Raw genomic sequence first — 57,671 nt, 5'->3', positions numbered from 1 at the left:
CCGCACCCTCGTCGCTTTCTCCGGCTCGGTGACGATGGACGAGGACGAGCAGTGGTCGTCGGACTGGGGGCCACAGCCGAGCAAGGACGACGAGTTCACCGAGGCCAACCTCAACCCCGGTGCCGGCTCGGACCTGGCCGCCGCCTTCAAAGGCGCGACGTACAAGATCATGCTGGTCGCCAACAAGTTCCAGACCGGGTTCGACCAACCACTGCTCTCTGCGATGTACGTCGACAAGAAGCTCTCCGGGGTCACCGCCGTGCAGACGCTGTCCCGGCTCAACCGCACCCATCGCACTGCGAGCGGGGAGCAGAAGCGCAAGACGTTCATCATCGACTTCGTGAACAAACCCGAGGACATCCGGGCCGCGTTCGAGCCGTACTTCACCGGTGCCACCCTCGAGACCGAGACCGACCCGTACGTCGTCGCCCACCTCGCCACCAAGCTCGCCCAGGCCGGGATCTACACCCCAGAGCAGGTACGCGAGGTCGCCGAACTATGGGTCACCCGCAAGGGCAACAACGCGCTCTCCGCCGCGATCAGCCCGGCCAAGCACGACTTCGCCCGCCGCTACGCAGCGGCGATCGAGACCGACGACAAAGTCACCCTCAACACCCTCGACCTGTTCCGCAAGGACGTCTCCACCTACGTCCGGCTCTACGACTTCATGAGCCAGATCGTCGACTACGGCGACCCACACATGGAGATGCTATCGATCTTCCTCCGGCTCCTGGACAAGGTAATCGCAGACTCGTCCTGGGCCGCGGAGATCGACCTTTCCGACGTGGTCCTGGTCGGGGTCAAACACAACAAGGCGGCTGCGGTCGACATCTCGCTGACCGGTGATGGCCAACTCAAGGGCATCAGCGCCGCCGGTACCGGCACCCGGAAGGAGCCGAAGTACGTCGCCTTGCAGGTCGTCATCGACAAGATGAACGACCTCTTCGGTGCCGAAGCGTTCACCGAGTCACAGATCCGCGAGTTCGTGCAAGGGTTGGTGCAGCGACTGCTCGCCTACCCAGACCTGGTCAACCAGACCAAGGTGAACTCGAAGAAGCAGTTCATGGAGTCGCAGGACTTCCAAGCGGCGGTCACTGAGGCGGTCGTCGACAACCAGGAGGCCCACAACACCATGGCCGACTACTTCTTCACCGACGGGTCCGGCATCAACGGTGTCATCGTTGCGCTAGCGGATGCCTTCTACGAGTCAGCAATCGATCAGAAGGCGGTCGGTTGAGTGCTCCCGCTCCGAAGAGGATGTGCGGGTGCTCGACTGGCCTACTTCTGTCCGCGACCACGGCCAGGTTCGGACGGCGATTTGCTGCGCTACCCCGATGCTGTTTGAGTAACCTTGGCGGACAGTGATATTCCGGATACCGGACCTACTATGAACCGGTCCGCGTCGCCATCCGAAGGCTGGATCTTCGACGTCCGATCTCGGTCAGCGGCTTAACGGACATTAGAGGCGGTTGTCTGACCCGGAAATTAGCGAGGCGAGCCCCCGCCCTCGAAAACAGTTGTACGACAAGGGGAAATCAGGCGAACCACTTGCACCGATGGATGGGGCCGCAGATCCGGCAGCCGCCCGAGGCGATTTTCATTGACCTCGCCAATCGATTCTTCAATATGCCACTGGTGCCGCATCCTTCTTAGCCGCCGTACCGACCAAAGCGGTGACTACCGGACACGTCATTGTGAATTCCGACACTAGCAGTCCGCCGGCAACCTCCATTCCGGTAGCTCCAGAACGGCGAAGCACTTCGTGCCGAACCACCCCGCCATGGGGTGAATGTCCGTTATCTTCCTCGATAGTGGTTGCAATCTCCTGGCTGCTTGGCATCCCCCGCACGGATGCTGTCACCACGAAAGGGAGCACATCTGTGAATGGACCCGCAACGCCTACTCGTTTGTCCCGGACCACCGCCACCCTCGGTGTCGGCGCGCTCGCTGCCGCGATCACCTTCGGCAGTGCAGTTGGTACTGCATCAGCCGATAGTCCGGTCGTCGACCTCGGCAGTATCTCTTTCGCGGTGACCAACGGTCCCGACAACACCATCTACGACATCAACGCCATCATCAATCTCCCGCCCGGCACACTGCCGCCAGGGATGATGACCCCTCAGATCACTGCGCCCGCCGCGCCCCCTCAACCAGTCGGCGACCCGTTTGCGGGCACCGCATTGGACTTCGTTCTGAGCTTCATTCAGGCCTTGGCCAGATAGCCGACAACAAAAAACGAGGCCACGAACTCTTATGAGTTCGTGGCCTCGTCTTGTGGTGGGCGAAGGGGGACTTGAACCCCCACGTCCCGAAGGACACTGGCACCTGAAGCCAGCGCGTCTGCCATTCCGCCACTCGCCCGAGCAACGCCGAAACATTATCACGACAAACTTTGAAAGTTCTATTCGTGCAGATCAGGGCACGAATCGATGAACACCGAGCACCCAAAAGCCCAGAACCGATACCATGCTGAAACAGCGGCCAGGTACTGCCGAAGCGACATTTGACAGTACCGTGGAACCTGTACAGCAGTTTGGACGACACGCGACAAGGCGGTGCCGGCGCTACTTGCCGAGCATTTTGCCGTCGTAGGTGCGAGGCGAGAGGAGGGCCCGATGGGCATCGTGCAGCGATTCGAACGAAAGCTCCAAGGAGCTGTCGGCGACGCATTCGCGCGGGTCTTCGGTGGTGGTGTTGTGCCGCAGGAAGTAGAGGCGGCGCTCCAGCAGGAGGCACGTGACCGCGTCGAGCACCTCGGCGGCGGAATCCTTCTCGCCCCCAACAACTACGTGATCACCATCAACAACTCCGATCACGAAGAGTTGGCAGCAGATCGCGAACTGACGACCAAAGCTTTCAGCCGACACCTGCAGGATTTCATCCGCGATCAGGGTTGGCAGACGTACGGCGACATCTCGGTCACTTTCGAGCCTTCGCCTACGCTCCACACCGGTCAGTTCCGCACCCGCGGAACCGTCGACCCGGATGGTGACGCCGAGCAGGCATCACCGCCGTCGCATGTTCCGCAGGTTTCGTCGCGGCCTCCACAACGGCCGCCTCAGCGACCCGCACCGATTGTTCCCCCTGTTTCCAATCCAGTCCCGTCACAACCAGGAGCCGGCCCCATGACGCAGAACTCAGGCTACGAACCAAGCCGCGAACCGGCGGGTCGCCAGCCCGAACCGCAGCAGCCGGCACGGAACGGGTACTCCCACGACGACGGCGGTTACGCCGCTCCGCAGGGCCAGGAAGCGCCGTACCAGAACGGTTACGACCGCGGCGACGGTTACCGCACGGGCGACGACCAGCAGGGCTACAACCAGCAGCAGGGTGGCTACGACCAGCAGGCGTACCCGAACCAGCAGCAGCCGTACGAGCAGGCCGGTTACGACCAGCAGGGCTATGACCAGCAGGGCGGCGGCTACGACCAGCAGGGTTACCAGCAGCAGCCGTACGACCAGCAGGGCTACGGCCAGCAGGCGTACCAGGGTGGGTACGACCAGCAGGGCTACCAGCAAGGCGGCTACGACCAGCAGGGTTACCAGCAGCCGTACAACGGCCAGTCTTACGATCAGCCGGGTTACGACCAGCAGAGCTACCAGCAGGGCGGCTACGACCAGCAGGCGTACACACAGCAGCCGTACGAGCAGGCCGGCTACGAGCAGGGCGGCAACTTCGAGCAGACGCAGGCCTACCCGCAGCAGGGCTACGCCCAGCCGCAGGGCGGTTACGCACCGACGGCCCAGAGCCTGACGGCAACCCTGCAGCTCGAGGACGGCAGCGGACGTCACTTCCAGCTTCGCGACGGCAGCAATGTCATCGGCCGCGGCCAGGAAGCTCAGTTCCGCCTCCCGGACACCGGCGTCTCACGTCGCCACATCGACATCCGTTGGGACGGCCGCACCGCGATGCTGTCCGATTTGGGATCCACGAACGGCACCACCGTCAACGGAGCACCGGTCCAGGACTGGCAGCTTGCAGACGGCGACATCATTCGTGCAGGTCACTCGGAGATTCTGGTTCGCATTCTCTGAGCTGAGAAACGGACGCCAGGATTTTTCCGATAACAATCGAACATTCGGCGGTCCGTCGGCGCGCCGCCGTCACGCGGCTGTCAGTATCGTGATCTTCGGGGCCCAGAGCCCCCTATGATGCTGCCAGTCGACAATGCTCGAACCCCGCTGCGGCGGGGCTCGAGCCATAGAAGGAGGTGGACAGCCGTGCAGGGCCTGATTCTGCAACTCACACGGGCGGGCTTCCTGCTCCTACTGTGGCTGTTCGTCTGGGCAGTCCTCCGCACTCTCCGCTCCGACATCTATGCCGGTTCCGGGGTCAGGGTTCCGCCGCGGTACACCCGCGCCGGAAAGGTCCTGCCCTCGCTGGGCAAGGCGAAGGTGCCTCGGTACCTGGTGGTCACGCAGGGCGCCCTCGCCGGCACCCGCATCACCTTGGGTTCTCAGCCCGTCATGATCGGCCGCGCCGATGATTCGACGCTCGTTCTCACCGACGATTACGCGTCGACGCGCCATGCGCGGCTCTCGCAGCGCGGAGCTGATTGGTACGTCGAGGATCTCGGTTCGACCAACGGCACCTATCTGGACCGCGCCAAGGTCACCACTGCGGTGCGCGTGCCGCTGGGCACTCCGGTTCGCGTCGGCAAGACGGTAATCGAGCTGCGCCCGTGACCCTTGTTCTCCGCTACGCGGCGCGCAGCGACCGCGGTCTCGTGCGCTCCAACAACGAAGATTCCGTGTACGCCGGTGCACGCCTGTTGGCCTTGGCCGACGGTATGGGCGGACACGCGGCCGGTGAGGTCGCGTCGCAGTTGATGATTGCCGCTCTGGCGCATCTCGACGACGACGAGCCTGGCGAGGATCTGCTCGGCAAGCTCGAGGCAGCCACCCGCGAGGGCAACGATTCCATCGCCGATCACGTCGAGGAAGAACCCGAACTCGACGGCATGGGCACGACGCTCACCGCGATCCTCTTCTCCGGCAGCAAGCTCGGCCTCGTGCACATCGGCGACTCGCGCGCCTACCTGCTGCGCGACGACCACCTGACGCAGATCACCCGCGACGACACATTCGTCCAGTCACTGGTCGACGAGGGCAGGATCACCGCCGAACAGGCACACACGCACCCGCAGCGATCCCTGATCATGCGGGCGTTGACCGGTAACGAGATCGAGCCGACGCTCACCGTGCGCGAAGCCCGCGCCGGCGATCGCTACCTGCTCTGCTCCGACGGCCTCTCCGATGTGGTCAGCGACGAGACCATCGAGAACACGATGCGCGAAGGCTCGCAGGAGCAGTGCGCCGACCGTCTCATCGAATTGGCGCTGCGCAGCGGCGGTCCCGACAACGTCACCGTCGTCGTCGCCGATGTCATCGACCTCGACTACGGCCAGTCACATCCCATCGTCGCGGGCGCCGCGTCGACGGAAGAGGAAGAGGACGCCCCTCCCCCCAACACCGCTGCCGGCCGCGCCGCTGCCATGCGTCCGCCGCGCGCGACGCCCAAGCGAGTTGTCTCCCAACCCGAACCGGAACCGAAGAAGAAGCGGAACCGGTTGTGGTGGGTGGTCCTCGCCGTGGTGCTGATCGCGCTGGTCGGCGTCGGCGCCGTGATCGGCCGCGCCGTCATCCGCAACAACTACTACGTCGGCGAAGACAACGGCCGCGTGACGGTGCTGCGCGGAATCCCCGGTTCGGTGCTCGGGTACTCGCTGCAAGACGCGGATCTGGTGGGTTGCGTCGGCGACGACGACGTCCTGACCCTCGTCTCCCCCGACGCGATTCCCAGCAACTGCAACATCCTCGAAGTGACGGATCTGCAGCCGTCGGCGCAGGAGCAGGTGCGCGCCGGGTTGCCGTCCGGCAAGCGTGAGGATGCGCAGAGCCAGATGATCCGTCTCATCGGCGGCGATCTGCTGCCTCGTTGTGAGCCGATTCCGACGACGACGGCCACGCCCACTCCCCCGCCGGCACCGGAGACCACGCCGCCCCCCGCACCGCCCGGGGAGCCTGCTGCGCCGACGACGGCGGCACCCACGACTACGCCGACGCCGACCGACATTCCCGGTCAGACTTGCAGGACGGTCAACTGATGTCGTCCAACGCAGCTGCGGGGACGGCTTTTCCGAGTCCGCCCGGAGGTTTTGCCCCGGCGCCGGTCCAGTCGACCCGTCGAAACATGGAGCTGCTGCTCCTGGGCTTTGCCGTCATCATCACGACGGTCTCGCTTCTGCTCGTCGAGGCGAGCCAGGAACAGAAGATCACGCTGGACCTCGCCAAGTACGCGCTCGCGTACACGGGCTTGTTCCTGATCGCGCACTTGGCAATTCGGCGCTATGCGCCGTACGCCGATCCGCTGCTGCTGCCGATCGTCGCCCTGCTCAACGGCCTGGGGTTGGTGCTCATCCACCGGCTCGACCTCGCCGACGAACAGACAGCGCTCTACAACGGCGTCGAGGCACCGTCTCCGGATGCGAACCAGCAGGTCATGTGGACTGCACTGGCGATCACCGGATTCGTGCTGTTGCTGGTGTTCTTGAAGGACTACCGCCTGATGGCGCGGTTCAGCTACACGCTCGGCCTCGCAGGCCTGGTGTTCCTGGCGATTCCCGCGATCCTGCCGGCGAAGTTCTCGAGCGTGAACGGCGCGAAGATCTGGATTCGCCTGCCCGGATTCAGCATTCAGCCAGGTGAGTTCGCGAAGATCCTGCTCATCATCTTCTTCGCGTCCGTGCTCGTCGCCAAGCGCGACCTGTTCACCTCGGCCGGTAAACACTTCCTGGGCATGGATTTTCCGCGTGCCCGCGACCTCGGTCCGATCCTGCTCGCCTGGATCGTCTCGGTGGGCGTGCTCGTCTTCGAAACCGACCTCGGTACGTCGTTGCTGCTCTTCAGCACCGTGCTGGTGATGCTCTACATCGCGACCGAACGTGTGGGCTGGCTGGTGATCGGCGGCGGACTGCTCGCCATCGGATTCTTCTTCGCCTACAAGATGTTCGGACACGTGCGCGTGCGCGTCGACACCTGGCTGGACCCGCTCGGCGACTACGCCAACACCGGTTATCAGATCTCGCAATCGCTGTTCGGCCTGGCCACCGGTGGTATCGCCGGAACAGGTCTGGGCAGCGGCCGCCCCAACCAGGTGCCGTTCGCGAAGACGGACTTCATCATCGCGACCATCGGCGAAGAGCTCGGCCTGATCGGCCTGGCCGCTGTGCTGATGCTGTTCCTGCTCCTCATCGTGCGCGGCCTGCGTACGGCGTTGGCCGTGCGCGACAGCTTCGGCAAACTGCTCGCCGCCGGTCTGTCGTTCACGATCGCGATCCAGATTTTTGTCGTCGTCGGCGGCGTCACCAAGCTGATCCCGCTGACGGGTCTGACTACACCGTTCATGTCGTACGGCGGCTCGTCGCTGCTCGCGAACTACCTACTGCTGGCCATCCTCGTCCGGATCTCGGACGCGGCTCGTGCGCCGGTAGTGACGAAGAAGAAAGGTCCGCCCCCAATCGCTGACGCCAATACCGAGATGATGCCGCGCGTATGAACACTCCACTGCGCCGCGTCGCGATGGCCGTCATGGTGATGGTTGTCGCGCTCCTCGCCAACGCCACGTACGTACAGGTCATCAAAGCTGACGACCTGCGAGCCGACCCGCGCAACTCGCGGGTGCTGCTCGACGAGTACTCACGCCAGCGAGGTCAGATCTCGGCTTCCGGTCAGGTGCTTGCCGCCTCCCGCGCCACCGACGACCGGTACAAGTACCTGCGCGAGTATCCGAATCCGTACCCGTACGCACCGGTCACGGGCTTCTACTCGATGCAGTACGGCAGCGCCGGCCTCGAGCGCACCGAGGATCCGATTCTCAACGGCTCGGACAACCGGCTGTTCAGTCAGCGCTTCTTCGACCTGGTGTCCGGACGCGATCCGCGCGGCGGCAACGTCGTCACGACGCTCAATCCGGCGATGCAGCAGGTGGCGTACGACCAGCTGACCAGCAAGGGCTACACCGGTTCCGTCGTCGCCATCGAGCCGAGCACCGGACGCATCCTGACGATGGTCAGCACCCCGAGCTACGACCCGAATCTGCTTGCCAGCCACGACGGCGCCGAAACCACGAAGGCGTGGGACGAGCTCAACGCGGACCCCAACGATCCGCTGGTCAACCGCGCGATCTCGCAGACCTACCCGCCCGGCTCGACCTTCAAGGTGCTCACCACGGCCGCAGCTCTGGGCAACGGCGCGACCCCGGACGACCAGCTGACCGCGGCGCCGCAGATCACGCTGCCCGGCACCAGCACGACCCTCGAGAACTACAACGGCAGCACGTGCGGCCCCAACCCGACGGCGTCGTTGCGCGACGCGTTTGCGCGCTCGTGCAACACGGCGTTCGTCGAACTGGGCATCAAAGACGGCGCCGACGCCATCAAGGACGAGGCCAGCGCCTTCGGTATCGGACCCAACACTCCCGCGATCCCGCTGCCGGTTGCAGACAGCACGGTCGGCGACATCTCCGACGACGCGGCTCTCGGCCAGACCAGCATCGGCCAGCGCGACGTCGCGGTGACCCCGCTCGAGAATGCAGTGATCGCCGCGACCGTCGCCAACGGTGGTGTGCGGATGCAGCCCAACCTGATCTCCCAGTTGCAGGCACCGGATCTGACCGATCTCAGTACGCCGTCACCGGTGTCGATGGGTCAGGCGATCTCGCCGGCAGTGGCCGCAACGCTGACTGATCTGATGATCGGCTCGGAGAACTTCACCGGCGGCGACGGCAAGATCCCCGGAGTTCAGATCGCGTCCAAGACCGGTACCGCCGAGCACGGCGTGAACCCGCGGGAAACTCCGCCGCACGCCTGGTACATCGCTTTTGCACCGGCGCAGAATCCGACGGTCGCCGTGGCCGTCATCGTCGAGAACGGTGGTGACCGCGGACTCGCCGCTACCGGTGGCTCGGTTGCTGCGCCGATCGGTCGTGCAGTCATCGCAGCCGGAATCCAAGGGGGCTGAACCGTGGCGTTGAACAACGGCGCTTTGATCGCCGATCGTTACCGATTGATCCGTCTCATCGCCACCGGTGGGATGGGTCAGGTGTGGGAAGCCACCGACTCCCGGCTCAACCGTCGCGTCGCCGTCAAGGTACTCAAGTCCGAGTTCTCTTCCGATCCGGAGTTCTTGGAGCGCTTCCGCTTCGAGGCCCGCACCACCGCACAGCTCAACCATCCCGGTATCGCCGGAATCTACGACTACGGCGAGACCCGTGACAGCTCGGGTGATTCCACGGCGTACCTGGTGATGGAACTCGTCAACGGTGAACCGCTCAACGCCGTCCTGGCACGCGTCGGCCGCCTGGCGGTTCCGCATGCCCTCGACATGCTCGAGCAGACCGGCCGCGCCCTGCAGGTCGCACACGACGCCGGTGTCGTGCACCGCGACGTGAAGCCGGGCAATATCCTCATCACGCCTACTGGCCAGGTGAAGATCACGGACTTCGGCATCGCCAAGGCCGTCGAGAACTCTCCTGTCACGCGCACGGGAATGGTGATGGGCACCGCCCAGTACATCGCGCCCGAGCAGGCCCTCGGTCAGGACGCGACCGCGGCGAGTGACGTGTACTCGCTGGGAATCGTCGGATACGAAGCACTTTCGGGTCGACGTCCGTTCACGGGTGACGGCGCGCTGACCGTCGCGATGAAGCACGTGCAGGAAACCCCGGCGCCGATGCCGGCCGACCTGCCGCCGAACATCCGCGAGCTCATCGACATCACGTTGACCAAGGATCCGGCCGGCCGCTACGCCAGTGGCGGCGAGTTCGCCGACGCCGTTGCAGCCGTTCGGGCAGGAAGGCGTCCACCGCCGCCCGGTCTGCTCGCCACCGGTGCCGCGAGCGCGTTGCCGGCAACGGGTGCCACGCAGGTCATGCCGCCGACGTACGCGGGCCCGGTGACGGGCGCAGCTGTTGCGGACGACGCGGCAGCCGGCGGAATGACCAGTGGGCAGAAGGCCGTGGCATGGGCCGGCGGCGGATTGATCTTGTTGGCGTTGATCATCGGCGGAGTCTGGATCGCAACCGACGGTCCGAGCGACCCGACGCCACCCGTCGTCACGTCCACGACGTTGCCGACCACCACGACGACCAAGCCCACCACCACGACGACTCGGCCGACGACGACGACCACCGAGCCGACAACAACGACGACTCGGCCGACGACCACAACGACCGAGCCGACAACCACAACGACAACGCCGACCACGACCACAACAACTCCGACGACCACAACCACCACCACGACGACAACGACGACCACAACGACCACTGAGCCGTTGGCGGATCCCGGAGACGCTGAAGAACCGCTAGGACAAGACCAATGACGACACCCCGCAATCTCTCCTCCCGCTACGAGCTGGGTGAGATTCTCGGCTTCGGCGGAATGTCCGAGGTTCACCTGGCGCGCGACCTCCGACTCAGCCGCGACGTCGCGATCAAGGTGCTGCGTGCAGACCTCGCGCGCGATCCCACGTTCTACTTGCGGTTCCGTCGTGAGGCGCAGAACGCTGCCGCGCTGAACCATCCGGCGATCGTGGCCGTCTACGACACCGGTGAAGCCGAGACCGACGCCGGGCCGCTGCCGTACATCGTCATGGAGTACGTCGACGGCGACACGTTGCGTGACATCGTGCGCAGCACCGGGCCGATGGCTCCGCGCAAGGCGATGGAAGTGATCGCGGACGTCTGTGCCGCTTTGGACTTCAGCCACCGCAACGGCATCGTGCACCGCGACGTCAAGCCCGCCAACATCATGATCAACCGTGCCGGCGCCGTGAAGGTGATGGACTTCGGTATCGCCCGTGCCATTTCCGACGCGTCGAGCCCGATGACGCAGACGGCCGCCGTGATCGGCACCGCTCAGTACCTTTCGCCGGAACAGGCGCGAGGTGAGCAGGTGGACGCGCGTTCGGACGTCTACTCGCTCGGTTGTGTGCTGTTCGAGATTCTGACGGGCGAGCCGCCGTTCAAGGGTGATTCACCGGTCGCCGTGGCGTACCAGCATGTTCGTGAAGATCCGCAGACGCCGTCGGAGATCAATCCCGACATTCCGCGCGAGCTGGATTCGATCATTCTCAAGGCGATGAGCAAGAACCCGGCCAACCGCTACCAGAGCGCCGGCGACATGCGCAGCGACTTGGTACGTGTCCTGGGCGGTCAGCGTCCGAGTGCTCCGATGGTGATGAACGACGAGGACCGCACCACCATCCTCGGCGCCGTCGGCTCCGACACCGGGAACTACCGCACTGCTCCCGATCCGGTCGAGCCGGTTGCTGCGAGGACAACTCGCGCCGCCGAGCCGCCTGCCAAGAAGAAGGGCGGACGCTACGCCCTGATGGGCATCGCGGCGCTTCTGGTGATCGGTCTGGTGACGTTCTTCCTCATTCGGGTGAACTCGCCGAAGGTCGAGATGGTGACCGTTCCGGGTGACCTGACCAACCAGCCCGCCGACGTCGCCGAGGCGACGCTGACCAACGCCGGATTCCAGGTGGAGCGTCAACAGAAGACGGACAAGGTGATCGCCGCCGGAAACGTCATCACGACGCGTCCGGTTGCCGGGGTGCGCATCGAGAAGGGCAGCACCGTCACCATCGACGTGTCCACCGGCCCCGAGCAGGTCGCGATCCCACGCCTGACCGGGCTGAGCCAGGACGACGCGGAGAAGAAGCTCAACTCCGTCGGACTCCGACTTGATCCGACCATCGGCAAGGCGGCATCGACCGTCGCCGAGGTCGACAAGATCGTCAATCAGGATCCTGCCGTCGGAGTGTCGGTTGTTCTCGATTCCGCGGTCTCGATCACCGTCGGCACCGGACCGGAGCAGGTTCGTGTCCCGGACGTCACCGGTCAGCGTGAAGAGGTGGCGAGGCCCAACATCGAAGGTGCCGGGTTCGTCGTCCAGATCACGGAGATCGATTCGGGACTGCCGAAGGGACAGGTTGTTTCGACCGACCCGACCGGCGGTACTTCGGCCACCAAGGGTTCGACCGTGACGCTACGAGTGTCCAATGGCAACCAGGTCGCGATGCCTGATCTGACCAACAAGACGGTGTCGGAGGCGTTGAGCACGCTTCGCGCAGCCGGTTGGGCGGGAACCGCTTCGCAGCTGGTGCAGAACCAGAGCACGACGCTCACCCCGGAAATGGTGGGCAAGATCGTCTCGCAGACCCAGCCTCCGGGCTCGGAGATCTCCAAGGACGCGGTCATCACCGTCAGCGTCGGAGCGCTCGGAATCCCCGGCCGCTAGCAAAGTGAAAAAGTGCCTCCCGGAGATTTCCGGGAGGCACTTTTTTGTGGACAGGTGTCAGAGAATTGCGGGCAATGCGCCACCGAGCGCCGACGCGACCTCGGCCTCGAGGGCTGCGACGAGTCCTTCCGGAGGCGCCTCACCGCAGACTGCGAGCCAGTTCGCGAGCATCCGGTGCCCACCCTGAGTGAGTACGGACTCAGGGTGGAACTGGACGCCGTGAATCGGCAGTTCACGGTGACGCATCGCCATCACGACGCCGCTCTCGGTGTGGGCAGTCACCTCGAGTTCCTCGGGAATGGTGTCCTCGAGAACCGTCAGCGAGTGGTAGCGGGTAGCGGTGAAGGGATCGGGCAGCCCGGCCAGGACGCCGACGTCCTTGTGGTGAACCAGGCTCGTCTTGCCGTGAAGCAGTTCGGGCGCGCGGTCGACGGTTCCGCCGAAAGCCGCACCGATCGCCTGGTGTCCGAGGCAGACGCCGAGCAGCGGGGTCTTGGTGTCGGCACAGACCTTCACCAGATCCATCGTCGCTCCCGCGCGCTGCGGGGTACCGGGGCCCGGGCTCAGGAGAATGCCGTCAAACTGCGCTACTGCACCTTCGAGGTCTGCCGTCAGTTGTGGATCGTCGTTGCGCCAGACCACGGCTTCGGTTCCGAGCTGGCCGAGGTACTGCACCAGGTTGAACACAAAGCTGTCGTAGTTGTCGACGACGAGAATCCTCATGAGAGCAGGGTAAACGCCTGTGCTATCCGCCGGTATAGGCGGGGACCGTGATCTGCGACGGCGTTGCCTGCGTGTACCCGAGGCCGAAGCGGGTCGCGTACTGCTTGTAGATCCGAATGCCCGGTTCGGCGGCGAGGGCCGCCTCGAGGCGCGCAACGTCGCCGATCGCGCTCATCACATACGGCGGGCTGTATGTACGGCCGTGCAGAAGAAGAGTGTTTCCGATGCACCGCGGCGCCGACGTACTGATGATCCGTTGGTCCTGCATGCCTACCGCTTCGGCACCGCCCGCCCACAGCGCGTTCAGGACGCTCTGGACGTCCTGCTGATGCACGACGAGGTCGTCCGGGGTGGCGTCGACCGGGTACTTGCCGTCGGCGTTGCGCGGAGCGTCCGTCATGGTGACCACGACGCCGGGGCCGGTCATCTCCGTCAGTCCCGCGTCGGCGGAGATGTTCTTGATGTCACCGAGCGCGGCGGCCACTCCGGCGTCGGACCGAGCCGCGTCTTGCTGCAGCGAATCGAGCTGAGCGGCAAGTTCGTCCCGGTCGGCCGAAACTTTTTCGGCATTGGCCTGGGCGCTGCGGACCAGATCGGAGAGCCTGGTGCTTTCGGTGACCTGGAGCTGGTTTTCCTCGGCGGATCGTTGCGCCGTGGCGACCATCAGACCGGCTACCAGGCAGACGGCAAGTACACCGATGTGCCAGACGGTTCGTGAAGATTCACCCGAAGACACGTGGCTCCTCCCGGATTGTGCAGGTCGGCCGGTGACCAACTGGACACAGCTACGTTAGCGTGTAGGTAACACATGCAGGTCACACCGTAGAGCGAGGACGTCATGCCCAAGTCGAAGGTCCGTAAGAAGAACGACTACACAGTCAACCCGGCAAACCGCACTCCGGTGAAGGTGAAGATGGGTCCGTCGAGCACGTTGTACGTGTCGGTGATGCTCGGATTCATGCTTGTCGGCCTGGCGTGGCTGATTGTGTACTACTTGGCCGCGGATTCGATCACGTGGATGAACGACTTGGGAAACTATAACTTCCTCGTCGGCTTCGGTTTCATGGTTGTCGGCCTTGTCATGACCATGAGATGGCGCTGACCAGCGAGTATCTGATTCGACCCGGATCGTGACCGTCATTCAATTACATGGGTGTCATTCATCCCCATTGTGGATAACTCCTGTGGACAACCTAGGAAGTTATCCACATGCTCGAGGATGAATTTCATCCACAGCCTCGTGACAACGTCACGGAGGTGATCTCGTGGGCCACTCCGATGGGTGTTGTCTACGCGATGTTCGGCGGCGGAATTGCCCTCGCGATCGCCTCGATAATCGCGCCCACGGAGCCTGCCGGACGCTTCCTGCTCGCCCTCGCGGTGATCGGGCTGTTCGTGATGGGCGGACTCGCCCTGCATCAGCGTCCCCGCCTGGCTGTGATCGAAGACGCGGGAACCAAGTCGATCGCGGTGCAGCGCCTGCGCGCCCGCCACGAGTTCACCCGCGAACAGATCGACCGCGTGCGTCTCGTCCGCTACCCGCGTCTGGGTCGACGCGTCCCGATGCTCGAGATCGACATCGTCGACCGTCCCACCGACACGGAGAAGCTGTTGATCTTCGGACGCTGGGATCTCGGCACGTCACCGGAGGACGTCCTGGACGTGCTCGCCGTCCACGGTTTGGTGCCGCCCGAGAAATAAGCGCTGGTTACATGGCCAGTGCCGCGAGGTCCGGCTGCACGATGTCGAGAGCCTGCTGCGGCACCGCGACTGCGTCGCTCGACCATCCCCAGATCGAGTACAGCTCACGGCCGGGGTCGGTGTATCCGTCGCGGCCGTGCAGTACCCGGTAGTTGTCGATGCAGATCATCTCGCCGGCTTCGGCGCGGAACATCGGACCGCTGTCTCGCACGTGAATCACAGCCTCACTCCACTGCTTCACCAGCGGCCACTGCGCTACTTCCGATTCACCGGCAATCGGCGCGAGATATGGGTGATACCGAACCTGGTTGCGTCCACTCGGCACCGTCCGGGCGATCGGCGCAAATGTGTTCTGCGGGAAGTTCGGTTCCGAATGGTCGATGTCTGTGCTCCAACAGAATTCGGCCAGCTCCGCTGTTGCGGGATCGAAGGCGAGCAATCGCGTCAGTTTGACCGCATCGATGAGAAACGAGTCGCCGCCACTCGGGTACGCCGGGCGCTTGCACCACAGAAACAGGTAATCGGGAGCGTAATCGCCGAACGCGAAACCGTCGTTGTGGGCAGTCATCCGCTCGCCGGAGATACCGAACGAGCGCTTGCGGCCGCGTTCGTCCACCGGTTGCGTGTCGACGACAGCGGCTTCGGCATCCTGACTCTTGGCACTCGCCTCGAACTGGCGGCCGACGCGAATGCACTTCTCACCGAGCAACTTCGACGCGAAGGCAATGGCATCGTCCTCGGTGTGCAGTCCACCGAACACCGCGGCGCCGTCGAGAGCGATTGCCGCCCGGACGGCCTCGACCGTCTCCACGCGCCGCGGAACAACACTTGCCAGCGTCAAATCGGAAGAGAACATTCATGACTCCATACGTCGAGTTGGCCAAACGGTTCAACTCGAGCGTAGGAACTCGTCATTTCGACGGCGTAACTCCGGAAACCGATTCGGTTACGGAGCCAGCCTTTCAGATCACCTTGCCCGGGTTCATGATTCCGTGAGGGTCGAGTGCGCCCTTGATTGCATGATGCATCGCGACGACGGCCGGTGACAGTTCCTGTTCCAGGCCACCCATCTTCAGCAGGCCGACGCCGTGCTCACCGGTGACGGTTCCGCCCAACTCGAGGGCGTTGTCGATGATCTCGGCAAAAGCGGCCTGAGCGCGCTTCCGCGCCGCTTCGTCGTCGTGTGGCGTGATCAGCAGCGGGTGCAGGTTGCCGTCACCCGCGTGCGCGATGTTCGCGATGTGCGTGTCGTGCCGGGCCGAAATGGCCTCAATCCGTGCCAACATCTCCGGGACCGCTGCCTTGGGGACACAGATGTCCTCGGTGAGCACCGGGCCGAGCCGCTCGAGGGCGGGGTATGCCAGACGCCGGGCGGAGAACAGGGCGTCGGCTTCCTCCTGGTCGGTGGATCTGGCGCTCCAGGTAGCTCCAGAGCAGTTGAAGCAGGCCAACATTCGCTCGGCTTCGGCGTCGCCGATCTCGCCCGGTGTGTCGATGCGGCCGAGCAGGACCACCTCGGCGTCAGCCGAGAGGCCCATGTTCTTCCAGGCATCGACGGCAAGGAGACACTGCCGATCGATCAACTCGAGGGCCGACGGCGTGAGACCGTCTGCGGCGACGGCCTCGACGGCCTTGCCCGCAGCAACGATGGAGTCGAAGTATCCGACGATGGTGCGTTCGGGATCGCGCTGAGGACGAAGCTTGACGGTCACCTCGGTGATCACCCCGAGAGTGCCTTCGGAGCCGACCATGAGTGCCGAGAGATCAAACCCAGCCACTCCCTTGGCAGTTCGACGCCCGAGCCGAACCAGCTCACCGGTTCCGGTAACCACCTGCATGCCCAGCACGTAGTCCTTGGTGACGCCGTACTTGACGCAGCACAGGCCGCCGGCATTGGTCGCGACGTTGCCGCCGATCGTCGACCAGGGTGCGCTCGCCGGATCGGGTGGATACCAGAGGCCGTGCTCGGCGCAGGCGTCGCGGAGGTGATCGTTGACCACTCCGGGTTCGACCACGGCCAAACGCTCGAGGGTGTTGATCTCCTTGATGGCGTTCATCGCGTCGAAGGCGATCACGACGCCGCCGGCGACTGCGTTGGCTCCACCCGACAGACCGGTTCCGGCGCCGCGCGTGACGACGGGCGCACCGTGGGCGATGCACGCCTGCACAACTGTCTGTACCTGCTCGGCTGTGCGCGGGCGGACCACGGCGACAGGCATCTCGTAGGGAGCCCACTCGGCGTCGTCGTGGATGTAGCTCGCCATGATGTCGGGGTCGGTGATCAGTCGATCCGCATCGATCTGCGAGCCGAGCGCCTCGAGGAGTGTCATGTCTCCACGATAGTGACGGCGGCTACACCGCCCCATGTAGATTTACTCCGAGAAACCGGAAACTGTATGGACATTCTCTCCATACTCATCTTTGGTCAGACGAGTTGGTCTGACGAGTTGGTCTGACAAGGGAGCGCGGATGCACGAGAACTGGCTACAGCTTCTCCTGGCCGAGGCATCCACCGAGGAACTGATCGAACACCGCGATCAGTTGGCCGCTGGGTCAGGCCCCGAGGTCGCCGCCGAAATCGAGCGAGAAGCCCGATCGGCGCTTCAACTACGAAGTCTCCTGGCTCAGCGCCGACAGCGCGCCACCGAACTCGGGGCACTCAACGACATCGCGTCGCTGCTGACCACGATGCACGATCACCACGCCCTCCTGCAGGAGATCGTGCATCAGGCCAAACGACTACTCGGCGTCGACCTTTCGTACCTTGCTCTCATTCACGACGACATCTTGATCATCGAAGTCACGAGCGGTGCGTACACGTCCCAGCTACTCGGCCTCACGGTTCCCTTCCGCGAAGGTCTGATCGGTCGCGTGGTCGAGAACTCCTCTCCTGCTTGGTCTCCCGACTACCGAAACGATCCCTCGTTTGCACACATCGGACCGGCCGACGACGCAGCGCGAGCCGAGAACATGCGCGGCCTGCTGGCTGTGCCGCTGACTTTGAACGGCAAGATACTGGGTGCCCTGTGCGCGTGCAAACGTCAAGAGCGCCGATTCGGCAACGAGGAAGTTGCGTTGCTGTCCGCCCTCGCAGCTCATGCCTCGGTGGCGATCGAGAATGCCCGCTCTCTCGAACGCTATCGCGCGACGGTTGCAGAAGTGAACGCCGCGAACACCGAACTTGCCGAGCGCACAGCACTTCTCGAACAGACGCTGACCTGGGACCGATCGCTCACACAAGTTGTCCTGCGCGGCGGCGGTGTGCGCGAACTCGTGGAGGAAACCTCGGCGTCGACGGGTTCGCCGGTGTTCTTCGTGACCGGAACATCCGAGATTCCACCGGGACTGCAACGGGTGAGCGAGAGCGTGCATCGGGTCTTCGACATCTTTGCCGCTGACCGACGCGAGCAGGAAGTGACGCTCACCGTCGGTGAGCAGTTCCTGTTCGCCACCGAAGTACGCAGTGCCGGTGACCAACTCGGAGTTCTGTTCCTATTCTCGCGCCAGGAACCCACCGCCGCCATGAGATTGGCACTCGAAAGGTCTGCTCCCGCCATTGCGCTGGCACTGGTCGGCGAACGGGCAGCCCGGGAAGCCACCCGCCGAGCACGCGACGCATTTCTGGTCGATCTGATCACCAGGCCAGCGCCGACGCCGGCCGAAGTCACCGGTCAGTTCCGCCTGGCCGGGCTCAATCCTGACCGCTCGTACACCGTCGTGGTGGCCCGCCCGGCCGACGCCGTCGACCGTGCGCGTCGCAGTATCGAGGAAATTGCATTCCCGTCAGGAACCGTTGTTGCCGAACATGGTTCACGAGTCATCGCACTGATTCCCGGAATGTCACCGGCAGCAGTTGCGGCGGCGTGGGTGCAGCCGGCGGAGAACCCGACCGTCGGAATCGCCGATCCCGCGGTGGGAGCGGAAGGTCTGGCGCGAGCGTATGTCGAGGCGCAGCACACCGTCGACGTCCTCGAGACTCTCGGGCGGGCCTCCCACGTGGAACCGGCAAGTTCACTCGGCATTTACCGAATTCTCCTCAGCCGCACCGGCCGCGAAGAACTGGAAGCCCTGACAGAGCGTTCCCTCGGTCCTCTCCTCGAGGAGGAGCAACGACGCGGCGTTCCGCTATTGGACACCCTCGCGTCGTACCTGTCGCACAACTGCAAGCACTCCGCGACCGCCGCCGCGCTCGCGATTCACGCCAACACCCTGTACCAACGGCTCGAGTCGATCGACAGGTTGATCGGTACACAGTGGCGTCAGCCGGACCAGGCGCTCGATCTTGCGCTCCTGATCCGGCTGCGTGCCAGTGCCGGGAAACTCGGTCAGATCTGAGCGGGCTTGCTCGATCGCTTTGCCAGTGCCACCACAAGGATTGCGGCACAGAGCATCACGGCGCCCACCACCCACAGTCCTGCCTTGGCATTTCCGGTCACATCGGTGAGCCAGCCGGTGATGTACGGAGCACCGAAGCCCGACGCGTTGCCGATCGAGTTGATCATGGCGATGCCCGCGGCCGCGCTGGCACCCGTCAGGAACGTGGTGGGAAGGTACCAGAATACGGGGAGTGCACACAGCACGCCGACGGCGGTGAGCGAGACCGCGATCATGACGGTGAACGGTGAATCCAGGTACAGCGCAATCGGAATGGATACCGCGCCCAGGAGCGTCGGGGCTGCAACGTGCCACATTCGTTCACCGGTCTTGTCGGAATGGCGGCTCCACAGCACCATCGCGACAGCGCCGATCGCGTAGGGGACGGCCACGATCAGGCCTGTCTCGACGAGCGAGAAATCGGTGTTGAACGTCTGCTTGAATCCCGCGACGATGCTGGGCAGGAAGAAGCTCAAAGCGTAAAGGCCGTACGTGATTCCGAAGTAGACCAGACCGAAACCGATGACGCGGGGATCACGCAGGGTTTTGCCGGCCGACTGGTGACCGGCGTCGCCGAGTTCTTTCTCCTCGTCGGCCATCGACTTCATCAGCCAGGTGCGCTCCTCGAGGGTCAACCACTTCGCGTCGGCGGGACGGTCGGTGAGGTAGAACCAGACGACAAACGCCAAGATCACGGCGGGCAGACCCTCGATCAGGTACATCACGCGCCATCCGGCCAACCCGAACAGGCCGTCGCCGTACTGGATGATGGCCGCCGAAAGCGGGGCACCGAGCGCCGACGAGAGCGGAAGCGTCAGCAGGAACAGGCCCATCAGGCGTACGCGGTACTTCTTCGGGAACCAGAAGGTCAGGTAGAGAAGAACTCCGGGGAAGAAGCCGGCCTCGGCGATGCCCAGCAGAATGCGGAGGAAATAGAGGCTGCCCACGTTAGGCACGAATGCCAGCGCAGCGGCAAGGATGCCCCAGGTGAGCATGATCCGCGCGATCCACAGCCGGGCGCCGAAGCGGTGCAGGGCCAGGTTGCTCGGCACCTCGAACAGCAGGTAGCCGACAAAGAAGAGACCGGATGCGAGCCCGAACATCGTCTCGGTCATCCCGAGGTCGGCGCTCATGGTGAGCTTCGCGAAGGCGATGTTCGTACGATCCAGATAGTTCACGAAATAGAGCAGGATCAAAAAGGGGATCAGTCGTCGCGCTACCTTCTTCACCACGCGAGATTCGATCTCGCTCGGCGCAACCCCACCGTCAGTGGTGGTGCTATCGGTGGAGGTCATGGCAGGGGTACTCCTCGGAAAAGGTCAGCGTTGCTATCTACGAAGTGACTCAAGCCACAGTAGAAGCACGACCGAGCCCAACCTATGTGGACAATCTCTACAGAAGCCGTCTCTGCATGTGCGATTGCTCCCAAAGATCCGACAGATGATCCCGGGCCGCCCGACGAACGTCCCTGAACAGTCGAAGCCGACAAACCCGTCTGAGCTGGGGGTTTAGAGCTACGAGCACCAAGTCACTGGCTAGTGTTGTCGGCGAAACAGCCAGAGCAAGTGCGGACGCACCGCGTGACTTGAAGGACAGAACATGACGAAGATGGTTCGGACCACGATGACCCGCCGGTCCTCCACCGCAGTCGCTGCCTCCATCGCGGCGGTCGCTCTATTCGCCTCCGCCTGCGGCAGCGACTCCGACAAGACCGACTCCGACAAGAGCGCTGCCGGCGCCTCGTCCGCTACATCCTCGGCCACCGTCGGCGGGAAGACACTCGACGCCAAATTCGAGACGAAGTGCGCAAAGGACGGCGGCACGACAGTTATGACACTGCTCGACGCGGAAAATCCCACCTACGGCATGTTGACCGTCTCGGCCATCGTCGATGAATCCGGCACGGTTCAGACTGCTGGAATCGCCGGAAGCGAGGGTGGATCGAACGGTCTGCCGTACACCGCCGGATACGCACCGGGACTGCCCGGCGGATCTGCCAGTGCCAAGCAGAACGGCAATACCTTCGTGGTGACGGGCGAGGGAATCGGCGCCCGGGACAAGGGCAACCCGACGGAGACGTCGAGCTTCGAGATTACGTTCGCCTGCGAATCCATCATCGGCGGCTGATCCGTAGAACGGCTGGGCCCTAGGATTCTTGCTAGCTGATTCCCAACTGTTCGCGCAGTTGAACGACGCGGAGCACGATGACTCCGATTGTCACCACGGTGACGGCACCAAAAGCGATCCAGCCGATCCGCACTGCTTTCACGCGGTTCTCACCGGCGCCCAACCACTGTGGGGCGTACAGGAATGCAGCGGCCGTTGCGGCACCTGCCACCAGACCTCCCGCGTGACCCCAGAACGAGATCCCGGGCAGCGAAATGCTGATGATCACATTGATCGCGATCACCGAGATGATCGGGACCGGGCTTCGACGCAAACGCAATAGAAGGACGGCCTGTGCGCCCATGATGCCGAAGATTGCACCCGACGCTCCAGCGGTCCAGGACAGGGCCGTGAGCGAGGAGAACACCGGCTGGAACGCCATCACCGAGGCGGAACCGCCGAGGAGCGAAACCAGGTAGATGCCGACGTACCGGGAGCGGCCCATCACGATTTCGGTGTCGCGCCCCAGGATGTAGAGGGCGTACATGTTGACCGCGAGGTGCAAGATGCCGAAGTGCAAGAACCCGGAGCCGATGAGCCGGAACCAGTCACCGCTGGCGACCAGACCCGGATTGAGTGCCCAGTTCGCGAAGATCGACGAGCCGACCTGATTGTTCATGATGCTTCGCGACTGCGCGAAGGTGGCGAGGAACGCCAGGACGTTGAGCCCCATCAAGGTGTACGTCACGACCGGGACCGCACGGGTGGGGCTCACGGTGTTTCCGGCGACGCCCCGAACGGGGCGGACGTCACGCTGACCGGCAGCTACACAGTCAACACATTGGTATCCCACCGCCGCCTCGCGGAGACAGTCCGGGCACGCCGGTCGTCCACAACGATTGCAGGAAAGTGCGGTAGGTCGATCTGGATGGCGGACGCACCGCGGTTGGGGCGGGATGCCCTCACTCGCACCGCCGCCCCAACCGGGGTTCGTCATCTGCTTGTTTTACCTGTTCAGGAGATGGTGATGCTGTTGATCACGACGGGCTCGACCGGACGATCGCCACGATCGACGGCGGTGGAGGAGATAGCGTCGACAACCTTCTTGGAATCGTCGTCGAGAACCTCACCGAAGATGGTGTGGCGACGGTTCAGGTGCGGCGTCGGGCCGGTGGTGATGAAGAACTGCGAGCCGTTGGTTCCCGGGCCTGCGTTGGCCATGGCCAGCAGGTAGGAACGGTCGAACTGCAGTTCCGGGTGGAACTCGTCACCGAACTTGTAGCCCGGGCCGCCGGTGCCGGTTCCGGTGGGGTCGCCACCCTGGATCATGAAGCCGTCGATGACGCGGTGGAAGATGGCACCGTCGTAGAACGGGCCGGTCTTGGTGCCGGCGGCGTTTGCGGTGGTGTACTCCTTCGAGCCGTCGGCGAGGCCGACGAAGTTTTCGACGGTCTTCGGCGCATGGTTGCCGAACAGAGCGATCTTGATGTCGCCGCGGTTCGTGTGCAGCGTTGCGGTTGCGGTCTGATGAGTTGAAGTCACACCACCATCGTGCCATTGCCGGCGTTCTCGCGGATGTCGCCCCGCAAAACTCTCCCTGTCCCCGCCTCACTGTTATGGCACAGTGAAGTCATGACACGAGTGACCGAGTCCCTCAGCACGCAGTTGCCCGACACCTTCGATCACGCGCGCGCCCGCGTCGAGGACACCTTCGACGAGACTGCCGCCTACCTCGAAGAGACAGCGGCTCGCATCAAAGAGTCCGAGGCAGCCGACAACGCTCGCCGCATCGCTGCGGTGGTCGCCACGTCGGTCGCTCGCGGCGCTGGGCAGGTCGGGTTGTTCCTGGGTCGTCAGGGCAAAGTCCTCGCCAAGAAGGGCGTCGAGCGCGCAAAGGCCATCCCCACGAAATCCACGGAACGCACCGAGAAGCCTCGCGGCCGCAAGCGCGTCGCCGTGTTCGTCATCGCCGGTGTTGCGGTGATCGGTGGCGCGGTGTTCTTCAAGAGCCGCCGACGCGAGCATCCGCCGGTCGCTTCCGCACCCCCTCGCCTCGAGGAGAACTCGGCCGAGAAGACCGCTTAGTCGAGATACGAAAAGCCCCGGAACAGATTGTGTTCCGGGGCTTTTCGATGTTCACGTTCAGCAGTTGGACGGTGCCGGGACGTTGTTGAAGCGATCGATCATGTATCCGATGGATTCGGGGGTACCCACCAGGTACGGCGTCGCGTGATTGATTGCCAGTCCCGGAATGATCGGGGGCAGTTCGTTGACGGAGAACTGCACCGTCGCGCCCTTGCCGCACCAGTCTCGCGCCAGTTGCTGTCCCTGGCCGAACGGAACGATGTCGTCGGAGCGGCCATGCTGAATGAGCACGGGCGACTCCGGCGTCAGCTTGCCGATCTTCTGCTCGTCGAGGATTGCCTGCGCCATGGGTAGACGCGCCAGAACTGCGGAGAGTGATTCACCGGAATTGGTGAAGCTCGACGACTGCTGGAAGCCGAACTGCAATCCACTTTCGGCGACGCACTGGTTCTTGGTGGCGGCCAACATCTGTCGGCCGCGATCGTTGATCTCGGCGTCGAGCAGCGGCTGAACCTCGGGGTACTGGGCAAGGATCCCGTTGAGCGCGTATCCGATCACTCCGGTGAGGAACGTGCCGTCGACCTGCTGCAGCGTCGCCGCCAGATCGGCGGGCGGTGCACCTGCGTACGTGCCCTTGAGATCAAGCTCGGGAGCATACGACGGCTTCAATTCCGTTGCGGCAGCGGCAGCTCCACCACCTTGCGAGTAACCCCACAGTCCGACGGGGCCGTCGGCGGGAATGCTCGTGTTCGGGAGTTGCTGAGCGGCTCGCACCGAGTCCAGAACCGCGTGTGCTTCGGCTTCACGGTTGACGTAGGTGTGATCGCCCGGAGTCCCGAGGCCCTCGTAATCGGTGACTACGACGGCAATGCCGTTGAGCAGCAACGTGTTCACCCAGATGGACTCGTAGCCGACCATGACGTCCGTCGGGAACTGGTACTCGATGCCGGTGTTGAACAGCTTGGACGGTGCGCACTGATCGCCCTGTCCGTGCGTTCCCACCGCTGCGGCAACCAGTGGACGCGCCCCCTGCCCGGTCCACGGGTTCGACGGTTCGAGATAGGTGCCCGTCACGGCAACGGGGGCGCCCTTGGCGTCCTCGCTTCGGTACATGATCTTGGTGGCGGTTGCCGGCCACGCACCGTTCGATCCGGGCACGCTCAGCAGCAGTGGTGACGGCTCACTCTTGATGAGATCTCCGTTGGCACCTGCCGGAAGCTCGGCCGGCGGCGTGTAAAAATCTGCCGGCTCCGCCGTTGCGGCAGGGGCCGTCACAGCACCCATGACCAGTGCCGCGACGGAGACCCCTGCCGCCCACCATGCTCTGCTCTTCACGTTTCGATCTCCCCACGTTCGCTTGCGCTGTGGCTTGGCACACAGCGAACGCAGAGTAACACATACCTCACGTAACACTTTTTCGTGAGGTTTTCGCCTTAACAGGCTGAATTACAACCGTTTACGACTACTTCGTGGGCTCCAGATTGGTGGTCAGCAGCGCACGAAGCTTGTCGGTATCAGCCGAGGTCCAGGCCTCGGGGTGCAGGATCTTGGCCCACATGTCCGCTGCATCCTCGCCGTAATTGTGACCGTGCCCGGACGGGACGTCAGCCGAGAAGACCATGTCGAGGGTTACCTGCCAGAAGGTCACGAGAGGAACCCACGTCATTCCCGGATCCACGTCGCGACCCAGCGGTTCCTTGAGCCAATCCGGCTTGTTGAGCAGCAGGTCGAAGGACCACCACGTGATCGGGTCGCTGGCGTGCTGCCAGTACACGATGCGATCGTCGTCCCAATCCGACTTCAGCTCCAGATCTTCCGGATCACCGGCAAACCGAATTGCCTGGCCACCGTCGATCACCGGCAGAATCTCCGGTGAGCCCGAGTCACGACTGTCCGTGATTTCCTGCCATTGGGCAGTGAAGTTGGGAGTTCCGACCCACAGTGCGCCGTCGACGCGCGTCATCATGTCCTGGGCGCCGGCAAATGCTGCCTGACCACCGTAGGAGCCGAGGCTCTCACCGAAGACAACCAGTTCGGGTCGCGTCTCAACGGGCAAGTCGATCCACTTGGCGTAGACCGCGTTGAACAGCGCGCGGCCGGCGATCATCGGCGTCTCACGGTCGGCGATGAAGGCCAACGGACTCGGAAGGAACGAGTACTGCATCGACGCGATCGCCGTGTCCCCGCCCTCGACGTACTCGAACGCCGACGCGACGTCCTCGTTCACCCAACCGCGACCGGTGGTCGTGACAACTGCGAGAGTTCCGCGGTCGAATCCGCCGGTGCGCTCCAACTCGTCGACGACCCGCTGTGCGACACCGTTGATCGAGTCCGAGGATTCACGTCCGGCATACACCCGGATCGGTTGCTTCGCTTCACGTCCGGTCAATGCAGAGATCTCGGCTGCGGTGGGACCGCTACCCATGAAGGTGCGCCCCTCCTGGCCGAGAGAATCCCAAGCCTCGGCGGACATCGGCGAACCGCTGCGCTCTGCAATCATGGGCTGTTCGATGCCGTCCGGTGTTTCGTGATCCGCACCGGAGAAACTCCAGTTCGCGAAGGCGATCAGCCCGTTGTACAGCGCACCGTTCACGATGAAGATGCCGAGGGCGAAGATGACGATCAAGCTGCCGACCTTCGCCGCCTCGAGGGGAACGAACCGTAGTGCGACGGCGGTGAGCTTGTTGGTGGTGAACCGAAGACCACGGCCTGCCTCGAGCAGGATGAACCAGATTCCGAGCGAAATCATCAGCACCAGAAGATAATTCGCTTGATTGGTGCGTGGAGCTTCCACGAGATCGCGAACGATCTGCTGCCACCACGAACCGAGGACCAAGAACGTCGGCACCAGAATGACGGCCGCGACCAACAGGATTCGCCAGCCGATCTTCTTGGTGCGATCCGACCACTGCGGTTCGACGCCGCACTTGCGGATCATCCAGGCAACCGTCACGCCGACGCCGTATCCCATGGCGAGCGAGATGCCCGTCGCAACGCCCTGCAGGTACCACGCGCGCGGCAACAGGGACGGACTCATCGACCAGGTGAAGAAGACCAGAGCAAAGGCAAGCCCGACCGGGTGCAGCGTCTTGCAATAGAGGCGCAGCCGTTCCCACACACGTTTCATGCCGGAATCGTATGCGCCCCGTGCCCGAATCAGGTCACGAGGCGCACACGCGTCCAGTCTGTTTACGGGGCGAAGCGCAAAATCGCGGCAACTGCGCCGCCGCCCGGAATGTCCTCCGCGCGAACAGCGAGCACCCGCGCACCCGTCAGGAGCGCACGACGAGCGATCTCGTCAACGACCCCGTAGGTGCTTCCGTTGGTCGACTCACCGGTCGTGAGAGCGCCCGTCTGGGGATCGAGACTTCCGGGTACGACGGAATCGATGTCGATGAAAACGGTGTCGACCTGTCCGTACGTCGCGGCTGTTGCCACGTCGGCGACGTCCGTCTGAGTGCGTCCCTGTTCCGTGCGCACATTGAAGGTGTCCCGCACCGCCGCCAGCTGCTCGGCATGGAAGTCGTCGAGCGCCGGACGCGAACCGTCCGCCACTTCCTGCGTCGACAAGGCTTCCGGGTTTCCCTCGACGGTTTTGTCGACCAGGTGGCGGTACGAATTCACGGAGCGATACACCGACGCGATGGGTTCCGCAGCGGCCAGAATCAAGGGGACGTCACGGCCGGCGAGCACACCGCGGACCTCGTGATCGACTGCGCGGGCGTACTGATTGACGCGCAACTTTCGGCTGTCCGACCCCGACAACCGACCCGCTTCGGTACGGCTGTTGATCGACGACTTGCCCGCGTGATCCGCAGCATTCTTCGGCATTCCCTGAACACGGACCTCGTCGGCCGGCTGATCGGCAGCGATCTCGATCAGTCGCACCGAACCCTCTGCCAGAGCGAGAACAAACGCCGTCTGGGGGAACGTCACCGAACGGAGCAGCGGCTTGAGATGAAACCGATCGCTGACCGTTTCGAGCGCCTGCAGACGATTGGGGAGGCGGAAGGTCACCAGACGCTCCGGCGTCGCGTACGTGACCAATGAGCGCGACTGGAAGCGCCAGAAATCGTCGTCGTCGTCGAGCTCTGCGTATTCGGCCTCGAACTGCTTGCGCTCGGCCGGATCCTCCACCGATGCGAGTGCCGAGCGGACCTGGTCCTTGAAGGCGATGCGCGCTTTGTCATGATCCTGCGGCGCATCTTCAGTCGGAGTCACGATGGTGATGCAGGTGGGCCCCTCCACCTCCGCGAGTGCGGCAATTTCACCGTGGCTGGGAATGTCGTTGTGAAGCACTACGAACCTCCTGAAATTGGGTTCTCCTCAAACTACGTCCGGCTGGTTATGACCACTAGACTTTCCGGAGAATTCGGGACGAACGGTCCATAGTGGGCGCGGTTCCGGCCACCCCACTCCGAGCGAACGGCATGTTCATCGCCTTCAGTGCGCCGAAAGTACCGTTCGCTCAAGAAGGGGAGGCCACGAGTCGGGCACCGGCTGGTCGGACATCGGCATACAAAAACACCCTCCCGGATCCCGGGAGGGTGTTTTCTTACTGTGGAGCCTAGGAGATTCGAACTCCTGACATCTGCCTTGCAAAGGCAGCGCTCTACCAACTGAGCTAAGGCCCCGTTCGGTTTTCTGACCGGAGTCAGAGTACCTAGGTTCTATCCTGTTTCCAAATCGTGCCAAACCTTGTCTCCGCGCTGACTTTTGATCAGCTTGGTGACCCCGAGAGCTACCAGAATTCCGGCCCCGACAAGCAGGAAAACCTTCATTCCAGCAACCCTTCTTCGGCACATGGGAGTGGGCCTAGGAGGACTTGAACCTCCGACCTCTTCATTATCAGTAAAGCGCTCTAACCACCTGAGCTATAGGCCCCTGAACCGATTCCAAAGATTACCCCACCGGGCCGCTGACACCAAAACGGGCCCGGCGGAGCAATGTTTTCGCAGGTCAGTCGCGGTCGGCGAGAGTTACCTCTACGCCGCCAACCAGGTCGCTGCAGAGGTTGTAGATGAACGATCCGATCGTGACGAGTGCCGTGAAAAGCACCATGTTCGCGATGCCGATCAGCGCGGCGTAGCCGAACACCTGGCCGGCCGTCACCAGACCGTCGGAGCCGCCATCGGCAACGATGTCGGTGAACGCGTTGTTCAGGCGATCCCAGACGCCCATGCCGTCGAGAACGACGTAGAGCAGTCCGACGGCCACCATCCACACGAAGAACAGCGACACCGAGATCACGGATGTGATCTTGAGCGTGGACCACGGGTCGATACGACGGATCTGGACCGTTGCGCGCAGTGGCGCACCGTCCACGACCGAAGCCGATACGGCGTGAGTTTTCTCACCCTTCACCGCAGCAGGCAACGGATGCTTGGCCTCGGAGAGGTCAGGCATGTCCTTCGGTAGATCCTTGCGATCGATGTGCCGAGTCGGCCCGTCGATCGCGGCGGCTTTTGCTTTCGGATTAGCGACCGTGGGATTGGCGACCGTGGCGTTTGCAGCCTTGGGATTTGCGCCCGAGGGTGCAACAGCCTTGGCTGCTGCCGCGCCGGCGACGCCACCGGAAGCTGCGGCAGCCGCCGTTCCTGTCACGACGGGACGTGCCGACGGGTTGCCGGCAGGACGACCCGTCTGTGCACCGGCAGCGGGGCGACCCGCCTGTGGCTGTCCCTTCGGCGCACCACCCTGCGCGGGGTTTTTGGCCGGACCACCCTGCACCGGACCACCCTGCGCCGGGCCGGCCGCTGCAGGACGCTGCGGACCCGCAGGCGGCTTACCCCCGGCAGGAGCTGCCGGTCGACCCGCAGGAGCACCAGCGCCGGCTGGGCGCGTGATGTTGGTCTGCGGCTGACTTTGCGGAGCCTGATTCTGCGGTGGCTGGGCCTTCGACGCCGGGGCCTTGGACGCCGGGTTCTGAGCAGCGGGGTTCTGAGCTGGCTGCCCCTGCGGCTGACCCGACGGCTGGGGTCCGCGTTGCCACGGCGGCGCCTGGCTGCCACGAGCCTGATTGGCAACCGGTTGCGGCGGAGCCTGACCGTCACCCTTTGCCGGAGTTACCGGCGCAGCCGGAGCCACTGAAGGAGCGGAAGGAGCTTGACCCTTGGCCGCACCCGCGGCGTCGGAAGCCCCACCCGCCGGCTTCTGAGCCGACGGGCCGCGAGGCGGCTCCGGCGCCTTGGGCGCCGGAGCTGCCTCGGAAGCTTTGGGTCCGCCGTCCGCTGGAGCTGCAGGTTTCGAGGTCTGCGGCCCCGCCGGAGCAGTTGCCTGCTCCGGCTTCGGTGGCGTCGAACCTGAAGTGCTTTCGCTCTTCTGGTCACTGCCCGGCTGGTTGGGAGTGCTCACTAGGACTCCTTAGCTCCATCGGCATTGTCTGCGTTGTCGGTGGTCTCTGCAGCGAGCTCTTCGGGCTCGTCGGCGTTGCGCGCAATCGCGAGCAGTGTGTCGCCTTCGCCGAGGTTCATCAGACGCACGCCCTTGGTCTGGCGTCCCGCCTTACGAACCTGCTTGGCAGCCGTCCTGATGACGCCGCCGCCCGAGGTGATCGCGTACAGCTCGTCGTCGTCGTCGACGATGAGCGCACCGACCAGAGTGCCACGTTTCTTGTCGTACTGAATCGTGAGCACGCCCTTGCCGCCGCGACCCTGCACCGGGTAGTCCTCCATGCCGGTTCGCTTGGAGTAACCGCCCGAGGTGGCGACCAGGAGGAACGTTCCTTCACGAACGACGTTGAGCGAGAGCAGCTCGTCGTCACCGTTGAAACGCATGCCCTGGACACCGGAAGTGGCGCGGCCCATCGGACGCAGTGCCTCGTCGGTGGCCGAGAAGCGGATCGACTGGCCCTGTGCCGAGACGAGAAGGAGGTCGTCTTCGGCGGAGCAGAGGACAGCGCCGACCAGTTCGTCTTCACCGCGCAGGTTGATGGCGACGATGCCACCGCTGCGGTTGGAGTCGAAGTCGGTGAGCTTGGACTTCTTGACCAGACCGTTGCGAGTGGCGAGCACCAGGTAGGGCGCGTCTTCGTACGTCTTGATCTGGATGACGGACTGAATGCGCTCGTCCGGCTGGAAGGCCAGCAGGTTGGCAACGTGCTGACCGCGAGCGGTACGGCTCGCCTCGGGCAGTTCGTAAGCCTTGGCGCGGTAGACGCGGCCCTTCGTGGTGAAGAACAGCAGCCAGTCGTGCGTCGACGTGACGAAGAAGTGCGAGACGATGTCGTCCTGCTTGAGGCCGGCACCCTGAACACCCTTGCCGCCGCGCTTCTGCGAGCGGTACAGGTCGGTCTTGGTGCGCTTGGCGTAACCGGTCTCGGTGATCGTGACGACGACGTCTTCGCGGGCGATCAGATCCTCGTCGTTGACGTCTCCGTCGGCGGCGATGATGCGGGTACGACGGTCGTCGCCGTACTTGTCGACGATTTCCTTGAGCTCGTCACGAACGATCGCGCGCTGACGCTCCGGGCGAGCCAGAATGTCTTCGAGGTCCGCGATTTCGAGTTCGATCTCGGCCAACTCGTCGACGATCTTCTGACGCTCGAGGGCGGCCAGACGACGCAGCTGCATGCCGAGGATGGCGTCGGCCTGGATCTCGTCGACGTCGAGGAGTTCCATCAATCCGGCGCGAGCGATGTCGACGGTCTGCGACGCACGGATCAAGGCGATGACCTCGTCCAGAGCGTCGAGGGCCTTGACCAGACCGCGCAGGATGTGGGCGCGCTCCTGTGCCTTGCGAAGCAGGTACCTGGTACGACGAACGATGACCTCGAGCTGATGCGCCGTGTACAGACGGATCATCTGGTCGAGGCGCAGCGTGCGCGGCACTCCGTCGACGATGGAGAGCATGTTGCAGCCGAAGCTGGTCTGCAGCTGGGTGTGCTTGTAAAGGTTGTTCAGCACGACCTTGGCAACGGCGTCACGCTTGACGGTGACGACGATGCGCATGCCGACGCGGTCCGAGGACTCGTCGTGGATGTCGGAGATGCCACCGATCTTGGCGTCACGAACCTGCTCCGCGATGGAGGTGATCAGGTTGTCCGGGTTGACCTGGTAGGGCAGCTCGGTGATGACGATCGTGGTGCGGCCCTTGGCATCTTCTTCGATCTCGACGACGCCGCGCATACGAACGGAGCCACGGCCGGTGGTGTAGGCGTCCTGGATGCCCTGTCCACCGACGATGAGCCCGTGCGTGGGGAAGTCGGGTCCCTTGATGCGCTCCATGACGGCCGCGAGGGTGGCTTCCTCGTCCGCTTCGAAGTTGTCGAGCGCCCAGTAGATGGCCTCGGCAACTTCACGCAGGTTGTGCGGCGGAATGTTGGTGGCCATACCGACGGCGATGCCGTTGGAACCGTTGATCAGCAGGTTCGGGATACGGCTGGGCAGAACCGTCGGTTCCTGCGTCTTGCCGTCGTAGTTCGGGGTGAAATCGACTGTCTCGTGGTCGATTTCGCGCAGCATTTCCATCGCGAGCGGCGTGAGCCTGCACTCGGTGTAACGCATGGCGGCTGCGCCGTCGTTGCCGCGGGATCCGAAGTTTCCCTGACCGTCGACGAGCGGGTAACGCAGCGACCACGGCTGGGCCATACGGACCAACGTGTCGTAGATCGAGGAGTCGCCGTGGGGGTGGTAGTTACCCATGGTCTCGGCGACCGGTCGGGCAGACTTCACGTATCCGCGGTCGGGGCGATATCCGTTGTCGTACATCGCGTAGAGCACGCGGCGGTGCACCGGCTTGAGTCCGTCGCGGACATCCGGCAGAGCGCGACCGACGATGACGCTCATGGCGTAGTCGATGTAGCTGTTCTGCATTTCCTGCTGGATGTCGACCGGTTCGATCCGGTCGTGTTGCGGACCGTCCGGTGGCAACGTGGTGTCGGTCATGAGCTCACTTTCTTAAAAGAGGGGGCAAGCCCCTGTGCGCGGAAAAGGAGTCCGGGGACTCCTCAACCGCTCACAGGGCCGCAGGCCTACACGTCGAGGAAACGAACGTCCCGGGCATTGCGGGTGATGAAGCTGCGTCGTGCTTCGACGTCTTCGCCCATCAGCACGCTGAACAGCTCGTCGGCAGCAGCCGCGTCGTCGAGCGTGACGAGACGCAGAACGCGCACCGTCGGGTCCATCGTGGTTTCCCACAGCTCCTTGGCGTTCATCTCGCCGAGGCCTTTGTAGCGCTGGATGCCGTCGTCCTTGTTGATCTTCTTGCCGGACTCGAGGCCGGCCTTGACCATCGCGTCGCGCTCGCGGTCGGAGTACGCGAATTCCGGCTGCGCACCCTTCTGCCACTTGAGCTTGTACAGCGGCGGCTGCGCGAGGTAGACCTTGCCGTGCTCGACGAGCGGCCGCATGAAGCGGAACAGCAGCGTGAGCAGCAGCGTTGCGATGTGCTGACCGTCGACGTCGGCGTCGGCCATGAGCACGATCTTGTGATAGCGCAGCTTGGCGATGTCGAACTCGTCGTGGATGCCCGTGCCGAACGCGGTGATGATCGACTGGACTTCGGTGTTCTTGAGGACGCGATCGATACGCGCCTTCTCGACGTTGATGATCTTTCCGCGAAGCGGGAGGATCGCCTGGTACATCGAGTCTCGGCCGGACTTGGCCGAGCCGCCTGCGGAGTCGCCCTCCACGATGTAGATCTCGGACTTCTCCGGATCGTTGGAGCGGCAATCGGCGAGCTTGCCTGGCAGGCCACCGAGGTCGGTCGCGCTCTTACGACGGACCAGCTCACGCGCCTTACGTGCGGCGACGCGGGCCTGCGCCGACGAAACAGCCTTGTTCACAATGGTTTTCGCGTCGGCCGGGTTCGCCTCGAACCAGTGCGCGAGGTGCTCGTTGCACGCCTTCTGCACGAAGGACTTGACCTCGGTATTGCCGAGCTTGGTCTTGGTCTGACCCTCGAACTGGGGTTCACCGACCTTCACCGAGATGATGGCCGCAAGTCCTTCACGGATGTCGTCACCGGTGAGCTTGGGATCTTTGTCCTTGAGCAGCTTCTTTTCGAGCGCGTACTTGTTGACCGTTGCGGTCAGTGCGGCGCGGAAGCCCTCTTCGTGGGTACCACCCTCGTGGGTGTTGATCGTGTTGGCGAAGGTGTGCACCGACTCCGAGTAGCCGGAGTTCCACTGCATTGCGACCTCGAGCTCGTGGCCGGTGCCCTTGGCGGTGAATCCGACGACCGAGTTGTGGATCGGGGTCTTGCTCTTGTTGATGTGCCGGACGTAGTCCTCGAGTCCACCGGGGTAGTGGTAGATACGGGTCTTGGACTTACGCGGCGCTGCCTGAGCAGCTTCTTCGGCTTCTTCGGCAGCAGACTTGGGAGCCTCGGCCACCTCGGCAGCTTCGTCGTCGATGACCTCGGCGCGCTCGTCGGTCAGCGTGATGGTCAGGCCCTTGTTGAGGAAGGCCATTTCCTGCAGACGACGCGCAACGGTCTCGAAGTTGTAGCGGGTGGTCTCGAAGATCTCGGGATCGGCCCAGAAACTGACGGTGGTGCCGGTCTCCTTCGTCGGGTCGCCCTGTACGAGCTCTCCCGGCTTGGAATCGGTGTACGTCTGCTGCCACCGGTAGCCGTCGACCTTGATGTCGACGTCGAGCCGGGTGGAGAGCGCGTTGACCACCGAGATACCGACGCCGTGCAGACCACCGGAGACGGCGTAGGAGTCGGAGTCGAACTTGCCGCCGGCGTGCAGCTGGGTCAGCACGACCTCGACGGTGGGAACTCCGGAGGCGTGCATGCCGACCGGGATGCCACGGCCGTCGTCGATGACGCGGATTCCGCCGTCTTCGAGGAGGGTGACCTCGACCTTGGTGGCGTGTCCGGCCATCGCCTCGTCGACCGAGTTGTCGACGACCTCCCAAATGAGGTGGTGCAGGCCGCGTTCACCGGTGGAACCGATGTACATGCCTGGACGCTTACGTACCGCCTCGAGTCCTTCGAGGACGGTGATGGACGACGCGTTGTAGTCCTTGCTGGAAGTGCTTGTATCTGACTTCTGGGCAGCCACGGGTGGGTAGCTCTCCTTCTCCGTCAATACTCGAGCGCAGCCGTCAGCAAGCCCTTGCGGGTGTCGTCGGAGCGGGTTCGAGAATGTTGCCGCTAGTTACCGTTGACCATCTTACTGGTAAGCACCGACTAGAAGCGGCCAATGACACCCCTGGCTGCGCCGCAGACGAATTTTTACGATCCCCGGAAGGTGAAACGCTAGGAACTTTGCTTCTCCGAGCGACGCTCTCTCAGGCTCGCGATAAATGCCCGCGCATGTTCGGCAACTTCGCCCGGATGTGAAAACGGCGACCAGTGTCCCGCGGCAATTTCGCGTCGCTGCAGGTCGGAGACCCATTTTTCGGTGTCTTCGTATCCCACCGGACGAACGGCTTTGTCGTACTTGTTCAGAATGAGCTGAACAGGCACGTCCGTGTACCGATCCCGCGGCTTGCCGAGAGACGGCCGGATGTTCGCGCGATAAAGCTTGAGTCCGTTCACCATGTCGTCGGCGATGGTGGGCGCGGTGTTGACCACACGGGGGTCCAGACCGTCGAAGAAGCCCAGAAATGCCGGCCAGTGCTTGGAGAACCACAGACGCAACGGAAGGGTGCACAGGCCGGGAATCTGGAACAGAACGGTGTAGGCCGACGCAATTCCCTGCGCCGCCGGGCCGAGGAAACGACGCTTGGACGCGCTCGCCCGGATCCACATGCCGAGATGATCGAGATTGGGGCCCGAGATGGACGAGAACGACGCGATCTTCTCTTCGGCACCCGGCTCGCAGACCGCTTCCCACGTTTCGACGGATCCCCAGTCGTGCGCGAGGACGTGCACCGGCTTGCCCGGGCTGACCGCGTCGATGACGGCAAAAAGATCGCCGGCCAGTGCGCTCAGTTGGTAGTCCTGCACCCTCGAGGGGATTGTGCTCTCACCGGCCCCGCGGCTGTCGTAGCTGACGACGCGGAAGTCGTCTGCCAGCAAAGGCACGATGCGGTTCCACAATTCATGGGTGTCGGGCCAACCATGCACCAGGACGATGGTCTCGCCGTCTGCCTTGCCCTGCTCGAACACGGCCAGGCTGACGGAACCGTTGGTCACGCGACGCGCGGTCACGGCATGGACAGGAGAGTGCTTCGACATTGTCGAACCCTTCGGAGTCGGGAAATATCTAGAGATCGAGAACGAGACGTACACCGTCGGAACGGGATACGCAGATGAGCATCTCCGTTTCCTGTTCGGTGTCGGTCAGACGCCTTTCGCGGTGATCGGGTTTACCCGCGAGCACCTTCACACGACAGGTTCCGCAGAAACCCTGCTGACACGAGTACCCGACACCGGGCAATGTCTTCTTGATGACGTCGAGCGCGGACTCGTCGGCGGGCACGGTGAGCACCTGTCCCGAATTGACAAGCTGCACTTCGAATTCCTTGCCGTCGATCACCGGCGGAGCCCCGAACCGCTCGAAATGCAAAGCGGTGGAGGGTGTATCGCGGAAACCGCGGCGGACGGCATCGAGCATCGGCGTCGGGCCACAGCAGTACACGGCGCCGCCGACCGGCGCTCGTCCGAGAAGGTCTGTGGTGGTGGGCAATCCGAACTCGTCGTCCGGGCGCACGAAGACACGCTCGGGTTCCCAGGTTGCGATCTCGTCGAGGAACGGCATGGATTCACGAGAGCGGCCCGAGTACACGAAGTACCAGTCCATCCCCAATTCTCTTGCCGCACGGACCATTGCGATGATCGGTGTGATACCGATGCCGCCGGCGACGAACAACGCGCTGCCTTCTCCGACAAACGGGAAGCCGTTGCGTGGTCCGCGTACCGTGACGTGCTCACCGGGCTGGAGAGCGTGCATCTCGATGGAACCGCCACCGCCGTCGGGGATCCGGCGCACCGCGACGCTGTACCCCGTGCGATCGGCAGGGTCGCCGCACAGCGAATACTGACGCCGCAGACCCGAAGGTAGATGGAAGTCCAGGTGCGAACCCGGATGCCACGGCGGAATCGGTGAGCCGTCCGCGGATTCGAAGCGCAGGCGAACGACGTTCTCGTCAGTCGCCACCACCTCACGCGTACTGACCACCATGTTCATGGCCGTGTCGGGGTTGTGGCCAGCGATCTCGGGGTTGTAGTCGTAGGCCGTCAACACCCGAAGGTACTTGTCCGCCAACAACTCCGTGATGCGCATGGCACGGTCGGGACGGTTCTTTCCGGACAAATCGGGTGGCGCCGGAAAACGCGGCAACCCGTCGTGCCCGGAGATGACGTCCTTGACCCTCGAGAGTGAAATCACCGTGCAGCCGCCTGAGCTGCGGGTGACGACGCCAGGTACTGCACCGCCTGGGCGGTCGAGCCCTCGTTACTGGGGTGATAGGACTTGCTGAAGTACGTCGACATCCGCTTGACCAGCTCGAACGACGTGGGAACTGTGCCACGCTTTCCGGCCGCGATGAAATCGGACAGGTGGGGGCGTCGACGGCTGGGAGCCTGAGCGGCAAGCTCGGGATCGTTGCGCATCAAGAACCGGGTACCGCGAATCCACAGCCACACGATTGCGGGCGTGACGAGGATCTGGGTACGGATCCGGCGGGTCTCACGCTTGTCGAAGTAGCGCATGACGTCGTACGCGACGGCTCGGTGTTCGACTTCTTCGGCGCCGTGCCAGCGAAGGAGATCAAGCATGGTCGGGTGCATGCCGGCTTTGTCCAGCCCCTTGGCGTTGAGCACCCAGTCGCCGAGGAAAGCAGTGATGTGTTCGATGGCCGCGATGATCGCCAAACGCTCCACCAGGTGATTCTCGGCGCGCAGACCCGTCATCGGGCGCGGTCCGAGCAGTTTCGAGAATGCCCACTCCATCTGCTGGGTGTACGGCGTCGGATCGAGGCCGTTTTCCTTGAGATGGACCAGGACACCCGAGTGCGCGTTGGAGTGCATCGCCTCTTGGCCGATGAATCCGACGACGTCTTCACGGAGTTTCTCGTCCTCGATCAGAGGAAGAGCTTCCTTGAAGGTCTCGACAAACCATTCCTCACCGGCGGGGAGGAGAAGGTGAAGCACGTTGAGAACGTGTGTGCTGAACGGATCGCCCGGAATCCAGTGCATGGGCAGATCGGACCAGTCGAACTCGACATTGCGAGCCTGCAACAGGATGTGATCCGGCTCGGCGAACGACGAAGCGGGTGTCGATATCTTCTGCGACATCTAGCTACTCCTTCATGCCTGCCGATCGGTGGGGAACGACAGCCTTGTGACACAGTTCACTCACTAGCGAGTTTTAACTGTAACACGAAGTAATAGGTAGAACCAGGGCCTGGTTGAGTTTTCCTCAGCCGTACGTATCGCGAGGTCCGCGGCCTTTCACATGCCTTTCTCCCTTGCGCCAGCTAGGCGCACTCGGACCGGTGATCCGCAGTGTCTTCACGACGCCGTCACCGACGGCAGCAGCGATCTTGGCCAGAATCTGGGACTGCATCATGCGCAACTGGGTAGCCCACGCCGTCGACTCGGCGGAGATGCTGAGAACACCTTCTTTCAGAGAGATCGGCTCGGCGTGCGCGGAGATGTCTTCTCCGACGACCTGCGGCCACCGACCGAGGACCGTGCCCTCGGACACCTTGGGGGACCACCCACGCGATTTAGAGATAGCGCTGGTGAGAGCGCCGAACGGCTGAGGGTCCCGCGCATCCGGGCCGGGGCCGGACCAACCGCTGCGTCGACGCGGTCGGCCACTTCCGTATTTGGGCGACGAGCGCCCCTGCCCGACGGCCTTACCGTTGGCTTTGGCTGTCGCGCGTGCCTCCTCGAGGGCACGGCGCGCCAGATCGATCCCCTTGAGCTCGGGCTCCGGGGCCGCGCTGCTGTCTTCAGTCATCGAACTCGACCTCCTGATCTGCCGAGCCTACGGGCACTATCCGGGATATCCGACCGTCTCCGGTATCGGAGGCTTCGACGCCGAACTTGGCCGCCTCGAGTTCGTCCGGTACATCCTCGGGAACGGCGGCCGTGATCAGCACCTGTTCGGCGGTGGCTGCAACGGTGGCGAGCGCACGACGCCGACGACGGTCCAATTCCGCGAAGACATCGTCGAGCATCAGGACCGGGTCGCTGCCGTCGGCGCGCAAAAGGGCAAAACCTGCCAGCCGCAGCGAAAGCGCAAAAGACCACGATTCACCATGGCTTGCAAAGCCTTTCGCCGGGCTGTCACCGAGAATCAGCTCCAGATCGTCCCGATGCGGACCGACCAGACACACTCCGCGATCGATTTCCTTCGACCTCATCTGTGCCAACTCGAGATGGAATCTCTCCTCGAGGTACGCAACGTCGTCGATACCGGAAATCCTTGCAGGGTCGGTGAATTCGGGATCCAACGAGGACCCCAGACTGCTCTTGTATCGAATCGACGCCGGCCGAGATTCGGGTGCGATGGAACGATACGACTCCGCCAGATGCGGCGCCAGATCATGGACCAACTCGAGGCGCCCGGCCAACAATTGTGCGCCGTGAGCGGCCAGATGCCCGTCCCACACCTCGAGGGTGGAGAGGACGTTGTCGGACTCGCCACCACGAGAACCGCGACGCAAAGCCGCACCGGCAGTTTTGAGTAGGGCTGAGCGCTGACGCAGAACTTTGTCGTAATCCGCACGGACAGCAGCCATTCGGGGTATCCGGGACGTCAACAACTCGTCGAGATAGCGTCGACGATCGCCAGGATCTCCGCGAACCAACGACAGATCTTCCGGCGCGAACATCACCGACTGCAAAATCCCCAACACTTCGCGTGGGCGACGCGTCGGAGACTGATTTATCCTGGCGCGGTTGGACTTTCCCTCGATCAGTTCGACGTCGATGGTCAGTTCGCGTCCGTTATTGACCACCGTTGCACCGGCAAAAGCACTGGCGGAACCGCTGCGGATCATCGGTGCGTCCGTGGACACTCGATGAGACGACAGCGTCGACAGATACCCGAGTGACTCGATGACGTTGGTTTTACCGTGCCCGTTCGAACCGAGGAAAACGGTTGTTCCCGGTGTGAGGTCAAGCGTCAGCGAATCCCAGGATCGGAAGTCCCGCAGCGAAAATCTACGAACGAACACTTAGCTTCCAGAAGCCGAATTCTTGGGCGAAGCGCTCTTGACCGCGTGACCGCCGAACTGATTGCGCAAGGCGGACACAGCCTTCATGGCCGGTGAATCATCCTGTCGTGAAGCAAATCTCGCGAACAGAGCAGCGGAGATGACGGGAGCGGGCACAGCGTGCTTGATAGCTTCCTCGACCGTCCAGCGGCCCTCGCCGGAATCCTCGGTATAGCCCGTGATCTGCGCAAGCTCCGGATCTTCCTCGAGGGCGTCGACAAGCAGATCGAGCAACCACGAACGTACGACGGTCCCCTTCGACCAAGCTCGAAGCACACCGGGAACGTCCGCGATCAGGCTTTCCGCCTCGAGGAGCTCGTACCCCTCGGCATACGCCTGCATCAGGCCGTATTCGATGCCGTTGTGCACCATCTTCGCGTAATGACCAGCACCGACGGGACCGGCGTGGACAAAGCCGTCTGCAGCCTCACCGTCGGGGCGAAGGGCGTCGAAGATCGGCATTGCCTTCTCGACGTCGGGCTCGGATCCGCCCACCATCAGGCCGTATCCGTTCTCACGGCCCCAGATGCCACCGGAGACACCGCAGTCGAGGAAACCGATCCCACGGGCACCCAGAAGCTCGGCATGGACAGCATCGTCGGTGTAACGCGAGTTCCCACCGTCGATGACCAGATCGCCACCCTCGAGGGCATCCGCCAGCTCGGCAATGGTGCTCTGGGTGATGTCACCGGCCGGAACCATCACCCAGACGACTCGAGGTCCCTCGAGGGAAGCAGCGAGTTCGGCAAGTGACCCGACATCGGTGACTTCCGGTCGAGGGTCGTATCCGATCACCTCGAGGCCATGCGCGCGCAAGCGCTCACGCATGTTGAAGCCCATCTTGCCGAGACCTACGAGTCCGATCTTCATACTGTTCTCCCTGGTCAGGCGCGAACTGAAGTGCGGGGTTCCACTCAGCCCGGAAGGCGAACCGGCATCAGCAGGTACGTGTACTCGCTCGAGGGCGCAGCGAAGTTACCGGACTCGTCTGCCGTGGGCTCTTCCTCGGCCGCGGGGCGAAGAACAGCCGGACGGCTGGGAGTGGTGAAGCCGAACAGAACGTTTTCGCTGTGAAGCGAATTCAACCCGTCGATGAGGTAACCGGGGTTGAACGCAATGGTGAGTGCTTCGCCCTGGAACGACGCGTTGAGCGTCTCTTCCGCGCGGCCGGCGTCGTCGCCACCCGCAGAGAGGAGCAGGCCGTCAGCGGAGAACTGCATGCGAACCTGTGCGCCACGCTCGGCGACGAGTGCTACACGCTTGATGGCCTCGATGAGAGGCGTGACCTCGACCGTTGCCATCGCGGTGTGCTGAGCGGGCAGCAACTGACGGAACTTCGGGAACTCGGCGTCGAGGAGGCGCGTCGTGGTGCGGCGTCCGTCGTTGACGATTCCGAGGAGTCCGTCGTTTCCGATGGTCGTACCGGAGCCGAGAGCCAACTCGACCGGCGAATTTGCATTGCCGGCAAGCGTTTTCGCGGACTCGGACAAAGTCTTGGCCGGGATGAGAACAGCAGCCTGGACGTCGGGATTGGCCGGAGTCCACTCGAGTTCACGTACGGCGAGACGGAAGCGGTCGGTAGCGGCGAGGACGATCGAATTCTGTTCGATCTCGACACGGATACCCGTGAGCATCGGAAGGGTGTCGTCCTTGCCGGCTGCAACAGCTACCTGGCTGATGGCTTCGGAGAACAGGTCGACGGGAATGGACCCGGACTGCTGCGGAAGCGTCGGAAGCTGGGGGTAGTCCTCGACCGGCATCGTGGGCAGGGAGAACTTGGCGCTTCCGCACGAGATGAGCACGCGAGTGCCCTCGAGGGTCACATCGACCGGCTTGTTGGGAAGCGACTTGGTGATATCTGCGAGGAGGCGACCGGAGACGAGTGCCTGACCTGCAGTTGTGACATCTGCCGAGACGCGGACCTGCGCGGATACCTCGTAGTCGAACCCGGAAACGGTGAGGCCGGCTTCGGTTGCGTCGAGAAGAACTCCGCCGAGAACCGGCACGGGCGGCCTCGAGGGCAGGCTACGAGCAACCCACGCTACTGAATCAGCGAACTCTTCCCGGGAAACGCGAAACTTCAGGCTTCCAAGCTCCATCGCCGGGTTATTCCTCTCGGTAGGCATGTTCGTCTGCTGCGGATCTGCATCAGCTCACTTGAAGTCTGACACAGACCAAGCGATGCCCACCGTATGCCCTCGAGGGCGCAAGTGGAAAGCCGAAGCCGCGGCGAGCGCAGCCTGAGGCGAGGTTCTCAACAGGAGTTGTCCCCAGAACTATTTTCAAAGAGCTTTTCCTAGGAAATTCTCAGTAGTAGTAATAAGTCCTGTGCAATCTGTGGAGCAACGGTTGTCGACGCTGGTAGGTCCCCTCGAGGGCCTGTGCACTTCTCGAGGACAGACTCGAGGACCAATCGACCCCCTCTGTGCACTCTCTGAAAGTTTTCGGATTCCTCCTCGAGAACTCCACAGACTTTCGGAGTTATCAACACACTTATCCACAGATGTGAATACTTTTCACAAGAAACGAAGAGTTTGTTCTCATCGGCGTGTCTGACTCCGGCGTGTCGTCCCTCGAGGTGGACAACCGCCCTCGAGGGGACCGCACGTGGAACCCTTCGAATACACCGATGCCGCTCGAGGGAACCTCTGCCTCGAGCGGCATCGATCGAAATAAGTGCAGGTCAACGCTTGGAGCGCTGCTTGATCCTTGCGGTCAACTCCTGAACCTGGTCGTACACCTTGCGGCGTTCCGTCATTTCCTTACGGATCTTCTTGTCGGCGTACATGACCGTCGTGTGGTCACGGCCGAACGTCTGACCGATCTTCGGCAAGGACAAATCAGTGAGCTCACGGCACAAATACATCGAGATCTGGCGGGCCTGAGCGAGTGGCCGGGCCTTACCCGGCCCACACAGGTCGTCGATCGACATGTTGAAGTATTCGGCCGTCACCGCCATGATCGTCGCCGCGTTGATCTCGAGGCTCGACGAATCGGGCATCAGATCGCGCAGGACCACCTCGGCCAACGTCAGATCCAACGGCTGGCGGTTGAGCGAGGCAAAAGCGGTGACGCGGATCAACGCGCCCTCGAGTTCACGAATGTTGCGCTCGATACGGCTGGCGATCAACTCGAGGACGTCGTGCGGGACCTCGAGGCGATCCATCCTCGCCTTCTTGCTCAGAATCGCGATACGCGTCTCGAGCTCAGGCGGCTGAACGTCGGTGATCAGGCCCCATTCGAAGCGCGTCCGCAGACGCTCCTCGAGGGTTGCCAACTGTTTGGGCGGACGGTCCGAGGAAACGACGATCTGCTTGTTCGCGTTGTGCAAGGTGTTGAAGGTATGGAAGAACTCCTCCTGAATACCTTCCTTGCCTTCGATGAACTGGATGTCGTCGACCAGCAGGACATCCGTTTCCCGGTAGCGACGCTTGAACGCGACCTTGCGGTCGTCACGAAGACTGTTGATGAAGTCGTTGGTGAATTCTTCGGTCGAGACGTACTTGACCCGCATGCCGGGGAACAGTCGCTGTGCGTAGTGGCCGGCCGCATGAAGAAGGTGCGTCTTGCCCAGGCCCGAAGCTCCCCAGATGAACAAGGGGTTGTACGCACGCGCCGGCGCCTCCGCGATCGCGACGGCAGCGGCATGAGCGAATCGGTTGGACGATCCGATCACAAAAGTGTCGAAGGTGTACTTCGCGTTGAGGCTGTTGGCGCCGGACCCCGAAGCAGAAGGAGTAGCGGGCGGCTTCGTGAAGTACGACGGCCACGATTCGTGAACGCTCGCGAGTGCTTCGCGGTCGTCGTCGACTTCTTCGGTCTCGGCAGTCTCGGAGTCCGAAGGTTCGCCGTCGCCTTCGGTGAATCTGCGCCGACGGTATGCGCCCGATGAGTTGACCGACTCGAACTGACGGCTGCCCGTGCGCTCCTCGACCGGTTCGGCGGGTGCGTCGGCATCGTCTTCGAGTGCGATGCGGACACCGAGTCCCTCGACCTGGCCGCCGAGGTGGCGTCCGAGTGCCTGCAGGATCGGCTCGCGTAGATCGCGCTCGATCGTCTCTTGAGCAAATGGCGATGGAACCGAGAGGAGTGCAAAACCCTGAGCAAGTGTGAGAGGCCTCACCAGACGGACAAATGCCTTCTGCTTGCTGCTCAAAGCCGGAAGATTACTTCCGGGGTCATCACTCGTGAGTTCTGCAACCACGTCGACCCAGACCCGTGCGAGCGCGTTGGGATCGTCGTTCACGTGGTTCCTTCCCGTGTTTCGCCGACAGTGGGTGTGCTGCAGCTGCCGAGCGTATGGCTGCGGCGTCGAATGATTCGGTGGATTACCACCCGGGGTGAGAACCCCGTAACAGGCTACGAATATGCCACCTGGGCTGTGTTTCCACACAATTATCCACAGATGTGGACAAACCTGCACTGAGTCGGTTTTTTCGTCAACCAAATTCGTCAAAGTGATCGAGAAATTGATCTACCTGCAACTTTGTCGGAACTCGAGGCGTTCGCCACTTGGTGTCGGGGATGCGTCAACACTCACAGCCCTGTGGATGAATGTGGAAACTCGGGATTCGGGGTCGCGTCCGGTGCTCGTGCCCGTATGTGCTGATGAGGCCTTGTCGAGAGCGTGCGCGGTTGGAACTGTCCGGGTTGCCTTCGGGCCACCTGCGTTCCGTAGCGGAACTGTTGCCAAGGTCACACTTGCCGCCTCGCTCGAGGTCACGGCCGTATGCACACCGCGAACGGAATCTTCGGAATAATGGAAGTGTCGGCGTGTCGCCGCAGTTGCCGCGGGAGGGCCCTGAATCGGGCTGGTTTGACCTTGGCAACGGTGGTAAGTAACCTCGAACGGTCACCCGCTGGTGGTGATCGCTTCGTGCTGGCTACATATGTCAGGTCGGAACGGTCTTCCAAGCCACAACGAGTGAAGCTGATTGTTCTGTACCTGTTGTATCCAAAGGCGCCGTAAGGCGTCGATCACTGAATGACGCCGGGAGGCGTCAATGAACTTCGAGGAGTGTTGACCGTGGCCAAGGGCAAGCGGACGTTCCAGCCGAATAATCGCCGCCGCGCGCGTGTTCACGGCTTCCGTCTTCGTATGCGTACCCGTGCGGGTCGTGCAATCGTTTCGGCGCGTCGCCGTAAGGGCCGCGATTCCCTCACCGCCTGATCTGATTTCGAGTTCAGGAGCTCGGGGTGTTGCCTGAGCCGTTCCGGTTGCGTCGCCACGCGGATTTCTCCGTGGCGGTGCGACGTGGACGTCGTATGGGAAGACGCGACCTTGTCGTGCACGCGTTCGATCGCGAGCAAGTAGAGGCGCTGGTAGTAACAAATCACGGTCCCCGGTTCGGGCTGATCGTGAGCAAGGCTGTCGGGCCGGCGGTGATTCGACATCGAGTCGCACGCCGGCTTCGTCATATCTGTGCAGATTTCGTCGGACAGGTTTCACCGGAGACAGACGTGGTTATCCGCGCACTTCCGGGTGCAGCTACCGCCAGTTCAGCCGAACTGGCCAAGCAGTTGCGCGGGGGCCTGACCAAAATGAACCTATTGGTGGCGGTAAGTGAAGAGCCATGAGTACTCCGCTCTCTGAGCAGATCGAGACTCCCAGAGCCTCCCGTGTCATCACGGTGTTGAAGGCTGTGCGTCGCGCTCCCGCCACTGTTCTCATCTTCTGTATCGAGTTGTACCGGACGTATGTGTCGCCCTTGAGGATGCCGACCTGCCGGTTCACCCCCACCTGCAGTGAATACGCAGTCGAAGCGCTGCGCACTCACGGGGCGATCAAAGGCCTTTTCTTGACTGTGGTGCGGTTGGCGAAGTGTGCCCCCTGGCATTCTGGAGGGTGGGACCCTGTCCCTGCCCGTCGTGACCGTGATGCGGGTAGCCGCCATAGCTGTCCGGAAGCACGCGCAGCGTGTCACAGTCCGACGGACGAACAGAGGAGTACTTAGAGCCGTGCTCAATTTCATCTACTATCCGGTATCCGCGATTCTGTGGGTCTGGCACAAGGTCTTCGGGTTCATTCTCGGCCCGGACAACGGAATAGCCTGGGCGCTTTCCGTGGTGTTCCTGGTGTTCACCTTGCGTGCGGTTCTGTACAAGCCGTTCGTGAAGCAGGTCCGCACGACGCGTCAGATGCAGGAACTGCAGCCACAGATCAAGGCATTGCAGAAGAAGTATTCGGGCGACCGTCAGCGCCAGGCCGTCGAGATGCAGAAGCTCCAGAAGGAGCACGGATTCAACCCGATCATGGGCTGTCTCCCGGTCTTGGCTCAGGCTCCGGTGTTCATCGGTCTGTTCCACGTCCTGCGCTCGTTCAACCGCACCGGCACCGGCATGGGCCAGCTGGGCATGAGCGCCGAGGACAACCTCAACACCCCGAACTACGTCTTCTCGGCCACTGACGTCCAGTCGTTCCTGGATGCTCGTCTGTTCGGCGCGCCCATCTCGGCCGCGATCACGACGCCGGTTGCGCAGCTTCAGGCCTACGTCACCGAGAACGTTCCCGAGCTTCCGTCACGGCTGAACATCATTCTCGTGGCCGCTCCGCTGATGATCATCGCCAGCATCGCGACGCACTTCAACTCACGCGCTTCTGTTGCCCGTCAGAGCGAAGCAGCTGCCGCGAACCCGCAGTCCGCGATCATGAACAAGCTCGCCCTGTACGTCTTCCCGCTCGGTGTTCTGGTCGGTGGACCGTTCCTTCCGATCGCGATCCTCCTGTACTGGGTGTCGAACAACATCTGGACCTACGGTCAGCAGCACCTCGTCTTCCGCAAGATCGACGCGGAAGAAGAAGCCAAGAAGCAGGAAGCGATCACTCGCCGCAACGACAATGCGCCCAAGCCCGGTGCCCGTCCCGATCCCAGCAAGAAGAAGGGATCTCCGGCTGCGCTGAAGACCGCGGATTCAGCCGACGACGACGGTGACGCCCCGGAAGTTTCGCTCAAGAAGCCACAGCCGAAGCCCTCGGGTTCCAGTGGTGGTTCCACGTCGAAACCGAAACAGAACCGGCCACAGAGCAACCGCGGCAACTCCCCCAAGCGCAATAAACGGCGCTGATCCAGGAAAGAGAACGACCAATGTCCAGTGAAGCTGACATCGTTGTGGATGGAGAGAACGCAGACGTGAGCACCGAGACCACTGCGCCGGTTACCGATGTGGATGTAGACATCGACGATTCCGATGACGACCTGATCGAAGAGGGCGAGATCGCCGGCGACTACCTCGAACAGTTGCTCGACGTTCTCGATTTCGACGGAGACATCGACCTTGACGTCGAGGGCGATCGGGCGATCGTCAGCATCGACGGCGGCGACGACCTGACCAAGCTCGTGGGACGCAAGGGTGAGGTTCTGGATGCTCTCCAGGAGCTGACTCGTCTGGCAGTTCAGCAGTCGACCGGAGAGCGCAGCCGCTTGATGCTCGACATCGCCGGGTGGCGTGCGGGGCGGCGCGAGGCACTCAGTGCTCTCGGTGCGGAAGCTGCACAGCGTGTTCTCGAGACCGGCGAACGCGAAGAGCTTGCTCCGATGACGCCGTTCGAACGCAAGATCGTGCACGACGCCGTCGCCAAGGTCGCCGGTGTTTCCAGCGAGAGCGAAGGCGCTGAGCCGTCTCGTCGAGTGGTTGTCCTCAAGGACTGACACTCCCCCTTGATCGAATGCGGGCCCCGGATTTTCCGGGGCCCGCTTTTGTGTCCGAGAGGTGTTTCACGTGAAACCGAATCCGGCGGCACGGTGAAGGTCCGGTGCCTATCGTTGTCGACATGTCCAACGAGCGCTCCGGATTCCCTCTCGGATTGATGACCCTTGGGGCCTTGATAGGGATGCTCGTGTGCGGCCTGAGCTATTGGCCCGTGGTCTTCGAACTACAGCAGAAAATGGAAGTCCAGTCCTTTCCGCCGGGCGGTCTGAAGTATTGGCTCTGCTGGTTGTTGCCGCTGGGAGTAGTCGCCGTCGTATTCATTCCACTTGCATTGGCATGGCGATCCGGGAGACCGGTCATGCTCAGCTTCGCGATTGCCTTCTTGTTCGTCGGGGGTGCACTGTGCATGTTCGGATATTCGATCGACAACATGCCGTACTACATGTGAGCCCCTCCCCTCCCCCAGGAGGAATAGTCGGCCTTCGTTTCACGTGAAACCGGATCGATGGTTGTTGCCCCGAGCCCTCGAACTCCGCCCCAGATTGCCGCCACAATGGATCACCGACCTGATGTCGTCAGGCCTGCTGGCAAGGTCGTCACCTTCGGCGCTGGCATCCGATGACCGACAACCCGCCAGCCCTCACTTCGACGGCCCCCGGATTGGGGCGTCGTCAACAACGATCAAGAAGGAGCAGCATCCGCACATGCACGTCGACATCGAAGGCGCCACCCGGATCGCCCGCCTCGCCGCAGAATTCGACTGGACCTGGGCCATCGACGACCTGGAACCCTTCTGCGCACAAGCCGGATGGGAACTCGTCGAACTCAGGCAAGGTGGCGGCTCGATACGAACGAACCTTCATGTCTGCCGGCCGAAGGCGAACATGTTCGGGCGGCAACACAGAATGGATTGGATCTCGATCTTCGTCACGGACGTGGCAGATGATGCTACGCCCATGACAGTGGTGCGCCCGCTGCGGAACGCAGGGTTCGCGAATCTCACTGCGGCACTGACTTCCGTCCTTCCGATACCCACGTACTCCGAGCCCGGACCTGAGGCAACTATCCGGTGGGACCTGCCCAAAGTGGTCGTCATACTCAGTATGAGCCCCAGCGCGATCCACCTGCGACTGACGAGTCCGGGGTATCAGGCATGGGTGGATGAGCCCGAACCGGAGTATGAGGACGAGGACTAGCGATCGAGGTCGGCGAGATCGAATCCGGTGTGGGAACAGGTTTGCGCGCTCCTCACAGGAATCGGACCAATCACATCGAATGGGCTTCGTCGCCACGCAAAGTCGATGATGCTGTTGCGGGCTTCGGGGTGAGATCGGCGGCGACTACTTTGCCAAGCAAACCGGAATCGACATCGCCTACACGGGCTCCGGTCCATACACTGCGGACCGCGTCGGGGTAATCATGGGACCGCCTTGAGTTCGGTTGACTCGCGGGGTGTGCGATCGGCGTCGCGCCCACACCTGCTGCTGGTCTCGTCATGAGGGCGGATCCGGACTGTTCGAGGTGGAAGGACTTCGCTGTGCCCGGATCGAACTCGTAAGCGGTGATCTTGTTGGTTCCGGGTTCGGTATGCACCAACAGGTAGTCCTTGCCGTCCAACAACTCCCGCACCAAGCGCGGATCTTAATCGCGCAGAGCCTAGGCGCAGGAATTCATCCTGCGCATCGGGCAGGTCCCCTGCTCGACTTTGATCTTCCCGCCGACACCGGTATCCACATCGAAGGCGAACTCTCCATGCGCATCCTGTGGAGCGAAGCTTCTTGGATTGATTCGCGGTTTGTGATGCCAAGCCTCCGGCGTCCCGCAACAGGAGTGTCAAGCCGACGGATATATGGCTCGCAACAACCGGCGATGAGATACCGAAGCTGTCCGAGATCTGGAATCGAAGTCTGTTTTCCGAGTCGACCTACAGAGAGGATCTGACTGACCGAGTCCGTTCTGCAGTCCGACGTCGGCGATCTTTTGCAACGACTTTTTCATCGAAAATTGGTCTTTTTGGGTCAGAATTCCATCCATGTAACTACCCATGGCAGTTTCGTCACTGTGATGATACTAAGAATTGCGCTCCTATCTGCATTCGATCGCCCGGCTATGTTTCACGTGAAACGCGTCAGAATTGGAAGATTTTTCAGCGCAATGTTTCACGTGGAACGCGAACCCCTCCCCTCCCCCGCTTGAATTTTGGGCCGAATACTTCCCAAAGAATGAGCGAGTCGGCAGACTCACAGCGAGTCGGTGTGCAGAAGCGAACACATGTCGGCTCCAGAGCGGATAATGATTTCGGTCTTGATTGTTGATTTCGCGGTTTACGCGGGAGGATGTTTCACGTGGAACAGAATGGTGCGGCGTCGGTTGACTGGGACGAACAAGAGACTGCGCGCGCAGTGTTCGGTGACAGATATGAGATCGCGGAACGGTATTACCAATCCCTGGCGACGGATGGTGTCGAGCGCGGGCTCATTGGTCCCCGTGAAGTCCCTCGACTGTGGGAGCGTCACCTTCTCAATTGCGCCGTCATCGGTGAGTTGATTGCCGAAGGCGAGTCGGTTGTGGACGTTGGAAGCGGCGCCGGCCTACCCGGTATCCCTCTCGCAATCGCCCGCCCGGACTTGAAGGTGACTCTGGTCGAACCGTTGCTTCGACGCTCGGTGTACCTCGCGGAGTTCATCGAGTCCAACGGATTGGACGTCTTGGTTGTCCGAGGGCGAGCCGAGGAATCGGGTGTTGTGAAGGAAGCGGGCGGCGCGGATGTAGTCACCTCGCGAGCTGTGGCGCCTCTCGAGAAGCTCGCACGTTGGTCCCTCCCACTCATTCACGAGCACGGCCGGATGTTGGCACTCAAGGGTTCGAGCGCCTCCGAGGAGATCGAGCGAGACCGTACGGCGCTCACCAAGTTGGGCGCAGGTAAGTTGGAAATACTCGAATGCGGAGCCAAGATTCTCCGCACCCCCACTGTTGTGGTGAAGGCCGAACGTCTCCCGAAGCGCCGCCAGCGTTGATGATTTACACGCATGCAATCGAGAGCAATGTACAGATGATGAGAGCACCTAGTGATCGATTCCCAATCGAAGGAGCAGTCAATGTCGGGTCGATCTGAATCCGCCGTTTCACGTGAAACACCGAAGCAGCACACGAGTGCGGGTGCGGATCAGATCGTCAACGACGACGACAATTTCACCGCCCCCTACGCGGCGATCTCCTCGGAGGAGACCCCCATCGGGGCGGCCGCGCATCGAGCGAGCCAAGTGCTTCATCCCCATTCGGTGACGCTGCCGAAGCCGGCGTTCCGCCGCGTGATCACCATCGCGAACCAGAAGGGTGGCGTCGGCAAGACGACGACCACGGTGAACCTTGCGTCGGCGCTCGCTCTTCAAGGGCTCACTGTCCTTGTGGTCGATTTGGACCCTCAGGGCAACGCCAGCACCGCTCTGGGCGTCGTCCATACCTCGGGCACCCCGTCGAGCTACGAGCTGCTCATAGGCGAAGTGAAGGCCCCGGAGGCGATCCAGACCAGCCCGCACAGTGAGCGCCTTCTCTGCATTCCGGCAACGATCGATCTGGCGGGCGCCGAGATCGAATTGGTCTCCATGGTTGCCCGCGAGAATCGACTCAAAGGCGCGCTCAACGACAAGGTGCTCGCAGAGCTTGACGTCGACTTCGTCCTCATCGACTGCCCGCCCTCGCTGGGACTGCTGACCGTCAACGCGATGGTCGCTGCCAAGGAAGTTCTGATCCCGATCCAGTGCGAGTACTACGCCCTCGAGGGGGTCGGTCAGTTGCTCCGCAACATCGAACTCGTCCAGGCTCATCTCAACCCGGATCTGCATGTCTCCACCGTCCTTCTGACGATGTACGACGGGCGCACCAAGCTGGCCGACCAGGTCGCCGAAGAAGTACGCAAGCACTTCGGTGAGGCCGTTCTGCGCGCTGTGATTCCGCGCAGCGTGAAGGTGTCCGAGGCTCCTGGATACGGGATGACAGTTCTCGACTACGACCCGGGTTCACGTGGCGCCATGAGTTACCTCGACGCCGGCCGTGAACTTGCCGCCCGCTCTGCCACCACGACGACCCAGGAGCAGTGAGATGAGTCAAGCACGCAAAGGTGGATTGGGCCGCGGCTTGGCTGCTCTCATCCCCACTGGGCCGGCCACGGCGCCGGGTCTGGGATCGGCTGCAGCGGACGTCGTAATCGGCGTCGACAAGCGCAACCCCTCCCCTCCCCCACCGACCGAAGCGGCCCCGAAAACGCCGAAAGCCACCAAGGCGTCGGCTGCGAAGGCTCCGGTGGAAGCTGAGCCGGAGACCGAACTCGAGCCGACCGGCGCGGTCTATCTCGAGATCGAACCGAGCCTGATCGAGACGAACCCGAAGCAGCCTCGCAGCGTTTTCGACGAGGAAGCACTCGCGGAGTTGGTTCACTCGATCCGCGAGTTCGGCTTGATGCAGCCGATCGTGGTCCGTCGTCACGGTGACAAGTACCAACTTGTCATGGGTGAGCGTCGCTGGCGCGCGAGCCAGGAAGCCGGGCTGGAGAAGATTCCGGCGATCATTCGTGAAACAGATGACGACTCGATGCTGCGCGACGCGCTCCTCGAGAACATCCATCGAGTGCAGTTGAACCCCCTCGAGGAGGCAGCGGCGTATCAGCAGCTGCTCGAGGAGTTCGAAGTCACCCACGAAGAATTGGCCAATCGGATCGGACGTTCGCGTCCCGTCGTGACCAACATGATTCGTCTGCTGAAGCTGCCGGTGGCGGTTCAGCGTCGCGTTGCGGCCGGTGTACTTTCGGCCGGCCATGCTCGCGCACTGCTGTCCCTCGAGGCGGGTGCCGACGCTCAGGAGGTCATGGCGGCGCGCATCGTCGCGGAAGGAATGTCTGTTCGCGCGACGGAGGAAGCAGTCACTCTGGCCAACCGGGCGGATAATGAGATCGCTCCCCCACAGAAGCGCAAGCCCATCGTGATGCCGGGTCTGCAGGATGTGGCCGAGCGGTTGTCGGACTCGTTCGACACTCGGGTGACTGTCAGTCTGGGCAAGCGGAAGGGAAAGATTGTGGTCGAATTCGGCTCGGTCGACGACCTACAACGCATCGTCGGAATGATGGAAGCGCAGAAATCGACGTAGTGAACTCGGATGCCCGTTTGGTGACGTAATGACGATGACCGGTCACACCACCTATTTTCGTCACTGTGACGAATTTAGGTGGTCCGACCTTCTCGAAATCTTGAACCGGGACGAAAGATGTTGAACAGCAATACATTAGAGCGATCAACTCTCGCGCCACTGCCGACTCGGTACAGCTGGCCTATCCTGGAGAAGAAAAAAGCGGCGGGCGAACATCAAAACCGCTTCGGGGACCTACGGAGAGTGAGTTAGTCAGTGTCGACTCACGTCATCACCTCTCTCACACTCGACAGCCTCGATCAGCTTTCCGCCCATGCGCGCCGATGCGTGTTCTGGGAGATGGACCCGGGCGCGCTTCATGACGCCCGAGGATTCTGTGATCAGGAATTCGAGAAGGAAGCCTGGCTGTCGATGGTCATGCTCGAGTGGGGTTCGTGCGGACAGGTCGCCGTCCGCGACGGAAAGCCGCTCGGCAGTGCGTTGTACGCCCCTCCCCGCATGATCCCGCGCGCGCAACTGTTTCCCACCAGCCCGGTCAGCTCGGACGCAGTGCTTCTCACAAGCCTTCGCCTCGAGCCCTCGGGCATAGAGGAAGAACTAGGGCCGAGCCTGCTGGCCGCTGTCGTGACAGATCTGGTCCGACGAGGAGTTCGTGCGCTCGAGGCATTCGGTATCCGTAGCGACGACTTGGGACCTGCTTCCGACGTGGCCAGTGCAACGGCTGCTCTGGAATGTTCACCCGCGGAATGCATGATCAGTGCCGAGTTCCTCGAGGATTACGGTTTCGAGGTCGTGGCACCGCACCATCGTTATCCGCGCCTTCGTCTCGAACTCAATCGAGATCACGAATGGAAAGTCGACGTCGAAGAAGCCCTCGACCGTCTATTGAAGGCCGCAGCTCTCGAAATGGTGGAGATCAGCGAACTCGCCAGAGTGTGAGCAGGTGCCGACCGCAGGATCTACGAAATGCGGTCGGCTACCGAAAGTTCTTCTGCGAGAAGCTCGGCGAAGGTGAAGGTGCCGGTCGGCTGATCGTCTTGACCCAGCAGGTACAGCCGCTTGACCGAGATCAAGATGGCTTCGGCGATGGTGTCACGCATCCGCGGATTCGTCAGTACCGCAACGTCGGACGCGTTGGACAGGTAGCCGAGATCGATCTGTACCGTCGGCATGTTGGTCAGGCGCAACAACTCCCACGTTCGACCGTGAGTTCTGCAGTCCCGCAACGGAGTTCGCGCAACGATCTCGCGCTGAACGAAACCGGTCAACACCTGCCCGATCATCGAGACCGAACCGTGCGAATTTCCGAAGTGGAAGCTCGCGACGCCGTTCGCCGACGGGCTCGAGTTGCTGTCGCAGCGCAGGGAGATCATCAGATCGGCGTCGAATGCGTTGGACGTCAGCGCGCGCTCGGCCTCGCTCGGATCGGCGTTGTGCGGGCGGGAGAGGAAGGTTTCCATCCCGGTTGCTGCCATCCGCCCCTCGAGGCGCATAGCCAGATCCCACAGGATGTCGGCTTCGGAGATGCCGTTGACGATAGTGCCGGTGGACGGACCACCGAGGCCTGGATCGATGACGATGCGCTTGCCGCCCAGTTGCGGGCCCTTGCGCCGCACCAGTTCCTCTTCGCTGATCGCATGTGGGGAACCACCGGTGACGCGGGTTCCCAGAAGTTCCAGCGAACGGAGTGTCTGCGGTCCGCAGATACCGTCGGCGGCAATCCCGATTTCACGCTGGAAAGACGAGAGAGATTCGTGGGTCTGCGGGCCGAAGAAACCGTCGACCCGACCTGCGTAGAAGCCGAGGTCCTGCAATTTGGCCTGCAGAGCTGCGACGTCGTCGCCGTACAGCGGCGCAGAAAGCTGGTAAATCAACGTACGGGCGCCCAGGCGGTACGAGGCCTCGCGAAGTGACCGATAGGTGGCCGGGCCCACGATGCCGTCGACAAGGAGCCCACGCTGCTGCTGGAAGGCGCGAACGGCGCTGTCGAGTTGATGATCGAAGATGGCGTCGGGTGCAACCCAGTGGGCACCGTCGGCGCTTTCACGTCGAATACCGGAAGTTCCGTGATGGAGGTATCCCAGCTTCGTCAATGTGCCCCGAATCTCGGCGACGGCCGGGCCGTGATCGCCGTGTCGGAGTCTGTGCATGCGTGAAAGCCTCTCGGATCGGTTAACGAATTCGATCGATGTGCCTGGTCGTAGACCCGATCAGGCACATCGATCGATTATCTCAGAAATTCTGTGGATTGCGAGAATCCACGATGCTCATCCAGCCGTCAGAGAACGTCTGCGAGGTCCTTGAGCAGTGCGGCCTTGCCCTTGGCGCCGACGATCGTCTTGATCGGCTTGCCGTCCTTGAACAGGATCATCGTCGGGATCGACATGACCTGGAAATCGCGGGCGGCCGCCGGGTTGGCGTCGATGTCGAGCTTTGCGACGGTCAGCTTCTCGCTGTTCTCGCCGGCGATCTCCTCGAGTACCGGGGCGACCATCTTGCACGGGCCGCACCAGGTTGCCCAGAAATCGACCAGAACGGGCTTGTCGCTGCCCAGGACGTCCTGCTTGAAGGAATCGTCGGTGATGGTGACGGTATTCGACACTGTTACTCCTCGAGGGTTGGGTTCGACAGCTTGGTGAATCAGGGAGCGCCGACGACGTCGACCGTGTGGCCGGCTGCGTCGAGCGTGTTGGCGGTGATGTCGCCGCGGTCGGCCAGCCAGCGTTCGGCGTCGATTGCTGCGGAGCATCCGGTGCCGGCAGCGGTGATCGCCTGACGGTACGTGTGATCGACCAGGTCACCGGCAGCGAAGACGCCGTCGACGGAGGTCGCGGTGGAACCGGGAGCGACGCGCACGTATCCGGCGTCGTCGAGATCGACCTGGTCCTTGACGAGCTCACTGCGCGGGTCGTGGCCGATGGCGACGAACATGCCGGTGATCTCGAGTGTGGAAGTTTCGCCGGTGACGGTGTCGCGCACGACGAGGCCGGTGACGCTGTTCTCGCCGAGGACCTCGACGGGCTCTGCGTTGGTCAGGAAGCGGATCTTCTCGTTGGCCTTGGCGCGCTCGAGCATGATCCGTGAGGCGCGGAATTCCTCGCGGCGGTGCACCAGGGTGACCGAGCGAGCGAAGCGGGTGAGGAAGGTTGCTTCTTCCATCGCGGAGTCGCCGCCGCCGACCACGACGATGTCCTGGTCACGGAAGAAGAAGCCGTCGCAGGTGGCGCAGGCGCTGACGCCGCGGCCGAGGAGGCGTTCTTCACCGGGAATGCCGAGGTAGCGGGCTGCTGCGCCCATGGCGAGGATGATCGCGTGCGCGGCGTAGGTTTCGCCGTTCGCGACGACCGTCTTGATCGGGCCGCTGAGATCGATCTCTTCGACGTCCTCGGTGCGGATGTCGGTGTCGAAGCGCAGTGCCTGCTCGCGCATCTGTTCCATCAGATCGGGGCCCATGATTCCTTCGCGGAATCCGGGGAAGTTCTCGACCTCGGTGGTGGTCATGAGGGCGCCACCGAACTGGGTTCCCTCGAAGAGCAGGGGCGCGAGCTCAGCGCGCGCGGTGTAGACACCAGCGGTGTATCCGGCCGGTCCGGAACCGACAATGATGACGTCATGGACCGCGGGCGTGTTTTCCAGCTGGGTGGTCATGCGAGCCTTCCAATAGTGAGTGCAGACCCTCCGCTTCTTGGAGAGCCGTACCGATCAACACCAGGATAAGGGGTGTTGTTCCCGCACTCCGCTGGAAAGTGGCTCACAGCCGGCAGCTCACAGCGCGGGACTCACGGGGCGGGGCGCGGTGCCTCCCGAACCACAAGCGCGTCCCGAACCACACAGCGCGTGCCGGTGTAGATGGTGGGCATGCACTTGTTGCAGTGGATACACAACCCCTCGTCGACGCTCTCGGCTTGGAATTTGTTGACCAGTTGTGGGTCCCTGAGGAGCGCACGCGCCATGGCGACGAATTCGAATCCTTCATCCAGTGCGTGCTCGATGGTGTCGACGCGGTTGATGCCGCCGAGCAGGATCAGTGGCATCCTCAGCGCCTGTCGGAACTGACGGGCGAAGGGCAGGAAGAAGCCCTCCTCGAACGGGTACGTCGGAAAGAGTTTGGGACCGTAGAACTTCAGCCCGTACCCGACGAGTTTGGGTTGGGAGGCGACAAACTCAGCCAGTGGGACCTCACCGCGGAAGAAGTACATTCCGTTGAGAAGTGAACTGCCACCGGTCAATTGCATCGCGTCCAGATGGCCGTCGGCTTCGAGGATCTGGGCGATCGGCAGGCTCTGGTCGAGCCACAGACCTTTCGGCACCCCATCGGACATGTTGAATTTCGCGGTGACCGCCACGCTGGATCCAGCGGCGCGTCGCACCGCTTCGACGACTCGACGCGGATACTCGGCGCGCTTGGCGACGCTGCCACCGTATCGATCGTGGCGCTTGTTCAGATTGGGGCTCATGAACGAACTGAGGAGGTAGTTGTGGCCGAGATGGACCTCGATGGCGTCGAATCCTGCGTCCACGGCGACGCGAGCGGTCCGTTCGAAGTCGGAGACGACACCGTCGAGTTCGGCGAGTGTCGCGCCCTTGACGAGGCCCATCGCGGGCGGACTCAGCCGGGTCGACGGCGCCAGAGTCTTCGTCTTGTTGGAGAGCGTGTTGGCGACCAGTCCCGCGTGGCCGATCTGCGCCGCAGCAAGTGCGCCTTCGGCGTGGACGGCGTCGGTCAGTCTGCGTAGTCCCGGCAGCGCGCGCTCGTCCATGACAAGGGTGTCGCGGTGGACTCGTCCACCTGGTGAGACGGCGCAGTAGGCGACAGTGGTCATCGCGGCCCCGCCGCGGGCCACCTCGGCGTGGAAGTTGATCAGATCGTCCGAGACCGCTCCCCGGGGCATGACGCCCTCGAACGTTGCAGCTTTGACGATGCGGTTGCGCAAGGTCAGAGGGCCGAGACGTGCGGGTTCGAATATCGACGGTGTGGGCGCTGTGGTCATTTTCAACTTCCTGCGGCGGCCTGATCTTTACGATGCCAGTGGACTCGTAACTACGACGATATAGCGCCTACTCCCAATCTGTCCGACAATTCGACACGATGAATGCCACAGGATCAGGTCGCCCACGAGACCCACGCATCGACGACACAGTCCTCGAGGTCACCCGAGCGATGCTCCTCGAGGTCGGTTGGGATCAACTCAGTCTCCGGGCGATCGCGGCACGGGCAGGAGTCAGCCGAGCCTCGATGTCGCGGCGATGGCCGTCGAAGGCACATCTTGTTCTCGGGTCGATCCTGGGGGCGACACCGGACCTGACACCGTTCGAGGGCACCGATCGCGACGGCTGGATCCGTTGGGTGGTGGAGGGAAGTGCTCAGCTCTTCTCCCGTCCCGAGGTTCGCGCCGCGTCGCCAGGATTGCTGGCGGCCCTGCGCGACCACGACGACCTGCGCAACGAATTGTGGCGCGGGTTCA

The 57,671-nt window shown here is 62.8% G+C and carries 52 protein-coding genes and 3 tRNA genes (2 of these 55 only partly in view); 26 read left to right on the top strand and 29 right to left on the bottom strand.

Annotated features, from left to right (window positions below):
• Positions 1-1,237: the 3' portion of a type I restriction endonuclease subunit R gene (locus PCS43_RS27880; protein ID WP_209910694.1), read on the top strand. The gene continues 1,898 nt to the left of window position 1, outside the view; the window shows 1,237 of its 3,135 coding nt (coding positions 1,899-3,135); the start codon falls outside the window, past its left edge; it ends in the stop codon at positions 1,235-1,237.
• Positions 1,238-1,880: 643 nt separating this feature from the next.
• On the top strand, positions 1,881-2,222 hold the full coding sequence (locus PCS43_RS27875) for a hypothetical protein (RefSeq protein WP_007735779.1): 342 nt from the start codon (positions 1,881-1,883) through the stop codon (positions 2,220-2,222).
• A gap of 53 nt (positions 2,223-2,275) precedes the next feature.
• Here the strand turns inward: PCS43_RS27875 and PCS43_RS27870 are convergent.
• Positions 2,276-2,361 (bottom strand) — tRNA-Leu (locus PCS43_RS27870).
• Positions 2,362-2,615: 254 nt separating this feature from the next.
• Between PCS43_RS27870 and PCS43_RS27865 the strand changes: the two genes are divergently transcribed.
• From PCS43_RS27865 to pknB, 7 genes are all read left to right on the top strand, one after another.
• Complete coding sequence (locus PCS43_RS27865; RefSeq protein ID WP_020905627.1) at positions 2,616-4,034, top strand: DUF3662 and FHA domain-containing protein; 1,419 nt, start codon at positions 2,616-2,618, stop codon at positions 4,032-4,034.
• Between the two features lie 186 nt (positions 4,035-4,220).
• Complete coding sequence (locus PCS43_RS27860; protein WP_003943418.1) at positions 4,221-4,685, top strand: FHA domain-containing protein FhaB/FipA; 465 nt, start codon at positions 4,221-4,223, stop codon at positions 4,683-4,685.
• Positions 4,682-6,106 carry a PP2C family protein-serine/threonine phosphatase gene (locus PCS43_RS27855; RefSeq protein ID WP_007735776.1) on the top strand — a complete coding sequence of 475 codons (1,425 nt, stop codon included), beginning with the start codon at positions 4,682-4,684 and terminating at the stop codon, positions 6,104-6,106. Before PCS43_RS27860 ends, PCS43_RS27855 begins: the two co-directional genes overlap by 4 nt.
• Complete coding sequence (locus PCS43_RS27850) at positions 6,106-7,557, top strand: FtsW/RodA/SpoVE family cell cycle protein (RefSeq protein WP_007735775.1); 1,452 nt, start codon at positions 6,106-6,108, stop codon at positions 7,555-7,557. Before PCS43_RS27855 ends, PCS43_RS27850 begins: the two co-directional genes overlap by 1 nt.
• Positions 7,554-9,020: a peptidoglycan D,D-transpeptidase FtsI family protein gene (locus PCS43_RS27845; RefSeq protein ID WP_007735774.1), complete on the top strand. Its 1,467-nt coding sequence runs from the start codon at positions 7,554-7,556 to the stop codon at positions 9,018-9,020. The genes PCS43_RS27850 and PCS43_RS27845 overlap by 4 nt, the downstream gene beginning before the upstream one ends.
• Before the next feature lie 3 nt (positions 9,021-9,023).
• On the top strand, positions 9,024-10,382 hold the full coding sequence (locus tag PCS43_RS27840) for a protein kinase domain-containing protein (RefSeq protein WP_019746232.1): 1,359 nt from the start codon (positions 9,024-9,026) through the stop codon (positions 10,380-10,382).
• Positions 10,379-12,304 (top strand): Stk1 family PASTA domain-containing Ser/Thr kinase, encoded by a 1,926-nt coding sequence (gene pknB, locus PCS43_RS27835; protein ID WP_007729221.1) that lies wholly within the window; start codon positions 10,379-10,381, stop codon positions 12,302-12,304. Before PCS43_RS27840 ends, pknB begins: the two co-directional genes overlap by 4 nt.
• 57 nt (positions 12,305-12,361) lie before the next feature.
• Here the strand turns inward: pknB and PCS43_RS27830 are convergent, their stop codons facing one another.
• Together PCS43_RS27830 and PCS43_RS27825 are read right to left on the bottom strand one after the other, a co-directional pair.
• A complete protein-coding gene (locus tag PCS43_RS27830) occupies positions 12,362-13,027 on the bottom strand; it encodes an aminodeoxychorismate/anthranilate synthase component II (protein WP_003942537.1) in 666 nt (221 codons plus the stop codon).
• Positions 13,028-13,049: 22 nt separating this feature from the next.
• Positions 13,050-13,763, bottom strand: coding sequence for a DUF881 domain-containing protein (locus tag PCS43_RS27825; RefSeq protein ID WP_003942461.1), 714 nt, complete (start codon positions 13,761-13,763; stop codon positions 13,050-13,052).
• A 102-nt stretch (positions 13,764-13,865) separates the two neighbouring features.
• Between PCS43_RS27825 and crgA the strand changes: the two genes are divergently transcribed.
• Positions 13,866-14,129 (top strand): cell division protein CrgA, encoded by a 264-nt coding sequence (crgA, locus tag PCS43_RS27820; RefSeq protein WP_003942576.1) that lies wholly within the window; start codon positions 13,866-13,868, stop codon positions 14,127-14,129.
• A gap of 107 nt (positions 14,130-14,236) precedes the next feature.
• A complete protein-coding gene (locus PCS43_RS27815) occupies positions 14,237-14,728 on the top strand; it encodes a PH domain-containing protein (RefSeq protein WP_209910691.1) in 492 nt (163 codons plus the stop codon).
• A 7-nt stretch (positions 14,729-14,735) separates the two neighbouring features.
• On the opposite strand, the gene PCS43_RS27810 is transcribed toward PCS43_RS27815, so the two are convergent.
• Both PCS43_RS27810 and PCS43_RS27805 read right to left on the bottom strand, forming a co-directional pair.
• Positions 14,736-15,584: a TauD/TfdA family dioxygenase gene (locus tag PCS43_RS27810; RefSeq protein ID WP_058036945.1), complete on the bottom strand. Its 849-nt coding sequence runs from the start codon at positions 15,582-15,584 to the stop codon at positions 14,736-14,738.
• Between the two features lie 106 nt (positions 15,585-15,690).
• The gene (locus PCS43_RS27805; protein ID WP_231782745.1) at positions 15,691-17,058 is read right to left on the bottom strand and encodes an FAD-binding oxidoreductase; all 1,368 of its coding nucleotides are present in this window, start codon (positions 17,056-17,058) and stop codon (positions 15,691-15,693) included.
• 139 nt (positions 17,059-17,197) lie between these two features.
• On the opposite strand from PCS43_RS27805, the gene PCS43_RS27800 reads away from it, so the two are divergent.
• The gene (locus PCS43_RS27800; protein ID WP_209910684.1) at positions 17,198-19,063 is read left to right on the top strand and encodes a helix-turn-helix domain-containing protein; all 1,866 of its coding nucleotides are present in this window, start codon (positions 17,198-17,200) and stop codon (positions 19,061-19,063) included.
• Here the strand turns inward: PCS43_RS27800 and PCS43_RS27795 are convergent.
• On the bottom strand, positions 19,054-20,397 hold the full coding sequence (locus PCS43_RS27795) for an MFS transporter (protein WP_003942551.1): 1,344 nt from the start codon (positions 20,395-20,397) through the stop codon (positions 19,054-19,056). The two genes, PCS43_RS27800 and PCS43_RS27795, sit on opposite strands and share 10 nt — an antisense overlap.
• A gap of 304 nt (positions 20,398-20,701) precedes the next feature.
• Here PCS43_RS27795 and PCS43_RS27790 point away from each other — a divergent pair, with 304 nt between their 5' ends.
• Entirely contained in the window at positions 20,702-21,229 is a 528-nt protein-coding gene (locus tag PCS43_RS27790) for a lipoprotein LpqH (protein ID WP_209910681.1), read from the top strand.
• A 31-nt stretch (positions 21,230-21,260) separates the two neighbouring features.
• Here PCS43_RS27790 and PCS43_RS27785 read toward each other — a convergent pair whose 3' ends face one another.
• The gene (locus PCS43_RS27785; protein WP_209910677.1) at positions 21,261-22,205 is read right to left on the bottom strand and encodes a rhomboid family intramembrane serine protease; all 945 of its coding nucleotides are present in this window, start codon (positions 22,203-22,205) and stop codon (positions 21,261-21,263) included.
• 17 nt (positions 22,206-22,222) lie between these two features.
• Positions 22,223-22,750, bottom strand: a complete 528-nt coding sequence (locus PCS43_RS27780; protein ID WP_007729190.1) for a peptidylprolyl isomerase — start codon at positions 22,748-22,750, stop codon at positions 22,223-22,225.
• Between the two features lie 90 nt (positions 22,751-22,840).
• Here PCS43_RS27780 and PCS43_RS27775 point away from each other — a divergent pair, with 90 nt between their 5' ends.
• Positions 22,841-23,293: a hypothetical protein gene (locus PCS43_RS27775; protein WP_231782744.1), complete on the top strand. Its 453-nt coding sequence runs from the start codon at positions 22,841-22,843 to the stop codon at positions 23,291-23,293.
• A gap of 57 nt (positions 23,294-23,350) precedes the next feature.
• Here the strand turns inward: PCS43_RS27775 and PCS43_RS27770 are convergent, their stop codons facing one another.
• The 16 genes from PCS43_RS27770 to dnaA form a co-directional block, all read right to left on the bottom strand.
• Positions 23,351-24,628: a lipase family protein gene (locus tag PCS43_RS27770; RefSeq protein ID WP_209910673.1), complete on the bottom strand. Its 1,278-nt coding sequence runs from the start codon at positions 24,626-24,628 to the stop codon at positions 23,351-23,353.
• A 127-nt stretch (positions 24,629-24,755) separates the two neighbouring features.
• Positions 24,756-26,420 (bottom strand): alpha/beta hydrolase, encoded by a 1,665-nt coding sequence (locus PCS43_RS27765; RefSeq protein ID WP_007729186.1) that lies wholly within the window; start codon positions 26,418-26,420, stop codon positions 24,756-24,758.
• Positions 26,421-26,482: 62 nt separating this feature from the next.
• Positions 26,483-27,592 carry a baeRF11 domain-containing protein gene (locus PCS43_RS27760; RefSeq protein ID WP_007729184.1) on the bottom strand — a complete coding sequence of 370 codons (1,110 nt, stop codon included), beginning with the start codon at positions 27,590-27,592 and terminating at the stop codon, positions 26,483-26,485.
• 262 nt (positions 27,593-27,854) lie between these two features.
• Positions 27,855-27,927 (bottom strand) — tRNA-Ala (locus PCS43_RS27755).
• Positions 27,928-28,103: 176 nt separating this feature from the next.
• Positions 28,104-28,177: transfer RNA gene (locus PCS43_RS27750), tRNA-Ile, on the bottom strand.
• A gap of 75 nt (positions 28,178-28,252) precedes the next feature.
• Positions 28,253-29,647: a DUF3566 domain-containing protein gene (locus PCS43_RS27745; protein ID WP_209910670.1), complete on the bottom strand. Its 1,395-nt coding sequence runs from the start codon at positions 29,645-29,647 to the stop codon at positions 28,253-28,255.
• Positions 29,647-32,178 (bottom strand): DNA gyrase subunit A, encoded by a 2,532-nt coding sequence (gene gyrA / locus PCS43_RS27740; RefSeq protein ID WP_047272672.1) that lies wholly within the window; start codon positions 32,176-32,178, stop codon positions 29,647-29,649. The genes PCS43_RS27745 and gyrA overlap by 1 nt, the downstream gene beginning before the upstream one ends.
• Before the next feature lie 86 nt (positions 32,179-32,264).
• Positions 32,265-34,301, bottom strand: a complete 2,037-nt coding sequence (gene gyrB, locus PCS43_RS27735) for a DNA topoisomerase (ATP-hydrolyzing) subunit B (RefSeq protein ID WP_003942515.1) — start codon at positions 34,299-34,301, stop codon at positions 32,265-32,267.
• Between the two features lie 197 nt (positions 34,302-34,498).
• The gene (locus PCS43_RS27730) at positions 34,499-35,422 is read right to left on the bottom strand and encodes an alpha/beta fold hydrolase (RefSeq protein ID WP_047272671.1); all 924 of its coding nucleotides are present in this window, start codon (positions 35,420-35,422) and stop codon (positions 34,499-34,501) included.
• 28 nt (positions 35,423-35,450) lie between these two features.
• Complete coding sequence (locus PCS43_RS27725; RefSeq protein WP_065352815.1) at positions 35,451-36,572, bottom strand: PDR/VanB family oxidoreductase; 1,122 nt, start codon at positions 36,570-36,572, stop codon at positions 35,451-35,453.
• The gene (locus tag PCS43_RS27720; RefSeq protein ID WP_007729174.1) at positions 36,572-37,483 is read right to left on the bottom strand and encodes a metal-dependent hydrolase; all 912 of its coding nucleotides are present in this window, start codon (positions 37,481-37,483) and stop codon (positions 36,572-36,574) included. Before PCS43_RS27720 ends, PCS43_RS27725 begins: the two co-directional genes overlap by 1 nt.
• 124 nt (positions 37,484-37,607) lie before the next feature.
• Positions 37,608-38,153 carry a DUF721 family protein gene (locus PCS43_RS27715; RefSeq protein ID WP_003942471.1) on the bottom strand — a complete coding sequence of 182 codons (546 nt, stop codon included), beginning with the start codon at positions 38,151-38,153 and terminating at the stop codon, positions 37,608-37,610.
• Positions 38,146-39,375, bottom strand: a complete 1,230-nt coding sequence (recF, locus tag PCS43_RS27710; protein ID WP_065351689.1) for a DNA replication/repair protein RecF — start codon at positions 39,373-39,375, stop codon at positions 38,146-38,148. Before recF ends, PCS43_RS27715 begins: the two co-directional genes overlap by 8 nt.
• Entirely contained in the window at positions 39,376-40,284 is a 909-nt protein-coding gene (gene gnd, locus PCS43_RS27705; protein ID WP_065351688.1) for a phosphogluconate dehydrogenase (NAD(+)-dependent, decarboxylating), read from the bottom strand.
• Positions 40,285-40,328: 44 nt separating this feature from the next.
• The gene (gene dnaN / locus PCS43_RS27700) at positions 40,329-41,513 is read right to left on the bottom strand and encodes a DNA polymerase III subunit beta (protein WP_007729165.1); all 1,185 of its coding nucleotides are present in this window, start codon (positions 41,511-41,513) and stop codon (positions 40,329-40,331) included.
• A gap of 584 nt (positions 41,514-42,097) precedes the next feature.
• Positions 42,098-43,660: a chromosomal replication initiator protein DnaA gene (gene dnaA / locus PCS43_RS27695; RefSeq protein ID WP_003942491.1), complete on the bottom strand. Its 1,563-nt coding sequence runs from the start codon at positions 43,658-43,660 to the stop codon at positions 42,098-42,100.
• Positions 43,661-44,440: 780 nt separating this feature from the next.
• Between dnaA and rpmH the strand changes: the two genes are divergently transcribed.
• The 7 genes from rpmH (at position 44,441) to PCS43_RS27660 (ending at position 48,260) form a co-directional block, all read left to right on the top strand.
• Positions 44,441-44,584, top strand: a complete 144-nt coding sequence (gene rpmH / locus PCS43_RS27690; RefSeq protein ID WP_003942540.1) for a 50S ribosomal protein L34 — start codon at positions 44,441-44,443, stop codon at positions 44,582-44,584.
• A 26-nt stretch (positions 44,585-44,610) separates the two neighbouring features.
• Positions 44,611-44,991 carry a ribonuclease P protein component gene (gene rnpA / locus PCS43_RS27685; protein ID WP_209910667.1) on the top strand — a complete coding sequence of 127 codons (381 nt, stop codon included), beginning with the start codon at positions 44,611-44,613 and terminating at the stop codon, positions 44,989-44,991.
• Complete coding sequence (gene yidD, locus PCS43_RS27680; protein ID WP_007729147.1) at positions 44,988-45,368, top strand: membrane protein insertion efficiency factor YidD; 381 nt, start codon at positions 44,988-44,990, stop codon at positions 45,366-45,368. Before rnpA ends, yidD begins: the two co-directional genes overlap by 4 nt.
• 4 nt (positions 45,369-45,372) lie before the next feature.
• The gene (gene yidC, locus PCS43_RS27675; protein ID WP_003942570.1) at positions 45,373-46,479 is read left to right on the top strand and encodes a membrane protein insertase YidC; all 1,107 of its coding nucleotides are present in this window, start codon (positions 45,373-45,375) and stop codon (positions 46,477-46,479) included.
• Between the two features lie 20 nt (positions 46,480-46,499).
• Positions 46,500-47,063: a Jag family protein gene (locus PCS43_RS27670; RefSeq protein ID WP_003942504.1), complete on the top strand. Its 564-nt coding sequence runs from the start codon at positions 46,500-46,502 to the stop codon at positions 47,061-47,063.
• 122 nt (positions 47,064-47,185) lie between these two features.
• A complete protein-coding gene (locus PCS43_RS27665; RefSeq protein ID WP_020971491.1) occupies positions 47,186-47,512 on the top strand; it encodes a hypothetical protein in 327 nt (108 codons plus the stop codon).
• Positions 47,513-47,768: 256 nt separating this feature from the next.
• Complete coding sequence (locus tag PCS43_RS27660; protein ID WP_054828074.1) at positions 47,769-48,260, top strand: DUF6301 family protein; 492 nt, start codon at positions 47,769-47,771, stop codon at positions 48,258-48,260.
• A 70-nt stretch (positions 48,261-48,330) separates the two neighbouring features.
• Here the strand turns inward: PCS43_RS27660 and PCS43_RS27655 are convergent, their stop codons facing one another.
• Positions 48,331-48,693 (bottom strand): hypothetical protein, encoded by a 363-nt coding sequence (locus tag PCS43_RS27655; RefSeq protein WP_116057589.1) that lies wholly within the window; start codon positions 48,691-48,693, stop codon positions 48,331-48,333.
• Between the two features lie 707 nt (positions 48,694-49,400).
• On the opposite strand from PCS43_RS27655, the gene rsmG reads away from it, so the two are divergent.
• The 4 genes from rsmG to PCS43_RS27635 all read left to right on the top strand — a co-directional run bounded on the left by rsmG (position 49,401) and on the right by PCS43_RS27635 (position 53,145).
• On the top strand, positions 49,401-50,081 hold the full coding sequence (gene rsmG, locus PCS43_RS27650; RefSeq protein WP_039973059.1) for a 16S rRNA (guanine(527)-N(7))-methyltransferase RsmG: 681 nt from the start codon (positions 49,401-49,403) through the stop codon (positions 50,079-50,081).
• Between the two features lie 81 nt (positions 50,082-50,162).
• Positions 50,163-51,164, top strand: coding sequence for a ParA family protein (locus PCS43_RS27645; RefSeq protein ID WP_003942510.1), 1,002 nt, complete (start codon positions 50,163-50,165; stop codon positions 51,162-51,164).
• A gap of 1 nt (position 51,165) precedes the next feature.
• Entirely contained in the window at positions 51,166-52,206 is a 1,041-nt protein-coding gene (locus PCS43_RS27640) for a ParB/RepB/Spo0J family partition protein (RefSeq protein WP_209910663.1), read from the top strand.
• Between the two features lie 255 nt (positions 52,207-52,461).
• Positions 52,462-53,145, top strand: a complete 684-nt coding sequence (locus tag PCS43_RS27635) for a hypothetical protein (protein ID WP_007729135.1) — start codon at positions 52,462-52,464, stop codon at positions 53,143-53,145.
• 20 nt (positions 53,146-53,165) lie between these two features.
• Here the strand turns inward: PCS43_RS27635 and PCS43_RS27630 are convergent, their stop codons facing one another.
• From PCS43_RS27630 to nox, 4 genes are all read right to left on the bottom strand, one after another.
• Positions 53,166-54,356, bottom strand: a complete 1,191-nt coding sequence (locus PCS43_RS27630) for an N-acetylmuramoyl-L-alanine amidase (protein WP_003942558.1) — start codon at positions 54,354-54,356, stop codon at positions 53,166-53,168.
• Positions 54,357-54,484: 128 nt separating this feature from the next.
• Positions 54,485-54,808 (bottom strand): thioredoxin, encoded by a 324-nt coding sequence (gene trxA, locus PCS43_RS27625; protein ID WP_003942530.1) that lies wholly within the window; start codon positions 54,806-54,808, stop codon positions 54,485-54,487.
• Positions 54,809-54,846: 38 nt separating this feature from the next.
• Positions 54,847-55,854 carry a thioredoxin-disulfide reductase gene (gene trxB, locus PCS43_RS27620; protein ID WP_270923141.1) on the bottom strand — a complete coding sequence of 336 codons (1,008 nt, stop codon included), beginning with the start codon at positions 55,852-55,854 and terminating at the stop codon, positions 54,847-54,849.
• A 131-nt stretch (positions 55,855-55,985) separates the two neighbouring features.
• A complete protein-coding gene (gene nox, locus PCS43_RS27615) occupies positions 55,986-57,197 on the bottom strand; it encodes a 4,4'-dithiodibutanoate disulfide reductase (RefSeq protein ID WP_007729131.1) in 1,212 nt (403 codons plus the stop codon).
• Between the two features lie 98 nt (positions 57,198-57,295).
• Between nox and PCS43_RS27610 the strand changes: the two genes are divergently transcribed.
• Positions 57,296-57,671, top strand: partial view of a helix-turn-helix domain-containing protein gene (locus PCS43_RS27610; RefSeq protein WP_003942539.1) — the 5' portion only. It continues 191 nt past the right edge of the window; the window shows 376 of its 567 coding nt (coding positions 1-376); it begins with the start codon at positions 57,296-57,298; the stop codon falls past the right edge of the window.

Origin of the sequence: Rhodococcus sp. C-2 (assembly GCF_027854095.1) — a bacterium.
GTDB classification, from domain to species: domain Bacteria; phylum Actinomycetota; class Actinomycetes; order Mycobacteriales; family Mycobacteriaceae; genus Rhodococcus_F; species Rhodococcus_F qingshengii.
Note: the sequence above shows the minus strand (reverse complement) of the source record. Positions and strands in the feature narration are given on the sequence as shown.

What these genes read in the sequence shown, in the direction of transcription:
- rsmG (WP_039973059.1), top strand. Translation starts at nt 49,401, where the DNA reads ATGTTTCACGTGGAACAGAATGGTGCGGCGTCGGTTGACTGGGACGAA.
- PCS43_RS27715 (WP_003942471.1), bottom strand. Translation starts at nt 38,153, where the DNA reads ATGACTGAAGACAGCAGCGCGGCCCCGGAGCCCGAGCTCAAGGGGATC.
- PCS43_RS27850 (WP_007735775.1), top strand. Translation starts at nt 6,106, where the DNA reads ATGTCGTCCAACGCAGCTGCGGGGACGGCTTTTCCGAGTCCGCCCGGA.
- PCS43_RS27775 (WP_231782744.1), top strand. Translation starts at nt 22,841, where the DNA reads ATGACACGAGTGACCGAGTCCCTCAGCACGCAGTTGCCCGACACCTTC.
- gnd (WP_065351688.1), bottom strand. Translation starts at nt 40,284, where the DNA reads ATGAAGATCGGACTCGTAGGTCTCGGCAAGATGGGCTTCAACATGCGT.
- PCS43_RS27765 (WP_007729186.1), bottom strand. Translation starts at nt 26,420, where the DNA reads ATGAAACGTGTGTGGGAACGGCTGCGCCTCTATTGCAAGACGCTGCAC.
- PCS43_RS27665 (WP_020971491.1), top strand. Translation starts at nt 47,186, where the DNA reads ATGTCCAACGAGCGCTCCGGATTCCCTCTCGGATTGATGACCCTTGGG.
- crgA (WP_003942576.1), top strand. Translation starts at nt 13,866, where the DNA reads ATGCCCAAGTCGAAGGTCCGTAAGAAGAACGACTACACAGTCAACCCG.
- PCS43_RS27645 (WP_003942510.1), top strand. Translation starts at nt 50,163, where the DNA reads ATGTCGGGTCGATCTGAATCCGCCGTTTCACGTGAAACACCGAAGCAG.
- PCS43_RS27640 (WP_209910663.1), top strand. Translation starts at nt 51,166, where the DNA reads ATGAGTCAAGCACGCAAAGGTGGATTGGGCCGCGGCTTGGCTGCTCTC.
- PCS43_RS27730 (WP_047272671.1), bottom strand. Translation starts at nt 35,422, where the DNA reads ATGTCGAAGCACTCTCCTGTCCATGCCGTGACCGCGCGTCGCGTGACC.
- PCS43_RS27810 (WP_058036945.1), bottom strand. Translation starts at nt 15,584, where the DNA reads ATGTTCTCTTCCGATTTGACGCTGGCAAGTGTTGTTCCGCGGCGCGTG.
- PCS43_RS27785 (WP_209910677.1), bottom strand. Translation starts at nt 22,205, where the DNA reads ATGACGAACCCCGGTTGGGGCGGCGGTGCGAGTGAGGGCATCCCGCCC.
- PCS43_RS27795 (WP_003942551.1), bottom strand. Translation starts at nt 20,397, where the DNA reads ATGACCTCCACCGATAGCACCACCACTGACGGTGGGGTTGCGCCGAGC.
- PCS43_RS27660 (WP_054828074.1), top strand. Translation starts at nt 47,769, where the DNA reads ATGCACGTCGACATCGAAGGCGCCACCCGGATCGCCCGCCTCGCCGCA.
- PCS43_RS27845 (WP_007735774.1), top strand. Translation starts at nt 7,554, where the DNA reads ATGAACACTCCACTGCGCCGCGTCGCGATGGCCGTCATGGTGATGGTT.
- PCS43_RS27865 (WP_020905627.1), top strand. Translation starts at nt 2,616, where the DNA reads ATGGGCATCGTGCAGCGATTCGAACGAAAGCTCCAAGGAGCTGTCGGC.
- PCS43_RS27830 (WP_003942537.1), bottom strand. Translation starts at nt 13,027, where the DNA reads ATGAGGATTCTCGTCGTCGACAACTACGACAGCTTTGTGTTCAACCTG.
- PCS43_RS27800 (WP_209910684.1), top strand. Translation starts at nt 17,198, where the DNA reads ATGCACGAGAACTGGCTACAGCTTCTCCTGGCCGAGGCATCCACCGAG.
- PCS43_RS27670 (WP_003942504.1), top strand. Translation starts at nt 46,500, where the DNA reads ATGTCCAGTGAAGCTGACATCGTTGTGGATGGAGAGAACGCAGACGTG.
- yidD (WP_007729147.1), top strand. Translation starts at nt 44,988, where the DNA reads ATGAGTACTCCGCTCTCTGAGCAGATCGAGACTCCCAGAGCCTCCCGT.
- PCS43_RS27630 (WP_003942558.1), bottom strand. Translation starts at nt 54,356, where the DNA reads ATGCACAGACTCCGACACGGCGATCACGGCCCGGCCGTCGCCGAGATT.
- PCS43_RS27790 (WP_209910681.1), top strand. Translation starts at nt 20,702, where the DNA reads ATGACGAAGATGGTTCGGACCACGATGACCCGCCGGTCCTCCACCGCA.
- PCS43_RS27815 (WP_209910691.1), top strand. Translation starts at nt 14,237, where the DNA reads ATGCTCGAGGATGAATTTCATCCACAGCCTCGTGACAACGTCACGGAG.
- PCS43_RS27805 (WP_231782745.1), bottom strand. Translation starts at nt 17,058, where the DNA reads ATGACACTCCTCGAGGCGCTCGGCTCGCAGATCGATGCGGATCGACTG.
- pknB (WP_007729221.1), top strand. Translation starts at nt 10,379, where the DNA reads ATGACGACACCCCGCAATCTCTCCTCCCGCTACGAGCTGGGTGAGATT.
- dnaN (WP_007729165.1), bottom strand. Translation starts at nt 41,513, where the DNA reads ATGGAGCTTGGAAGCCTGAAGTTTCGCGTTTCCCGGGAAGAGTTCGCT.
- gyrA (WP_047272672.1), bottom strand. Translation starts at nt 32,178, where the DNA reads ATGACCGACACCACGTTGCCACCGGACGGTCCGCAACACGACCGGATC.
- trxB (WP_270923141.1), bottom strand. Translation starts at nt 55,854, where the DNA reads ATGACCACCCAGCTGGAAAACACGCCCGCGGTCCATGACGTCATCATT.
- PCS43_RS27720 (WP_007729174.1), bottom strand. Translation starts at nt 37,483, where the DNA reads ATGTCGCAGAAGATATCGACACCCGCTTCGTCGTTCGCCGAGCCGGAT.
- nox (WP_007729131.1), bottom strand. Translation starts at nt 57,197, where the DNA reads ATGACCACAGCGCCCACACCGTCGATATTCGAACCCGCACGTCTCGGC.